At 69.2% G+C, this 56,297-nt stretch carries 50 protein-coding genes, 1 tRNA gene and 1 riboswitch (1 of these 52 running past the window's edge); of the genes, 22 read left to right on the top strand and 29 right to left on the bottom strand.

The features are described 5' to 3' along the window. Positions 1-454 precede the first annotated feature (454 nt). The 3 genes from rpoN (at position 455) to ptsN (ending at position 3,211) form a co-directional block, all read left to right on the top strand. The gene (gene rpoN / locus AC07NC_RS09040) at positions 455-1,957 is read left to right on the top strand and encodes an RNA polymerase factor sigma-54 (protein WP_494569325.1); all 1,503 of its coding nucleotides are present in this window, start codon (positions 455-457) and stop codon (positions 1,955-1,957) included. A gap of 62 nt (positions 1,958-2,019) precedes the next feature. Next, the gene (gene hpf, locus AC07NC_RS09045; RefSeq protein WP_008260210.1) at positions 2,020-2,658 is read left to right on the top strand and encodes a ribosome hibernation-promoting factor, HPF/YfiA family; all 639 of its coding nucleotides are present in this window, start codon (positions 2,020-2,022) and stop codon (positions 2,656-2,658) included. An 85-nt stretch (positions 2,659-2,743) separates the two neighbouring features. Next, a complete protein-coding gene (ptsN, locus tag AC07NC_RS09050; RefSeq protein WP_008262263.1) occupies positions 2,744-3,211 on the top strand; it encodes a PTS IIA-like nitrogen regulatory protein PtsN in 468 nt (155 codons plus the stop codon). A 44-nt stretch (positions 3,212-3,255) separates the two neighbouring features. Here the strand turns inward: ptsN and AC07NC_RS09055 are convergent, their stop codons facing one another. The 5 genes from AC07NC_RS09055 to AC07NC_RS09075 form a co-directional block, all read right to left on the bottom strand. After that, on the bottom strand, positions 3,256-3,507 hold the full coding sequence (locus AC07NC_RS09055; RefSeq protein WP_008260703.1) for a DUF1150 family protein: 252 nt from the start codon (positions 3,505-3,507) through the stop codon (positions 3,256-3,258). Between the two features lie 62 nt (positions 3,508-3,569). Next, complete coding sequence (locus AC07NC_RS09060; RefSeq protein ID WP_008260227.1) at positions 3,570-3,992, bottom strand: Hsp20 family protein; 423 nt, start codon at positions 3,990-3,992, stop codon at positions 3,570-3,572. Positions 3,993-4,105: 113 nt separating this feature from the next. Beyond that, on the bottom strand, positions 4,106-5,422 hold the full coding sequence (locus AC07NC_RS09065; protein WP_494569326.1) for an ammonium transporter: 1,317 nt from the start codon (positions 5,420-5,422) through the stop codon (positions 4,106-4,108). Positions 5,423-5,469: 47 nt separating this feature from the next. Beyond that, positions 5,470-9,981, bottom strand: coding sequence for a glutamate synthase large subunit (gene gltB / locus AC07NC_RS09070; protein ID WP_494569327.1), 4,512 nt, complete (start codon positions 9,979-9,981; stop codon positions 5,470-5,472). Continuing rightward, on the bottom strand, positions 9,978-11,405 hold the full coding sequence (locus AC07NC_RS09075) for an NAD(P)-dependent oxidoreductase (protein ID WP_494569328.1): 1,428 nt from the start codon (positions 11,403-11,405) through the stop codon (positions 9,978-9,980). Before AC07NC_RS09075 ends, gltB begins: the two co-directional genes overlap by 4 nt. A gap of 264 nt (positions 11,406-11,669) precedes the next feature. Between AC07NC_RS09075 and AC07NC_RS09080 the strand changes: the two genes are divergently transcribed. After that, entirely contained in the window at positions 11,670-14,060 is a 2,391-nt protein-coding gene (locus AC07NC_RS09080; RefSeq protein WP_494569329.1) for a membrane-bound PQQ-dependent dehydrogenase, glucose/quinate/shikimate family, read from the top strand. Between the two features lie 163 nt (positions 14,061-14,223). On the opposite strand, the gene AC07NC_RS09085 is transcribed toward AC07NC_RS09080, so the two are convergent. Together AC07NC_RS09085 and proB are read right to left on the bottom strand one after the other, a co-directional pair. Continuing rightward, a complete protein-coding gene (locus tag AC07NC_RS09085; RefSeq protein ID WP_494569330.1) occupies positions 14,224-15,486 on the bottom strand; it encodes a glutamate-5-semialdehyde dehydrogenase in 1,263 nt (420 codons plus the stop codon). After that, positions 15,483-16,652, bottom strand: coding sequence for a glutamate 5-kinase (gene proB / locus AC07NC_RS09090; protein ID WP_494569331.1), 1,170 nt, complete (start codon positions 16,650-16,652; stop codon positions 15,483-15,485). The genes AC07NC_RS09085 and proB overlap by 4 nt, the downstream gene beginning before the upstream one ends. 67 nt (positions 16,653-16,719) lie before the next feature. Between proB and AC07NC_RS09095 the strand changes: the two genes are divergently transcribed. The 4 genes from AC07NC_RS09095 to AC07NC_RS09110 all read left to right on the top strand — a co-directional run bounded on the left by AC07NC_RS09095 (position 16,720) and on the right by AC07NC_RS09110 (position 22,192). Continuing rightward, positions 16,720-17,499 carry a ZIP family metal transporter gene (locus tag AC07NC_RS09095; RefSeq protein WP_035310226.1) on the top strand — a complete coding sequence of 260 codons (780 nt, stop codon included), beginning with the start codon at positions 16,720-16,722 and terminating at the stop codon, positions 17,497-17,499. 249 nt (positions 17,500-17,748) lie between these two features. Continuing rightward, positions 17,749-19,968 carry a glycoside hydrolase family 3 N-terminal domain-containing protein gene (locus AC07NC_RS09100; RefSeq protein ID WP_494569332.1) on the top strand — a complete coding sequence of 740 codons (2,220 nt, stop codon included), beginning with the start codon at positions 17,749-17,751 and terminating at the stop codon, positions 19,966-19,968. A 100-nt stretch (positions 19,969-20,068) separates the two neighbouring features. Beyond that, complete coding sequence (gene carA, locus AC07NC_RS09105) at positions 20,069-21,229, top strand: glutamine-hydrolyzing carbamoyl-phosphate synthase small subunit (protein ID WP_494569333.1); 1,161 nt, start codon at positions 20,069-20,071, stop codon at positions 21,227-21,229. 18 nt (positions 21,230-21,247) lie between these two features. Further along, positions 21,248-22,192 (top strand): hypothetical protein, encoded by a 945-nt coding sequence (locus AC07NC_RS09110; RefSeq protein ID WP_494569334.1) that lies wholly within the window; start codon positions 21,248-21,250, stop codon positions 22,190-22,192. Between the two features lie 176 nt (positions 22,193-22,368). Here the strand turns inward: AC07NC_RS09110 and AC07NC_RS09115 are convergent, their stop codons facing one another. The 6 genes from AC07NC_RS09115 to metX all read right to left on the bottom strand — a co-directional run bounded on the left by AC07NC_RS09115 (position 22,369) and on the right by metX (position 26,027). Then, complete coding sequence (locus tag AC07NC_RS09115; protein ID WP_008262121.1) at positions 22,369-22,635, bottom strand: hypothetical protein; 267 nt, start codon at positions 22,633-22,635, stop codon at positions 22,369-22,371. Positions 22,636-22,823: 188 nt separating this feature from the next. Then, positions 22,824-23,258 (bottom strand): growth inhibitor PemK, encoded by a 435-nt coding sequence (locus AC07NC_RS09120; RefSeq protein ID WP_494569335.1) that lies wholly within the window; start codon positions 23,256-23,258, stop codon positions 22,824-22,826. Positions 23,259-23,265: 7 nt separating this feature from the next. After that, entirely contained in the window at positions 23,266-23,523 is a 258-nt protein-coding gene (locus AC07NC_RS09125) for a type II toxin-antitoxin system Phd/YefM family antitoxin (RefSeq protein ID WP_008262511.1), read from the bottom strand. A 155-nt stretch (positions 23,524-23,678) separates the two neighbouring features. Further along, positions 23,679-23,753, bottom strand: a tRNA-Glu gene (locus tag AC07NC_RS09130). 52 nt (positions 23,754-23,805) lie between these two features. Next, complete coding sequence (gene metB / locus AC07NC_RS09135) at positions 23,806-24,990, bottom strand: cystathionine gamma-synthase (protein WP_494569336.1); 1,185 nt, start codon at positions 24,988-24,990, stop codon at positions 23,806-23,808. Further along, positions 24,987-26,027 (bottom strand): homoserine O-succinyltransferase MetX, encoded by a 1,041-nt coding sequence (gene metX, locus AC07NC_RS09140; RefSeq protein ID WP_494569337.1) that lies wholly within the window; start codon positions 26,025-26,027, stop codon positions 24,987-24,989. Before metX ends, metB begins: the two co-directional genes overlap by 4 nt. 79 nt (positions 26,028-26,106) lie before the next feature. Beyond that, positions 26,107-26,223, bottom strand: a riboswitch (SAM riboswitch). Positions 26,224-26,637: 414 nt separating this feature from the next. On the opposite strand from metX, the gene AC07NC_RS09145 reads away from it, so the two are divergent. Beyond that, the gene (locus AC07NC_RS09145) at positions 26,638-28,383 is read left to right on the top strand and encodes an amino acid kinase family protein (protein ID WP_494569338.1); all 1,746 of its coding nucleotides are present in this window, start codon (positions 26,638-26,640) and stop codon (positions 28,381-28,383) included. Positions 28,384-28,386: 3 nt separating this feature from the next. Next, positions 28,387-29,343 carry a homoserine kinase gene (gene thrB, locus AC07NC_RS09150; protein ID WP_494569339.1) on the top strand — a complete coding sequence of 319 codons (957 nt, stop codon included), beginning with the start codon at positions 28,387-28,389 and terminating at the stop codon, positions 29,341-29,343. Positions 29,344-29,774: 431 nt separating this feature from the next. Here the strand turns inward: thrB and AC07NC_RS09155 are convergent, their stop codons facing one another. Next, positions 29,775-30,176 carry a hypothetical protein gene (locus AC07NC_RS09155; protein ID WP_494569340.1) on the bottom strand — a complete coding sequence of 134 codons (402 nt, stop codon included), beginning with the start codon at positions 30,174-30,176 and terminating at the stop codon, positions 29,775-29,777. A 261-nt stretch (positions 30,177-30,437) separates the two neighbouring features. Here AC07NC_RS09155 and AC07NC_RS09160 point away from each other — a divergent pair, with 261 nt between their 5' ends. Beyond that, a complete protein-coding gene (locus tag AC07NC_RS09160; protein ID WP_492087915.1) occupies positions 30,438-30,746 on the top strand; it encodes a CsbD family protein in 309 nt (102 codons plus the stop codon). Between the two features lie 180 nt (positions 30,747-30,926). On the opposite strand, the gene thrC is transcribed toward AC07NC_RS09160, so the two are convergent. Continuing rightward, entirely contained in the window at positions 30,927-32,309 is a 1,383-nt protein-coding gene (gene thrC / locus AC07NC_RS09165; RefSeq protein WP_494569341.1) for a threonine synthase, read from the bottom strand. A gap of 188 nt (positions 32,310-32,497) precedes the next feature. On the opposite strand from thrC, the gene AC07NC_RS09170 reads away from it, so the two are divergent. Further along, the gene (locus AC07NC_RS09170) at positions 32,498-33,445 is read left to right on the top strand and encodes an aspartyl protease family protein (protein ID WP_494569342.1); all 948 of its coding nucleotides are present in this window, start codon (positions 32,498-32,500) and stop codon (positions 33,443-33,445) included. A gap of 167 nt (positions 33,446-33,612) precedes the next feature. On the opposite strand, the gene AC07NC_RS09175 is transcribed toward AC07NC_RS09170, so the two are convergent. Continuing rightward, positions 33,613-34,359 (bottom strand): SDR family oxidoreductase, encoded by a 747-nt coding sequence (locus AC07NC_RS09175; RefSeq protein WP_494569343.1) that lies wholly within the window; start codon positions 34,357-34,359, stop codon positions 33,613-33,615. Between the two features lie 111 nt (positions 34,360-34,470). Between AC07NC_RS09175 and AC07NC_RS09180 the strand changes: the two genes are divergently transcribed. Then, positions 34,471-34,875, top strand: coding sequence for a winged helix-turn-helix transcriptional regulator (locus tag AC07NC_RS09180; RefSeq protein ID WP_230307712.1), 405 nt, complete (start codon positions 34,471-34,473; stop codon positions 34,873-34,875). 58 nt (positions 34,876-34,933) lie between these two features. On the opposite strand, the gene AC07NC_RS09185 is transcribed toward AC07NC_RS09180, so the two are convergent. Together AC07NC_RS09185 and AC07NC_RS09190 are read right to left on the bottom strand one after the other, a co-directional pair. Further along, a complete protein-coding gene (locus tag AC07NC_RS09185) occupies positions 34,934-35,479 on the bottom strand; it encodes a GNAT family N-acetyltransferase (RefSeq protein ID WP_426026583.1) in 546 nt (181 codons plus the stop codon). Between the two features lie 128 nt (positions 35,480-35,607). Next, complete coding sequence (locus AC07NC_RS09190) at positions 35,608-35,937, bottom strand: DUF1491 family protein (RefSeq protein WP_494569344.1); 330 nt, start codon at positions 35,935-35,937, stop codon at positions 35,608-35,610. Positions 35,938-35,993: 56 nt separating this feature from the next. Here AC07NC_RS09190 and AC07NC_RS09195 point away from each other — a divergent pair, with 56 nt between their 5' ends. Then, positions 35,994-36,866 (top strand): hypothetical protein, encoded by an 873-nt coding sequence (locus AC07NC_RS09195; protein ID WP_494569345.1) that lies wholly within the window; start codon positions 35,994-35,996, stop codon positions 36,864-36,866. Positions 36,867-36,870: 4 nt separating this feature from the next. On the opposite strand, the gene AC07NC_RS09200 is transcribed toward AC07NC_RS09195, so the two are convergent. Then, positions 36,871-38,544, bottom strand: a complete 1,674-nt coding sequence (locus AC07NC_RS09200; protein WP_494569346.1) for a sensor histidine kinase — start codon at positions 38,542-38,544, stop codon at positions 36,871-36,873. A gap of 243 nt (positions 38,545-38,787) precedes the next feature. Here AC07NC_RS09200 and AC07NC_RS09205 point away from each other — a divergent pair, with 243 nt between their 5' ends. The 3 genes from AC07NC_RS09205 to AC07NC_RS09215 all read left to right on the top strand — a co-directional run bounded on the left by AC07NC_RS09205 (position 38,788) and on the right by AC07NC_RS09215 (position 41,533). After that, the gene (locus AC07NC_RS09205; RefSeq protein ID WP_008259705.1) at positions 38,788-39,237 is read left to right on the top strand and encodes a SufE family protein; all 450 of its coding nucleotides are present in this window, start codon (positions 38,788-38,790) and stop codon (positions 39,235-39,237) included. A 165-nt stretch (positions 39,238-39,402) separates the two neighbouring features. Continuing rightward, positions 39,403-40,368, top strand: a complete 966-nt coding sequence (locus AC07NC_RS09210; protein ID WP_494569347.1) for a glucosamine inositolphosphorylceramide transferase family protein — start codon at positions 39,403-39,405, stop codon at positions 40,366-40,368. 4 nt (positions 40,369-40,372) lie between these two features. Then, entirely contained in the window at positions 40,373-41,533 is a 1,161-nt protein-coding gene (locus AC07NC_RS09215) for a glycosyltransferase family 4 protein (RefSeq protein WP_494569348.1), read from the top strand. A 7-nt stretch (positions 41,534-41,540) separates the two neighbouring features. Here AC07NC_RS09215 and AC07NC_RS09220 read toward each other — a convergent pair whose 3' ends face one another. Together AC07NC_RS09220 and AC07NC_RS09225 are read right to left on the bottom strand one after the other, a co-directional pair. Further along, positions 41,541-42,110, bottom strand: coding sequence for a methyltransferase domain-containing protein (locus AC07NC_RS09220; protein WP_494569349.1), 570 nt, complete (start codon positions 42,108-42,110; stop codon positions 41,541-41,543). A 112-nt stretch (positions 42,111-42,222) separates the two neighbouring features. Then, on the bottom strand, positions 42,223-44,310 hold the full coding sequence (locus AC07NC_RS09225) for a TonB-dependent siderophore receptor (RefSeq protein ID WP_494569350.1): 2,088 nt from the start codon (positions 44,308-44,310) through the stop codon (positions 42,223-42,225). Between the two features lie 50 nt (positions 44,311-44,360). On the opposite strand from AC07NC_RS09225, the gene AC07NC_RS09230 reads away from it, so the two are divergent. Continuing rightward, the gene (locus tag AC07NC_RS09230) at positions 44,361-45,560 is read left to right on the top strand and encodes an acetyltransferase domain-containing protein (protein WP_494569351.1); all 1,200 of its coding nucleotides are present in this window, start codon (positions 44,361-44,363) and stop codon (positions 45,558-45,560) included. Between the two features lie 2 nt (positions 45,561-45,562). Here the strand turns inward: AC07NC_RS09230 and AC07NC_RS09235 are convergent, their stop codons facing one another. Beyond that, complete coding sequence (locus AC07NC_RS09235) at positions 45,563-46,273, bottom strand: DUF6456 domain-containing protein (protein WP_494569352.1); 711 nt, start codon at positions 46,271-46,273, stop codon at positions 45,563-45,565. Then, positions 46,270-46,626, bottom strand: a complete 357-nt coding sequence (locus AC07NC_RS09240; RefSeq protein ID WP_050771595.1) for a helix-turn-helix domain-containing protein — start codon at positions 46,624-46,626, stop codon at positions 46,270-46,272. The genes AC07NC_RS09235 and AC07NC_RS09240 overlap by 4 nt, the downstream gene beginning before the upstream one ends. 379 nt (positions 46,627-47,005) lie before the next feature. Here AC07NC_RS09240 and ctrA point away from each other — a divergent pair, with 379 nt between their 5' ends. Then, a complete protein-coding gene (gene ctrA, locus AC07NC_RS09245) occupies positions 47,006-47,707 on the top strand; it encodes a response regulator transcription factor CtrA (protein ID WP_008260932.1) in 702 nt (233 codons plus the stop codon). Between the two features lie 55 nt (positions 47,708-47,762). Here ctrA and AC07NC_RS09250 read toward each other — a convergent pair whose 3' ends face one another. Both AC07NC_RS09250 and AC07NC_RS09255 read right to left on the bottom strand, forming a co-directional pair. Beyond that, entirely contained in the window at positions 47,763-49,085 is a 1,323-nt protein-coding gene (locus AC07NC_RS09250) for a sensor histidine kinase (RefSeq protein ID WP_494569353.1), read from the bottom strand. Then, complete coding sequence (locus tag AC07NC_RS09255) at positions 49,073-49,789, bottom strand: response regulator (RefSeq protein WP_494569354.1); 717 nt, start codon at positions 49,787-49,789, stop codon at positions 49,073-49,075. The genes AC07NC_RS09250 and AC07NC_RS09255 overlap by 13 nt, the downstream gene beginning before the upstream one ends. Positions 49,790-49,982: 193 nt before the next feature. Here AC07NC_RS09255 and AC07NC_RS09260 point away from each other — a divergent pair, with 193 nt between their 5' ends. Continuing rightward, on the top strand, positions 49,983-50,207 hold the full coding sequence (locus tag AC07NC_RS09260) for a hypothetical protein (protein WP_008262985.1): 225 nt from the start codon (positions 49,983-49,985) through the stop codon (positions 50,205-50,207). Between the two features lie 68 nt (positions 50,208-50,275). On the opposite strand, the gene AC07NC_RS09265 is transcribed toward AC07NC_RS09260, so the two are convergent. The 3 genes from AC07NC_RS09265 to fliI form a co-directional block, all read right to left on the bottom strand. Further along, positions 50,276-51,352: an endo-1,4-beta-xylanase gene (locus AC07NC_RS09265; protein WP_494569355.1), complete on the bottom strand. Its 1,077-nt coding sequence runs from the start codon at positions 51,350-51,352 to the stop codon at positions 50,276-50,278. 182 nt (positions 51,353-51,534) lie between these two features. Then, complete coding sequence (locus AC07NC_RS09270; protein ID WP_494569356.1) at positions 51,535-51,945, bottom strand: flagellar export protein FliJ; 411 nt, start codon at positions 51,943-51,945, stop codon at positions 51,535-51,537. A gap of 4 nt (positions 51,946-51,949) precedes the next feature. Further along, a complete protein-coding gene (gene fliI / locus AC07NC_RS09275; protein WP_372705273.1) occupies positions 51,950-53,293 on the bottom strand; it encodes a flagellar protein export ATPase FliI in 1,344 nt (447 codons plus the stop codon). 138 nt (positions 53,294-53,431) lie between these two features. On the opposite strand from fliI, the gene AC07NC_RS09280 reads away from it, so the two are divergent. Both AC07NC_RS09280 and AC07NC_RS09285 read left to right on the top strand, forming a co-directional pair. Continuing rightward, positions 53,432-54,508 (top strand): AraC family transcriptional regulator, encoded by a 1,077-nt coding sequence (locus AC07NC_RS09280; RefSeq protein WP_494569357.1) that lies wholly within the window; start codon positions 53,432-53,434, stop codon positions 54,506-54,508. Positions 54,509-54,591: 83 nt separating this feature from the next. Next, positions 54,592-55,308, top strand: a complete 717-nt coding sequence (locus tag AC07NC_RS09285; RefSeq protein WP_494569358.1) for a CPBP family intramembrane glutamic endopeptidase, BDIM_20840 family — start codon at positions 54,592-54,594, stop codon at positions 55,306-55,308. 141 nt (positions 55,309-55,449) lie between these two features. Here AC07NC_RS09285 and AC07NC_RS09290 read toward each other — a convergent pair whose 3' ends face one another. Further along, positions 55,450-56,297, bottom strand: the 3' portion of a protein-coding gene (locus AC07NC_RS09290; RefSeq protein WP_494569359.1) for an EamA family transporter. 64 nt of this gene lie beyond the right edge of the window; the window shows 848 of its 912 coding nt (coding positions 65-912); its start codon lies off the right edge, out of view; its stop codon occupies positions 55,450-55,452.

Below are 56,297 nucleotides of genomic sequence, written 5' to 3' on the forward strand. Positions count from 1 at the left end.
ATCAGGCGGGCGTCCCGGATCAGGGGAAATCTAACCGATCAGCGACAAACAAGGACCGGCGGGAGCGTCAGCGAGCGCTAGGAGGGGGCGACTCGGTGTCAAAGCCGGCCCGGTCAGCCCCCCTGTCAGAGTCGCCCCCTCCTGGTCGCAAGCGCGACCTGTCCTCCCCCCGCGCCTTCGCGCACGGAGAGGTGACGCTGGCCCATTTCGTCATTCCGGGCGAAGCGCAGTGGAGACCCGGAACCCAGCGGCGCGCGAGAGCGCGACACGAAGGGCGTCGCGTAGGCCTGCGGCGGTCGGATTTCACCTTGGACGCGTTTGGCGCGGTTTTTTCGCGCCAGTAGCGCCAGAACGGGCGACCGGCGTTTCGGCGTTTGTCGGGCGTTAACCAGTGCGGCCACATCCTGCACAGCAAGTTCCGGGCCAGTTGGCGCGCCGGCAGGATTTTTCGAACGTGATCGGGCAACGTCTAGAGATCAGACAGGGGCAGGGGCTGGTCATCACGCCCCAGCTGCAGCAGGCGATCAAGCTGCTGCAACTGTCGAACCTCGAGCTCGAGGAGTTCGTCGAGGCCGAGCTGGAGCGCAATCCGCTGCTGCAACGCGACGAGCCCGAGGGCGAGGGCCCCGAGGCCCCGGTTTCGGTTTCCGACGCCGCCCCGGACGGTGAAATGTCCTTCGGCGACGGGGTCGGCCAGGATTCCGTGGCCTCGATGGACGCCGGGTCCGACGATGTCTACGGCGACGCCGCGCCCGGCGAACGCACCAGCGACCGCATGACGGACGAGGCCCAGCCGGGTCTGTCCGACTGGTCCAGCGCTGGCAAGGGCGGCCAGGTCTTCGAAGGCGACGGCGAACGCCCCGACGCCCATGAACTGACCCTGTGGGAGCATCTGCAGGCCCAGGCCTCCTCGGCCGGCCTTTCGGCCGCCGACCACGCCATCGCCCTGACCCTGATCGACGCCACCGACGAGGGCGGCTATCTGCGCGGCGAAATGGCCGAGTTCGCTGATCGCCTCGGCGTCAGCCTGGATCGGATCGAGGCCGTCGTCGCCGTCTGCCAGGGGTTCGAGCCGACCGGCGTCATGGCCCGTTCGGTGCCCGAATGCCTGAAGCTGCAGCTGATCGAGCGCAATCGCTTCGATCCGGCCATGGGCGCCCTGCTCGACCATCTGGACCTGCTGGCCCGGCGCGACCTGGCGGGCCTGAAGAAGATCTGCGGCGTCGACGGCGAGGATCTGGCCGAGATGATCGCCGAGCTGAAGGCCCTGACGCCGCGGCCCGGCGCCGGATTCGGCGGCGAACCGGCCCAGACCGTGGTGCCCGACGTCCATGTGCGGCCCGACCCGGCCGGCGGCTGGCGGGTCGAGCTGAACGCAGACACCCTGCCGCGCCTGTTGATCGACAAACGCTATCACGGCCTGGTTCAGGCCGGCGCCCGGTCCGACACCGAAAAGACCTTCGTCGCCGACTGCGCCGCCCAGGCCAGCTGGCTGGTCAAGTCGCTGGACCAGCGCGCCAAGACCATTCTGAAGGTCTCGTCCGAGATCGTGCGCCAGCAGGACGCCTTCCTGGCCTTCGGCGTCGAATTCCTGCGGCCGCTGAATCTCAAGACGGTCGCCGACGCCATCGGCATGCACGAATCGACGGTCAGCCGCGTCACCTCCAACAAATATGTCTCGACCCCGCGCGGGGTGTTCGAGCTGAAATTCTTCTTCACCGCCGCCATCCAGTCGGTGGACGGCGCCTCGACTCATTCGGCCGAGGCGGTCCGCCATCGGATAAAAACCATGATCGATGGGGAAGGGGTGGGGGGCGACGTTTTGTCCGATGATCGGATCGTCGAAATCCTTAAGGAGGCGGGCATAGATATAGCCCGTAGAACGGTCGCCAAGTATCGGGAAGCCTTGAGGATTCCGTCCTCCGTCGAGCGCCGCAGGATGCTTAAGACCGGCTGAAGCGTGACCACAAATCGGTGATCCCGATTGACACCAAATGCGGGCGGGAGCGTTCTATCCGTATGCAAGTCCAAGTCAGCGGCAAGCAAGTGGATGTCGGCGAAGCGTTAGGCTCGCGCATCTCCCAGGAACTCGAAGACGGGGTCGGAAAATACTTCGCCCGCGGCGGTGAAGACGCCGAGGTCGTGGTGTCCAAGGACGGCCACAACTTCAAGGTGGACTGTTGGGTCCGCCTCGCGTCGGGCCAGACTCTGGTGACGACGGGCATGGGCGGCGACGCCCATTCCGCCTTCACCGAGGCGCTGGATCGTCTCGAAAAGCGGGTCCGTCGCTACAAGCGCCGGCTCAAGGATCACCACATCGGGCCCAAGGGCCTGTCGCCTGAAAAAACCGAAAACGCCGCCCGCGAAGTCGCTCGCAGCATCGTGCTGCGGGATCCCGACAGCGTCGAGGACGACGTCTTCGGCGACACCGGCGAAAACGACGGCCCGCCGCCCGTGGGCATGGTCATCGCCGAGACCGAGCACGAGATCCGCTCCATCACGGTCGGTCGCGCGGTCCTGGAACTGGATATGACCGGCTATCCGGTGGTGCTGTTCCGCAATGCGGCGCACGGCGGCCTGTCCGTCGTCTATCGCCGCCCAGACGGCAATGTCGGCTGGATCGACCCCGAGCGCACGAAGAAGTCGAACGGGCATTAGACTTACGGCTTAGTTTGACTTTGCCGCGGGAGCCTCTAAAGGGGCGCCCGCGGCCGCCAGTCGCTTATCTAGAGTTGGGCTACCCATGGATATCGCAGATCTGCTCGCGCCGAACGGCGTGGTGCTGCGTGGCGGCGCCTCGTCGAAACGTCAGGCGCTTCATGCCGTGGCCGAGGCTGCGGCCCAGGCTCTGGGCGTGGACCAAGGCCGTATCTTCGAGGCCCTGCTGGAACGTGAAGCCCTGGGCTCCACCGGCCTGGGCTCCGGCGTGGCCGTGCCGCACGCCCGTCTGAAGGAGATCGACCGGGTCACGGCCGTCTTCGTGCGCCTGGATACGCCTGTGGCCTATGAAGCGGTCGATGATCGTCCGGTCGATCTGCTGCTGGCCCTGTTCGCCCCGCCCAAGGACGGCGCCGAACATCTGCGCGCCCTGGCGGCGGTCTCGCGCGCCCTGCGGTCGCCGGAACTGCGTGAGCAGCTGCGTCAGGCCCGGACGGTCGATGCGATCAAGGCCCTGTTCGTCAAGGACCAGGCGCCCGCCACGGCCGCCTGAGAGGCCGGCGGTCAAGGGCGGCGCCCGGCCGCCCTTTCCCTTGTTCAGTGAACCGAGACCGGCTCCAGCTCGTGCGCCACAGCGGCGGCGAAGGCGGTGTCGCGGTCCAGCATGACGGCCAGCCGTTCCCCGTCCGCGCTGTGAACGGCGTAGAGGGACTGATTCGGGTCGAAGGCGATGTCCTTCATCTCGACCGCCTCTTCCAGCAGGTCGGACGCCTTCACCTCGCGCACATAGACGAGATCGGGGGCGCCCAGTCCGGCGAAATCTTCCTTGGTCATCATCATCGGCGTCATAGGACCGCCTCCTTCGCTTTGACAACGCCCGGATCGCCGGGCGGTTCGAACGGCTGCGCTTTTCAGCCGGCCGTGATGGGAATGCGCCGCACCTGGCGCTCGGCCTCGGGCCGGATCAGATCGACATGCAGCAGGCCGTGTTCCAGCCGCGCGCCCTCGATCTCCAGCCCGTCGGCCAGGACGAAGCTGCGTACAAAGCCTCGCGCCGCGATGCCGCGATGCAGGAAGGCCTGTTCGCTCTTGCCCGCGTCGTCGCGCTTGCCGGCGATGGTCAGCTGCCGCCCTTCCAGGGTGATGGCCAGTTCGTCAGGAGCGAACCCGGCCACAGCCAGGCTGATCCGGACCCCCGCCTCGCCGATCTGTTCGACGTTATAGGGCGGATAGCTCTCGGCCGCCGCCTTGGCGGCGCGGTCGATCAGGGCGCGGGTGTGGTCGAAGCCCAGCAGGAACGGGCTGTCGAACAGGATGGTGCGGGTCGTCGTCATCTGGGTCCTCGGAAAAGCGACCGACCGTGGGCCTCCCGCAATCGGCAAGGCTCCCGGTCACAGATGAAGATGGGGGCGGACAGGGGCGGGATCAACCGTCCCTGTCTGTGACCTCAGTGGATGGCTTCGCCATGCTGGGTATAGTCCAGCCCCTCGACCTCTTCGTCCTTGGTGACGCGCAGGCCCGTGGTGAATTTGCAGATCATCAGGACGACGAAGGTGCCGACCGCGCTCCAGACGATGGCCCCGCCCAGGCCGAGCGCCTGTTTCCACACCGTCGCGCCCTCGGACAGGGCGTTGATGCTGGTGGTGGCGAAGACCCCGGTCAGCAGGGCGCCGACGATGCCGCCGATCCCGTGCACGCCGAAGGCGTCCAGGCTGTCGTCGTACTTCAGCGCATGCTTCAGCCAGACGGCCCCGGCGTAGCAGGCCGGACCCGCGATCAGTCCGATGAAGAAGGCGCCCTTGGGATCGACGAAGCCGGCGGCGGGGGTGATGGCGACCAGGCCGCCGACGATGCCCGACAGCAGGCCCAGCAGGGTCGGGCGCTTGCGGTCGAACCATTCGATGGTCATCCAGCCCAGGGCCGCGGCGGCGGCGGCCAGGATGGTGTTGAAGGCGGCGGTGGCGGCCAGGGCGTCGGCGGCGCCCGCCGATCCGGCGTTGAAGCCGATCCAGCCGACCAGCAGCAGGCCGGTGCCGATGGCGCTGTAGACCAGGTTGGCGGGGGCCATGTTGTCGCGGCCGAAGCCGTGGCGCGGCCCCAGCACCAGGGCGCAGACCAGGCCGGCGACGCCCGCATTGACGTGGACCACCGCCCCGCCCGCGAAGTCGAGCACGCCCAGGCTCCCCAGATAGCCGCCGCCCCAGACCTGGTGACAGATCGGCGCATAGACGATCAGGTGCCACAGGGCGAAGAACAGCAGGCTGGCCGAGAATTTCATCCGCTCGGCGAAGGCGCCGGCGATCAGGGCCGGGGTGATGATGGCGAAGGTCATCTGGAAGCTGACGAACAGCAGTTCCGGCAGGCCGGGCAGCAGGCTGTGCGCCGTCTGCATCGTCACCCCGTTCAGGAAGGCCGCCTGGACCCCGCCGATCAGGCCGTTCACCGCATCCGGCCCCTTGCCGAACGACAGGCTGTAGCCGACCAGGAACCACAGCACCGAGACGATGGCGAAGGCCGCCGCCGACTGGGCGATGACGCTGATGATGTTCTTCTTGCGCACCATGCCGCCGTAGAACAGCGCCAGACCCGGCAGGGTCATCAGCAGCACCAGGGCGGTGGACGTCAGGATCCAGGCCGTCGCCGCATTGTCGATGACCAGGGGCGCCTGATGGGCCAGCAGGGCGGGGGCCGCCGCCAGGGCCGGAGAGGCGAGCGACGCCGCCCCGGCAACAGCGATGGCGGACAGGGCGGCGTGTCGGGTCATTTCATGCGTCTCGGGGAGGAGAGGAAGGAACGGCTCAGGCCAGGGTCTCAGGCCGAAGTCTTAAGCCGTTCCTCCGTTCTGACAATGTCCGTAAGCGGCAGGATACGCACGAAACGGTCAAGCGTGTTGTCCCAGTCGCCCAGCAGTCGGCGGGCCAGCGGCGAACCGGTCGCCGCCAGGTGGGCCTCGACCAGTCCGCGCAGCCGTTCGGCCGCCGCTTCGTCGATGTCGGCCACGCCCGCCAGGTCGCCGTTCAGGGCGCGTTCGGCGTAACCTGGCTGGTCCAGCACGAACAGCTCGCCGCCGCTCATGCCCGCCGCCAGATTCCATCCGACTCCGCCCAGCACGACCACCCGGCCGCCGGTCATATACTCACAGCCATGCGCGCCCAGACCCTCGACGACGGCCTCGGCGCCCGAGTTGCGCACCGCGAACCGCTCGCCCGCCGCACCGGCCACGAACAGCCGGCCCGAGGTCGCGCCATACAGGGTGGTGTTGCCGCAGATCAGCTGGTCCTCGCGCCATTCCGGCGTGCGGATCGAGATTTCGGCGCCCGACAGGCCCTTGCCGACATAGTCGTTGGCCTCGCCCGTCAGGTGCAACTCCAGCCCCTTGGCGGCGAAGGCGCCGAAGCTCTGGCCGGCGATGCCTTCCAGACGCAGCTTCAGCCGACCGGCCGGCCCCTGCGCCCCGAACCGCCGCACGATGGCGGACGACACGGCGGCGCCCACCGTGCGCTGGGTGTTGTTCAGCGGATAGGACAGCTCCAGCGTCTGGCCGCGATCCAGGAAGCGGACCGCGTCCTTCAGCACTCGGGCGTCCAGGCTGTCGGCGATGGGCTTGCGGCCCTTGTCCGCCCATTTGCCCGCCGCGCCCTCGTCCACCCGAACCAGCAGGGGGTTCAGGTCCAGGTCGTCCAGGTGCGATCCGCCGCGCCGGACCTGACGCAACAGGTCGGTGCGGCCGATGATCTCGTCCATCGTCCGGGCGCCGATCGAGGCCAGGATCTCGCGCGTCTCCTCGGCGATGAAGGTGAACAGGTTCACGACCTTGTCCGGGGTGCCGGTGAACTTCTCGCGCAGCCGCTCGTCCTGCGAACAGACGCCGACGGGGCAGGTGTTCGAATGGCACTGGCGCACCATCAGACAGCCCATGGCGATCAGGGCGGCGGTGCCCACGCCGTATTCCTCGGCGCCCAGCATGGCGGCGATGACCACGTCGCGGCCGGTGCGGACCCCGCCGTCGGTCCGCAGCGTCACGGTGCCGCGCAGATTGTTCAGCGTCAGCACCTGATGGGCTTCGGCCAGGCCGATCTCCCACGGCAGGCCAGCGTGCTTGATCGAGGTCTGGGGCGAGGCGCCGGTGCCGCCATTGTGGCCGGCGATCAGGATGGCGTCGGCGTTGGCCTTGGCCACCCCGGACGCAATGGCCCCGATGCCCGAGGCGGACACCAGTTTCACCGTCACCTTGGCGTCGGGATTGATGGCCTTCAGATCATAGATCAGCTGGGCCAAGTCCTCGATCGAATAGATGTCGTGGTGCGGCGGCGGGCTGATCAGGGTGGTGCCGGGCACGGCGTGGCGCATCCGGGCGATGAACTCGGTGACCTTGAAGCCGGGCAGTTGCCCGCCCTCGCCGGGCTTGGCGCCCTGGGCCACCTTGATCTCGATCTCGCGGCACTGGTTCAGATATTCGGCCGTGACGCCGAACCGGCCCGAGGCCACCTGTTTGACGGCCGAGTTGGCGTCGTCGCCATTGGCGCGCGGGTGATAGCGTTCCGGATCCTCGCCGCCCTCGCCCGAGACCGAGCGGGCGCCGATGCGGTTCATGGCGATGTTCAGCGTCTCGTGCGCCTCGGGGCCCAAAGCGCCCAGGGACATGGCCTGGGTCAGGAAGCGGCGGCGGATGTCGGACACGCTCTCGACCTGATCGACCGGGATGGCGACGCCCTCGCGGAAGTCCAGCAGGTCGCGCAATGACAGGTCCGGCTGGTTTCTGACGGCCTCCGAGAACTGCTTGAACCGGCGATAGTCGCCGCGGTTGCAGGCGTCCTGCAGCAGGTGGATGGTCTTGGCCTCGTGGGCGTGGGCCTCGCCGCCCGAGCGGATCTTGAAGAAGCCGCCGATGGCGGGCGAGGGCCGGGCCTCGCCCCAGGCGACCGTGTGCCGCTTCATCGCCGCCTGTTCCAGACCGGCCAGGCCGATGCCGGAGATGCGCGACGGGGCGCCGGGGAAGAATTCGGCCGTCAGGGCGCGCGACAGGCCCAAGACCTCGAACTCGCAGCCGCCGCGATAGGCGGAGATGACGCTGATCCCCTTGCGCGCCAGGGTCTTCAGCAGACCCGCCTCGATGCCCTTCTTGTAGTTCAGGCAGGCGTCGCGCAGCGTCAGGCCGGGATACAGACCCCGGTCCAGACGCTCCTGGAACAGGTCCTGGGCCAGCCAGGCGTTGACGGTGGTCGCGCCGACCCCGACCAGGACCGCGAACCCGTGCGGGTCCAGGGTCTCGGCCGTGCGGACCACGATGGAGCAATAGGAGCGCAGACCCGCCTGGGTCAGGCGGCCGTGAACCCCGGCCGTGGCCAGGATCATCGGCGCGGCCAGACGCCCCGCCGACCCCTGCTGATCCGTCAGCACGATCAGGGCCGCGCCGTCACGGGCGGCGGCCTCGGCCTCGTCCATGATCCGGTCCAGCGCCGCGCGCAGGCCGGCGCCGGGCCGCGCGTCCTCGGACGGGGTGTCATAGCTGCAGTCGATGACCACGGTCGAACCGGCCCCGACCGTCTCGATCATCCGCTCGTACATGCCGTTGGTCAGCACCGGGCTGTCCAGCACGAAGACGTCGGTCTGGGCCGCTTCCTGGGCCAGGATATTGCCCAGGTTCTTGAACCGGGTCTTCAGGCTCATGGCCCCGGCTTCGCGCAGCGGGTCGATGGGCGGATTGGTGACCTGGCTGAAGTTCTGGCGGAAATAGTGGCTCAGCGGGCGCGGCAGGGCCGACAGCACCGCCGGCGGGGCGTCGTCGCCCATTGAGCCGACCGCTTCCTTGCCGTCGCGCACCAGGGCGTCCAGCAGCAGGTCCAGGTCCTCGCGGCTGTAGCCGGCGGCGATCTGGCGGCGCGTCAGGTCTTCGCCCGAGGTCGAGCGCGGCTCGGGTCCGGGGCCGATGATCGGCTCCAGATCCACCATATTGTCCAGCCACTCGGTATAGGGGTGGGCGGCGGCCAGGGCGTCGATGGCCTCATGCTCGTCGTACAGACGGCCATGCTTCATATCGACAGCGATCAGCTTGCCTGGGCCGATGTGCAGACGGCGCTTCACCCGGCTTTCGGGGATGGGCACTAGGCCGGCTTCCGACCCGGCCATCAGCAGGCCGTCGACGGTCTCGACGGCGCGCAGGGGGCGCAGGCCGTTGCGGTCCTTGCCCGCCACGATCCAGCGGCCGTCGGCGGCGCAGATGGCGGCCGGGCCGTCCCACGGCTCCATGACCGCGTTGCAATAGGCGTAGAAGGCCCGGTGTTCGGGCGGCATGACCACGTCGTCCTTGGCCCAGGCTTCGGGGATCAGCAGCGCCTTGGCCATGGGGGCGGGGCGCCCGGCGTGGACCAGCACCTCCATGACATTGTCCAGCGCGGCCGAGTCCGATCCGCCCGGCTGGACCACCGGCTTCACCTCGCGGTCACGGTCGCCGAAGGCCTGGGCGGCCATGCGGATCTCGTGCGACTTCATCCAGTTGAGGTTGCCTTTCAGCGTGTTGATCTCGCCGTTGTGGGCCATCATGCGGAAGGGCTGGGCCAGCTTCCATTCGGGGAAGGTGTTGGTCGAATAGCGCTGGTGGAAGACGGCGTAGGCCGAGACGAAACGCGGATCCTCCAGGTCGGGATACAGGTTCCCCAGCAGTTCGGCCCGCACCATCCCCTTGTAGGCGATGGAGCGCGCGGACAGGGTGCAGATATAGACGGCGGCCAGGTTCTCGGTCTTGACCGTCTTCTCGATGCGGCGGCGGCACAGATACAGTTCGCGCTCCAGCGCCTCGCCGTCCAGCGGCTGTCCGGCGTCGTCCAAGGGCGGGGCCAGCATGATCTGTTCGATCTCGGGCCGGGTCGCCCCGGCCTTGGTCCCGACCACCGACAGGTCGATGGGCGTCTGACGCCAGCCATAGATCCAGAAGCCGGCGCGCAGGGCCTCGGTCTCGACGATGGCGCGGGCGCGGTCCTGGGCGCCCAGGTCGGTGCGCGGCAGGAAGACCTGGCCGACGCAGATCGGGCCGGGACGCAGGGACTGGCCGATGGAGGCCACCTGTTCGGCGAAGAAGCCCTGGGGCAGTTCGGCCATGATGCCGGCCCCGTCGCCCGACAGGCCGTCGGGATCGACCGCGCCGCGGTGAGCCACGGCCTTCAGGCTGCGGATCGCATATTCCACCACGTCGCGACGCGGGCTGCCGTCGATGGAGCAGACCAGGCCCACGCCGCAGGCGTCGCGCTCGGAGGCGCGGTCATAGGCGTGGCCGGCTTCCAGGCGGTCGCGGGTCTCTTCGTACTTGTTCAGCCAATCGGTCATGCCGCGACCTCCTCGGTGCGGGTCTTGAAGTAACGGTCGATTTCGGCGGCGGCGTCCTGGCCCTCGCGCACGGCCCAGACGACCAGTGAGGCGCCGCGCACCGCGTCGCCGGCGGCGAAGACGCCGGGCAGGCTGGTGGCGAAGCTGACGGATCCGACCTTGATGGTGCCGTCGTCACGCAGACGCAGATCGGGCTCATGCGCCGCGAACGGCTCGGGCGAGAAGCCCAGGGCCTCGATGACGATGTCGGCCGGAATGTCGAAGTCGGCGCCGGGGACGGGCACGATATCGCGACGCTGTCCGGGGGCCGCCTCGGTCAGCTGCATCCGCGCGGCGCGCACGCCGGTGACGCGGTCGCCCTGGGACAGCAGGGCCTTGGGCGCGCCCAGCCATTCGAAGACGACGCCTTCCTCCTCGGCGTTGACAACTTCGCGGGCCGAGCCGGGCATGTTCTCGCGATCGCGCCGATACAGGCAGGTGACGGACGCCGCGCCCTGGCGAACGGCGGTGCGGACGCAGTCCATGGCGGTGTCGCCGCCGCCGATGACCACCACCCGCTTGCCGCGCGCCTCGTGCCAGCCGTCTTCCTCGGCGTCGCCCAGGTCGCGTCGGTTCTGGTGCGTCAGATAGGACAGGGCCGCGACGGTCGAATCCGGACCCCGGCCCGGCGCCGACAGGATGCGCGGCTGATAGACCCCCATGGCCAGCAGGACCACGTCATGACGCTCGCGCAGTTCGGCCAGGGTCACGTCCTTGCCGATCTCGCAGCCCAGGACGAACTGGACGCCGCCGTCGATCAGACGGTCCACGCGGCGCTGGACCACGTGCTTCTCCAGCTTGAAGCCGGGGATGCCGTAGATCAGCAGGCCCCCGGCCCGGTCATGCCGATCATACACCGTGACCTGATAGCCCTCGCTGCGCAGACGGTCGGCGGCGGCCATGCCGGCCGGCCCCGCGCCGACGATGCCGACGCTCTCGCCGCGTTCGGCGGCCGGGCGGATCGGTTCGACCCAGCCGTTGGCGAAGGCCTGATCGCCCAGCCAGGCCTCGACCGAGCCGATGGTCACCGCGTCCCAGCCGGACTGGTTCAGGGTGCAGGCGCCCTCGCACAGCCGGTCCTGCGGACAGATGCGGCCGCAGATCTCGGGCATGGTCGAGGTCAGCGACGCGACGCGCCAGGCCTCGCGCGGCTCGTTCTCGGCCGACAGGCGCAGCCAGTCGGGAATATTGTTCTGAAGCGGACAGGCGTTCTGGCAGAACGGCACGCCGCAGTCGGTGCAGCGCGACGCCTGTTTCTCGGCCGTCTCGGTCGAGGGCGGAATCGTGATCTCGCCGAACCCGCGTGCGCGCAGTTCGGCTGTGGCCTTCGAGAGGCGGCGTGGTTCGACGACGAAAGTCCCGCCTTGCTTCAGGGTCTTGTGCATGACGCGCTTATGCCGCGAATGGTCCGGCCTAGGCAAATATTATTGCTGAGACCCGTTCGCGGCTGCTCAAGTTGCAATAGGCATCCTGATATGTCGAAATTCGAGACAGCAAATTGCGCTATCGGCGAGGTTGGGGAAACAGGTTTCAGGCGTCTCCAATCTTTGCCGGAACCTCCCCGGCTCGCGGTCGTTGGCTTTCCATTCTAATTTCTCAAGGGAACCGCCATGCCGCGATGGACCACGCCGAGCGGATGGGGTGGGTGGTTGACCCTCCTCCTGGGTGTTTTGATTTTTCTGATCGGCGGGATCCTCGCCGTCGGCGGCGTTCAGCTCCTGAGCCTGGGCGGTTCCTGGTACTATCTGGTCGTGGGCCTGATGCTGATCGTCGCCGGCGCCCTGCTGGTGTTGCGGGACGTCAGGGGCGTGTGGGTCTATGGCGCCGCCTTCCTCTTCACCCTCGTGTGGGCCTTGTGGGAGACGGGTCTGGACGGCTGGGCCCTGGTGCCCCGGCTGGTGGGGCCTCTGGTCTTGATGGTCCTGGTTCTGGCGACCCTGCCCGTGCTGAAGCCGCACGGCGGCAAGCGGTTGGCCGGGGGCGGCGCCCTGGGGCTGGCGGTTCTGACCGTGGTGTTCGGGTTTGTCGTCGCCCAGGCCAACCAGGCCGGCGTCGAGAACCGGCTGCCCGGACCGCGCGGCGCCTATAATGATCCGGCCCTGCTGAAAACCGGCGCCGACTGGCCCGCCTGGGGCGGCACCGACAGCGCCCAGCGTTATTCCCCGCTGACCCAGATCAACAAGGACAATGTCGGCCGGCTGGAACGCGCCTGGACCTTCCGCACCGGCGATCTGCCGGAGGAGCGTTGGGGCGCCGAGACCACGCCGCTGAAGATCGGGAACACCGTCTATCTCTGTTCCGCGCGCAACAAGCTGTTCGCGCTGGACGCCGCGACCGGCCAGCAGAAATGGGCCTATGATCCCCAGGTCGCGGACGAGAACATCCCCTATACGGCCGCCTGCCGCGGCGTGACCTATCATGTGCGCGCCGACGCCCAGCCGGCCCAGCCCTGCGCCACCAAGATCATCGAAGGCACCCTGGACGGCCGCATCATCGCCGTCGACGCCCAGACGGGCCGGCCTTGCCCGGCCTTCGGTCAGAACGGCGCCGTGGACATCAAGCGCGGCATGGGCGACCCCTATCCCGGCATGGTGTCGATCACCTCGCCCCCCGTCATCGTGCGCGGCGTGATCGTGACCGGGCATCAGGTGCTGGACGGCCAGAAACGATGGAACGCCTCAGGCGTGATCCAGGGCTTTGACGTCGAGACCGGCGAACTCCGCTTCGCCTGGGACATGATGCGCCCCGACCGCACCGGCCTGCCGCCCGAGGGCGAGACCTATACGCCCGGCACGCCCAATATGTGGACCACGGCCACGGGGGATGAGGCCCTGGGTCTGGTCTATCTGCCCATGGGCAATTCGGCGGCCGACTACTGGTCCAGTTCGCGTCGCCCGCAGGAGAATGAATACTCCACCGCCCTGGTCGCGCTCGATGTGACGACGGGCAAGCCGCGTTGGCATTTCCAGACGGTTCACAAGGATGTCTGGGACTTCGACCTGGGCTCGCAGGCGACCCTGATCGACTATCCCACGGGGGGCGGCGTCGTGCCGGCCCTGCTGCTGCCCACCAAACAGGGCGACATGTATGTGTTCAACCGCGCCACCGGCCAGATGCTGCACGGGATGGAGGAACGCCCGGTCCCGACCACGGGCGGAACCGAACAGGGCCAGCGCGCCCCGACCCAGCCGTTCTCGCTGTTCGCCACCCTGCGCAAGCCGAACCTCGAAGAGCGCGACATGTGGGGCATGTCCCCCATCGACCAGATGATGTGCCGCATCAACTTCAAGAAGGCGAACTACCAAGGCTACTACACCCCGCCCTCGACCAATCACTACATCAACTATCCGGGCTACAACGGCGGTTCGGACTGGGGCGGCGTGGCGGTCGATCCGGTGCGCGGCGTGATCATCGCCAACTATAACGACATGCCGAACTACAACCGGCTGGTGCCGCGCGAAGAGGCCAACGAGAAGGGCTGGTTCCCGCGCGACGACCCCCGCTACATCGCCCAGCAGGAGGAAGCGACCGTGCGCGGCGGCAGCCTGTCCAAGGGCGAAGGCGCCGGCGATCCGCAGATCGGCGTGCCCTACGCGATCGACGTCAACGCCGGCTGGCGCGTGAAGTGGACGGGCCTGCTGTGCAAGGAGCCTCCCTACGGCGGCATCACGGCCATCGACCTGCGCTCGGGTCAGACCCTGTGGGACCGGCCGTTCGGCACGGCGCGCAAGAACGGGCCGTGGGGCATCCCCTCGCACCTGCCGCTGGAGATCGGCACGCCGAACAACGGCGGGTCGGTCGTCACGGCCGGCGGCCTGATCTTCATCGCCGCCGCCACCGACGACCTGATCCGCGCCATCGACATCGAGACGGGCGAGACGGTCTGGTCGGACGTGCTGCCGGCCGGCGGCCAGGCCAATCCGATGATCTATGAGCAGAACGGCCGCCAGTATCTCGTCATCATGGCGGGCGGCCACCACTTCATGGAGACGCCGCGGGGCGACTACGTCATCGCCTATGCCCTGCCGCAACGCGGCTGAGGCGTTTTCTCCCTCCCCCTGCGGGGGAGGGAGGTCGCGCCAGCGACCGGGTGGGGGCGGCTCGGAATCGAGCCGCCTTTTCGTTCAGGGATGCTTTGCTGGGCCGCCCCCACCCGGCTTCGCCTGCGGCTCAGCCACCCTCCCCGGACGGGGAGGGAGAAGGTCAGGGTCTGATCTGGCCCTGGCCGCGCACGACGTATTTGTAGGTGGTCAGCTGTTCGGCCCCCACCGGGCCGCGGGCGTGCAGGCGGGCGGTGGAGATGCCGATCTCGCCGCCGAAGCCGAACTCGCCCCCGTCGGCGAACTGGGTCGAGGCGTTGATCAGGACGATGGCGCTGTCCACCCGCGCCGCGAACCGTTCGGCGGCGTCGGCGTCCGTCGTGAGGATCGCCTCGGTGTGGCCCGAGCCGTAGCGGGCGATATGGTCGGTGGCGGCGTCCAGATCATCGACGATCCGCACCGCCAGGATGGGCGCCAGATATTCGGTGGTCCAGTCGGCCTCCGTCGCCGGGGTCATGGCGGGGACCAGGGCGCAAGCCTCGGCGTCGCCGCGCAGTTCGCATCCGGCGGCGATCAGGTCGGCGGCGACGGGGGGCAGCAGGCGCGCCGCCCCCACCCGATCCACCAGCAGGGTCTCGGTCGCGCCGCAGACCGACACCCGCCGCATCTTGGCGTTCACCACTACGCCCCGCGCCACCGCCAGATCGGCGGCTTCGTGCAGATAGGTGTGGTTCAGCCCCTCCAGATGGCTGAGCACCGCCACCCTGGCCTCGGCCTGGACGCGGGCGACGAGGCTCTTGCCGCCGCGCGGGATGATGACATCGATAGCGCCGTCCAGTCCGGTCAGCATCAGGCCCACCGCCGCGCGGTCAGGCGTGTCCACCAGCTGCACAGCATCGGCCGGCAAGCCGGCCTCGTCCAGCGCCTGGGCGATCAGGCCCGCGATGGCCAGCGACGACTGCAGACAGTCCGAGCCGCAGCGCAGGATGACCGCATTGCCCGAACGGATGCACAGGGCGGCGGCGTCGGCGGTGACATTGGGTCGGCTCTCATAGATGACGCCCAGCACGCCGATAGGGGTGCGGACCCGGGCGATGTCCAGGCCGTTGGCAGGGGTCCAGCGTTCGGTCTCCACGCCCAGGGGATCGGCCACGGCGGCGATGGTGGCCACGGCCTGGGCCATGCCGGCGACGCGGGCGGACGTCAGGGCCAGCCGGTCGATCAGGGCCTCGCTCATGCCATTGGCGCGGGCGGCGTCCACGTCGCGGGCGTTGGCGGCCAGGATCTGGGCCTCGGCCGCCGTCAGCTTTTGCGCCAGCGCCTCCAGCGCGCGTGTGCGGGCGCCGGCCGGCGCTTCACGCAGAGCGACAGCGGCGGCGCGGGCGCGGCGGCCCAGGTCCAGCATTCGGGTCTCAAGATCGGTCATCGGTCGTCCAGAACCATGTCGTCGCGGTGGATCAGAACCGAGGCGCCCCGATAGCCGAGGATGGCCTCGATCTCGTCCGAGCGGCGGCCCCGGATGCGGGCGGCCTCGTCGGCGGCGTAGGCGGCCAGGCCCACGCCCACGGCCCGGCCCTCGGGGTCGGTCAGACGCACGCAGTCGCCCTTTTCGAAATCGCCGCTGACGGCCGTGACCCCGGCGGGCAGCAGGCTCTTGCCCGCCTTCAGCGCGGTCACGGCGCCCCCGTCCAGCGTCAGGGATCCGGCCGGCGACAGACTGCCGGCGATCCACTGTTTGTAGGCGGCCATGGGGCCGTCGGGCGCGGCGATCAGGGTGGCGCGGGCGCCCGCCCGGACGGCGCTGAGCGGCGACAGCGCCTGGCCCGAGGCGATGATGGTGGCGCACCCGGCCGAGCGGGCGATCTGGGCCGCCGCCAGCTTGGTCGCCATGCCGCCGGTTCCGACCCCGGCCTGGGCGTTGGCGCCCTCGCCCATGGCCAGGATGTCGGGGCTCAGGGTCTCGATCAGGGGCAGGTGGGCGGCGGCCGGATCACGGCGCGGATCGGCGGTGTAGAGGCCGTCCACGTCCGACAGCAGGATCAGCAGATCCGCCCGCGCCAGCTGGGCCGTCCGCGCCGCCAGCCGGTCGTTGTCGCCATAGCGGATCTCTTCGGTGGCGACGGTGTCGTTCTCGTTGACGACGGGGATGACCCCGTGCCCCAGCAGGGCCTCGACCGTGGCGCGGGCGTTCAGCCAGCGGCGGCGCCGTTCGGTGTCGTCGCGCGTCAGCAGCACCTGGCCGACCACCAGGTCGTGGGGCGCCAGGGCCTCGGACCAGGCGGCCATCAGCAGCGACTGCCCGACCGAGGCCGCCGCCTGCTTGTCCTCCAGCCGCGCCCCCAGTTTCGGCAGACGCCCCCGCCCCAGGGCGATGGAGCCGGACGAGACCACGATGACCTCGCGCCCCTCGGCCTTCAGCGCGGCCAGATCCGACGCCACGGCCGCCAGCCAGTCGCGCGTCGGCCGCCGCGTTTCGGCGTCGATCAGCAGCGAGGATCCGATCTTGACCACGATGCGCCGCGCCGCCCTCAGGGCCGACGCGGCGCTGGTGGCGGAGTCTGGGCGCGGGGGGAGGGCGGCGGCCTGGGACATGAAGGTTTCTCTAACGCGACTGTTCGGGCTTGTCTCTTGCCGTATCCACCGCCACAGCAGGCGGATGATGGAATCCCTTTCCCCGATCGCGGCCGGCGCCCTGGGCAGTCTGGCGGCGGGCATGATGACGGCGGTCGGCGCGGCGCCCATGCTGTTCGTCAAACGGCCGGGACAACAGACCCAGAGCGTCCTGCTGGGCTTCGCCGCCGGGGTGATGCTGGCGGCCTCCTTCTTCTCGCTGATCATTCCGGGCGTCGACGTGCTTCAGGCCGGGGGCGCGTCTCAGGGCTGGGCGGCGGGGACCATGGCGGCGGCGGTGCTGATCGGGGCCACGGTGATCGGCCTGATGAACCGGTTCGCGCCCGTGGACATGCTGGCCATCGGTCCGGCCCAGTCCAAGCATCTCGCCCGTCGCATCTGGCTGTTCATCATCGCCATCACCCTGCACAACTTCCCCGAAGGCGCGGCCGTCGGCGTCAGTTTCGGCGGCGGCGACATGCACCAGGGCCTGGCCACCGCCCTGGGCATCGGCATCCAGAACATGCCCGAAGGCCTGGCCGTCTCGGCCGCCATGGCCTCGCTGGGCTATGGTCGCGGCGCCGCCTTCCTGGCCGCGCTGGCTTCGGGTCTGGTCGAGCCTGTCGGCGGTCTGATCGGGGCCGGAGTCGTGGGAGCGTCGCCCGGCGCCCTGCCGTGGGGCCTGGGTCTGGCGGCGGGCGCCATGATCTATGTCGTCACCGCCGAGATCATTCCCCAGACCCGCGAACAGTCCAAGGGGGACGGCTCGATGATCGGTCTGATGATCGGCCTGGTGGGCATGATGTTCCTGGACATCGCCCTGGGTTGACGGGCGCGCGGTGGTCGCCGACGTGTCAGTTACATCATTTACATCCGGCGCGGGTCTGGACGGGGGCATGCGCCAGAGGTTAGGCCACATGCCTCCCCGGCCTGATCGCACGATCTCGCCGCCGATCTTCCGCCCGACCTTCCGAAGGAGCGCCCCATGAAGACGCGACCTGTAAAACCTTCGGCTTCCCGTCGAAACTTCTTGTCTGGCCTCGGGCTTCTCGCCCTGATGGGCGCCGGAGTCTTCCCCATGCCTGCTACCGCCGAAACCGCCCGCGCCGTTCAGCGTCACCGCCAGCGGATCGAAGATCTGATCGCGGCCATGACCGTGGAGGAGAAGGCGGGCCAGTTGAACCTGCTCGCCGACCCGTTCCGCTGGATGCCCACGGCGGTCAATCCGCTGGACGGCACGGGGGACCCCGCGCGCGTCACCGCCCTGATCCGCGAAGGCAAGGTCGGCAGCCTGTTCAACGGCATCGGCGCCGAGACCGGCCGCCGCATCCAGCAGGTGGCGATGGAGGAAAGCCGGCTGAAGATCCCGCTGCTGTTCGCGGCGGACGTGATCCACGGCCTGTCCACCATCTTCCCCGTGCCCCTGGCCGAGGCCGCGGCCTTCGACACCCATCTGGCCTATCGCACCGCCCGCGCCGCTGCGGTCGAGACGGCCGCCTCGGCCGTGCACCAGACCTACGCCCCCATGGTGGACGTGGCCCGCGACCAGCGCTGGGGCCGCAATGTCGAGGGCGCCGGCGAGGACGTGCTGCTGAACAATCTGCTGGCCGCCGCCCGGGTGCGCGGCTTCCAGGGCGAAAAGGGTCTGGACGACCGCGACGCCGTCCTGGCCACCGCCAAACACATGGCCGCCTATTCGGGCGCCATCGGCGGGGTCGAGTACAACACCACCGACATGAGCGAACAGACGCTGCGCGGGGTCTATCTGCCGCCGTTCAAGGCGGCGGTGGACGCCGGCGCCCTGTCGATCATGAGCGCCTTCAACGACGTCAATGGCGTGCCCGCCTCGGGCAGCCGCAAACTGCTGACCGACATCCTGCGCGGCGAATGGGGCTTCGAGGGCTTCGTCGTCTCCGACTACACCTCCGAACAGGAACTGGTCGCCCACGGCTTCGCCGAGGACGGCCGCGACGCCGCTCGCCTCGCCTTCAACGCCGGGGTGGACGTGTCCATGGTCTCGGGCCTGTATCTGGAACACCTGCCCAGCCTGGTGGCGAGCGGCGAGGTGTCGATGGCCCGGTTGGACGAGGCGGTGCGCCGCCTGTTGACCACCAAGGCGGCCCTGGGCCTGTTCGACGACCCCTATCGCGGCACGGACCCGGTGCGTGAAAAGGCCGTCGTCGGTTCGCGCGAACACATCGCCCTGTCGCGCGAGGCGGGCCGCAAGTCGGTGGTCCTGCTGAAGAACGACAATCAGCTTTTGCCGCTGAACAAGAGCCAGAAGATCGCCCTGGTCGGCCCGTTCGCCGACGATGTGGACAATGTCTGGGGACCGTGGACCATCTGGGGCGCGCCCGAGCGCCGCGTCTCGCTGGAAGCCGGCTTCCGCGCCGCGATGACCGATCCGCAAGCCCTGACCGTCGCGCGCGGCTCGGGCGTCGAGACCCCGCTGGACGGCGGCATCGAAGAGGCCATTCGCGCCGCCGCAAACGCCGACGTCATCGTCCTGGCCATCGGCGAAAGCCAGAAGATGTCGGGCGAGGCCCAGTCGCGCACCGAGATCGTCGTCCCGGCCCCGCAACAGGCCCTGGTCGACGCCATGGCCGCCACGGGCAAGCCCATGGTCATCCTGCTGCGCAACGGCCGGGCCCTGGCGCTGGAAGGCAATGTCAAGAACGCCCAGGCCATCGTCGTCACCTGGTTCCTGGGCGAGCAGATGGGCAACGCCGTCGCCGACGTCATCTTCGGCGACCACGGACCCTCGGCGCGTCTGCCGGTCAGCTTCCCGCACAAGTCGGGCCAGCAGCCCTATTCCTACGACCACAAGAACACCGGCCGTCCGGCCAATCCGGACCTGCCGATCGAGGAATACAAGGCCCGCTATCGCGAGACGACCAATACGGCCCTGTATCCGTTCGGCTACGGCCTGACCTATGGCGAGGTCGCCTATGGTCCGGTCGAGATGGAGAGCGACCAACTGGCCTGGGCCGGCACGCTGGACGTGGCCGTGACCGTCACCAACCAGGGCGCCCATGTCGCCGAGGAACTGGTCCAGCTCTATATCCACGACCGGGTCGCCAGCCTGACCCAGCCGGGGCGGCTGCTGAAGGACTTCAAGCGGGTGACGCTGCGGCCGGGCCAGAGCGAGACGGTGCGCTTCACCCTGAACGCCCGCCAGCTGGGCTTCATCGGCGAGGACAATACGTATCGGATTGAGCCGGGCCTGTTCGATCTCTGGCTGGCGCCCCATGCCCAGGGCGGTTCGGCGGCCCAGTTCCGTCTGGTCGGCCCGGCGTAGAATGCGGATGGTCGTTGACCCGGCGCACGGCAGGGCTTAACGACCCCGCCGTTTGTCTTCCGCCTCCATATGGGCGGGATTCGTGTGTAGGAGCGCGCCCATGACGACCAAGATTCTTCCGGGCGCAACTGGCGTCCTCGCGCTCGCCGACGGCACGGTCCTGCAGGGGATCGGCGTGGGCGCTGTCGGATCGGCCCTGGGCGAGGTGGTCTTCAACACCGCCATGACCGGCTATCAGGAAATCCTGACCGACCCGTCCTACATGAGCCAGATCCTGGCCTTCACCTTCCCGCACGTCGGCAACACCGGCACCAATGTCGAAGACATCGAGCAGATGGGCGGCGGTTCGGACACTTCGGCGCGAGGCGCCATCTTCCGTGACGTGCCGACCGATCCGGCCAATTATCGGTCAGACGCCAGTTTCGACGACTGGATGAAGCGGCGCGGCGTTGTCGGTCTGGCCGGCGTGGACACCCGCGCCCTGACCAAGATTATCCGCGACAAGGGCGCGCCCCACGCGGTCATCGCCCATAATCCGGACGGCCAGTTCGACCTGGACGCCCTGATCGCCCAGGCCCGCGCCTGGACCGGCCTGGTCGGCCTGGATCTGGCCAAGCCCGCCTCGACGCTGCAAGCGTTTGAATGGGACGAAGGCCTGTGGGAATGGCCGGAAGGCCACCCGAAGACGCAAGGTCGCAAGGACGTGGTCGTCATCGACTATGGGGTGAAGCGCAACATCCTACGCGCCCTGGCCTCGACCGGCGCCCGGATCACCGTGGTCCCGGCGACGACGACGGCGGAAGAGGTTCTGGCCCGCAATCCCGACGGCGTCGTCCTGTCGAACGGTCCGGGTGATCCGGCCGCGACCGGCGAATACGCCGTGCCTGAAATCCAGAAACTGGTCGCCAGCGGCAAGCCCCTGATGGGCATCTGCCTGGGCCACCAGATGCTGGCCCTGGCCCTGGGCGCCAGGACGGTGAAGATGGAACAGGGCCACCATGGCGCCAACCATCCGGTCAAGGATCTGACCACCGGCAAGGTCGAGATCGTGTCGATGAACCACGGCTTCACCGTGGATCGCGACAGCCTGCCCGACGCCGTGACCGAAACCCACGTCAGCCTGTTCGACGGCACCAACTGCGGCATCGCGGTCAAGGACAAGCCGATCTTCAGCGTCCAGCACCACCCCGAGGCTTCGCCCGGACCGGCCGACAGCCTGTATCTGTTTGACCGGTTCGCCGACCTGATGGGTCCGCGCTGACGCCATGAAGCTGATGTCATGAGACGGGGGGCGGTCCGGTCGCACTATCTGGACTGGCTGGCCCAGGCGCTGGAGGTCGGACGCCGGACCGAACCCCTGCCTGACGGGGATGCGGTGGTCGGCTACGCCACCGGCTATGACGCCGCCGACATCGCCCCCTTCGTCCTGTCCCTGCGGGCGGTGTTCGACGGCCCGGTCGCCCTGGTGGTCGACGCCGACCCCGACCTGCGCGCCTTCCTGGCCCAGAATGACGTGACCGCCGTCGATGCGCCGGTGTGGCGGGGCTGGGCGCCCCATCCGGTGATGCAGAGGTTCGTCGCCTTCGCCGGCCTGCTGGGCGAGCGGCCCGGCGCGGGCCTGGCCTGCGACGTGCGCGACGTCATCTTCCAGGCCGCGCCCTTTCCGCCCGCGCCGCTGGGTCTGGAAGCCTTCATCGAGGCCGAGACGCCCCTGGCCGACCACGGCTTCAACATGAAATATCTGCGCGCCCTGTTCGGCGAGGCACAGGCCGGGCAACTGGGCGACAAACCCTGTCTGTGCGTCGGGACGGTGCTGGGGCCGCGGGCCGAGGTCGCGCGTCTGTCGCGCCTGGTCCTGTCATTGGCCGCCACGCCCCGCTCCGAGATCGGCGGGGCCTTCGGCGCCGACCAGGCGGCCTTCAACATGGCGATCCATCAGGGCCTGACCGCCACGACCCTCCGGCCCAACTACGGCCGCGTGGCCACCCTGGGCCTGACGCCCGGCGAGGCTCTGAGCTTCCGCGACGGACAGGTGGTCAATCCGGACGGGACGATCAGCCCCATCGTCCACCAGCATGACCGCCACCCCCATCTGGACACGGCCGTCCACGACCGCTGGGGCGGCGGGCTGGAACATCGAAAACGGGTCCGCCCCAAGTCGGCCGGCCAGAAGCTGGCCAAGCTGACGGCCTCGCTGCGGCGGCGGACGCCGGAACTGCGTTAAAAGCGGCGCTGCTCCCTCAACCCGTCACCCTCGGGCTAGTCCCGAGGGGCCACGGTTCTGCAGACTCCGCACCCAATCGGGGCGCTGACTGTGAATCCCGGCTCAGGTCAGCACGTGCATTTGACGTGGGCCCTCGGGACAAGCCCGAGGGTGACGAGCGAGGAGGGCGGAAAAATCTAGGGAAGAGGCGCGAAACTCTTGTCCTCGCGCAGGGCGCTGGCCTTCTGCACCGCCATGGGGGCGGCGTGCAGCCAGTAGTCGGCGTCGTCGAGCCTTTGCTCGCGGCGGCGTTCCTGGCCGCGCATCCGTCTCAGGGCGGCGTTTTCCAGAAGGCGCGCGTGCAGGGCGCGGGGTGTCGGTTCGGGGATGGCGGAAGAGCCGGGGACAGCGACGAGATCGGGGCCTTGGGGCTCCACCGCCGGGCGGGCGATGGCGATGAACATGAACCACTCTTGGGATGGGGAGAGGGGGTGCTTCTGCACCAAGCGACCGTGGATGAACCGCAGTCGCTGTGGATAGTTCCCGAGCGTGTCCGAAAAAAGGTCCGCGAATCGAAAGGCTTGCTGCCTCAATCCGGCCAAATGGGTTGTGGATTGATTAACCGTGGTCGGAGGAATGCCGGGTCGGGCTGTCACGCCTTGCGATCCGCCGCCTTGAGTTTCCGCTGCCGGACAAGGTCCAGCATCGTCGTGCGAAGCCTGTCGTACAGGCCCTTGGGTATGAGGCCGTAAGCCCACTGTACGCCCGGCTTTACGGGAACAATGCCGGGATCGTCCCATGAGACGCTGTTGGCCTCGCTGGCGATGATATAGCTGCGCGCGTCATCCAGGCCGAGGTGCTGCCCAACCCGGTGCGGGATCTCGATGGCGACCGTGCCGGCCATCGGCGGGGAATGGGTGATCGGCGCGACCAGAATGTCCGTACCGCCCGTCGCCTTGCGAATGACGGCGATGACGATCACGCAGGGCCGGGTCTTGGCGCCGTCCGCATAGCCCTTCTCGCGCTCGTGCGACCACAGGAAGTCGTAGCGGATAACCAGGCCGACGGTCGGTTCCGGCTTCTTCACGCGCGGTCTATTTGATCAGGGTCTCGAGCTTCGGATCGGCCTCGCCGTAGTCCGCCGCCTCAAGGGCCGCGGCCCATTCGTCAGGAAGGTCTTGCGTCGCATAGGCCTGGCGCGTGTCGCGCGCCTTCAGCCGCTCGTATTCTTCGATATCGAGCAGCACCCGCGCGGGGCGGCGATGCTTGGTGATGAGCACCGGCTCTTTGCCGGACTGCTCGATATAGAGCCCCGCCCGCGTCTGGAATTCCGTCGCACTGACTTCTCGCACGAATTCCTCCTGGGGGCGGCTGAGATGTCCCGATATTAGCTATTTTACTGATAATGGCAAATCTTTACCGAGCAGCGCGGTCTGGCTTCGCCGTTTTGATATGTTGGTAGGCAAGGTGGCGGCGGCGCACTCGCCTGCAAACGCCTAAAATCCGGTGGCAGTCCCTAGGGGAGTCGAACCCCTCTTTTCAGGTTGAAAACCTGACGTCCTAACCGATAGACGAAGGGACCGCGGCCGGGGCGGCGCATTTGCCCCGGTTCGGCCCCCTCTGCAAGCAAAAAATCAGGCGGCCTCGGCCTTGGCCGGGATGACGGCGTCCAGGGCCGGGAACAGGTCGGCGATCAGGTCCTCGACATGTTCCAGCCCGACCGACAGCCGCACCAGGCCGTCGCTTATGCCGGCGGTCGCGCGCTGTTCGGGCGTCATGGCGGCGTGGGTCATGGTGGCGGGGTGGGCGATCAGGCTTTCGACCCCGCCCAGGGATTCGGCCAGGGTGAAGATCTCCAGCGTCTCGACCAGGTCGCGCACGGCCTCGGTCCCGCCTTCCAGCTCGAAGCTGAGCATGGCGCCCGGTCCCGCCTGTTGCGCGGCGACCAGGGCGTGGTTGGGGTGGGACGCCAGGCCGGGATAATGCACGACCTTGACCGCCGGGTGGGCGGCCAGCCGTTCGGCGATCTTGCCCGCCGTGGCCTGCTGCCGCTCGATCCGGGCGAACAGGGTCCGCACCCCGCGCAGGGTCAGATAGGCGTCGAACGGCGAGCCGGTCACGCCGGTGCAGTTGGCCCACCAAGCCAGGGTCTGATGATCCTCGGCGTCGGCCGAGATCACGGCGCCGCCGACCACGTCGGAATGGCCGTTGATGAACTTGGTCGTCGAGTGAACGACGAAGTCGGCGCCCAGCTTGATCGGGTTCTGCAGCGCCGGCGACAGGAAGGTGTTGTCGCACACCACCTTGGCCCCGGCCGCATGGGCGCGGGCGCAGATGTCGGCCACGTCCACCAGCCGCAGCAGGGGGTTGGACGGGGTCTCGACCAGGACCAGTTTGGGCTTCAGCGCCAGGGCGGCCTCGAAGGCGACAGGATCGCCCTGATCGACCAGCAGCAGGTCGAAATGGCCCTTCTTGGCGCGGGCGTTCAGCAGGCGGCAGGTGCCGCCGTAGCAGTCGTGCGGAGCGATCAGCAGGTCGCCGGGCTCCAGCAGGGCCAGGGGCAGATCGACCGCCGCCATGCCGGTGGCGGTGATGACGCAGCCGGCGCCGCTTTCCAGCTCGGCCAGGGTCTCGGCCAGGACGTCGCGGGTCGGATTGCCCGACCGGCTGTAGTCATATTTCCGCTTCTGCTCGAAACCGGCGAAGGAATAGTTGGACGACAGATAGAGCGGCGGCATGACTGCGCCGTGGGCCGTGTCCGTATCCACGCCCGTGCGGGCGGCGATGGTGTGCGGGTCGGCAGGGCGGCGGGCAGTCATGCTTTAATGTCCTTGAAAGCGGCGCGGAGGATGTCGCCGACGAAGGCGTCCTCCTTCAGAAAGGCGTCGTGGCCATACAGGGAGGGAGCTTCGACGAAGCGCCACAGGGTCGGCAGCCGCGCGGCCAGTTCGCGGATGTCGTCGATCGGCACCAGCCGGTCGGAAGTGAAACCGATCAGGGTGACGGGGGTGGTGATGGCCTCGGGCGTCACGCTGTGGCGGTCCAGGGAATCGGACATCGACAGCCAGCGCGCCGGGGTGGTGTGGGTGCGATAGGCCTGGCCCCGCGCCGTCAGATAGTCGCAGACGGGATAGGCGCCGCCGACCGCGTCGGGCGCGGTGGTGTCGAACCGGTCGTTGAACTCCTCGGCCGTACGATAGGTGGTCATGGCCAGTTCGCGGGCCAAGGCGACGCCTTCTTCGGGCCGACCGGCGGCGACGGCGAACTGAAGGATGCGGCGCTGGATGCCGCGCCAGGCGGTGGCCTGGGGGTGGGCGCGGTGGGCGGCCGAGACGACGATCAGCTGCTCGGCCCAGTCGGGGTACAGCTCGGCGAAGGCCAGGCCGACCATGCCGCCGTAAGAACAGCCGACGAAGGCGGCGACCCGCTCGATCTTCAGGTGGTTCAGCACCAGGGCCAGCAGGCGGGCCTGGTCGTGGGTGGTGATGGTGACGGGGGTGTCGGAGAACTCGGCGCCGGGCGCGAAATCGACGGCCAGGACCTGCAGGCGGGACAGGTCGATGGGGCCGCGCACCGACACGGCGCCCGACCACCAGCCCAGGCCGTTGGTCTCTGTGCGGTGGACGAAGCGGCCGGCCGAGATGCCGCCGGCGACGACGACGACCGGGGCGCCGGCGCGGCCGTGGATGCGGCCCACGATATTGGGCTGGTTCAGTTTTTCGCCCGAGGCCAGGCGGAAGTCGGCGGGAATGGAGACGATGACGTCGCGGGCGCCGCCGCGTTCACGAACGGGCGCAGCCGAGGGCGTGGGCCGACAGGCGGGCTCTTCAAGCAGGGATGTTTCAGCCAGGGTCATCAATCGTCTTCCGCATCGGTCTCGCCTCAGCAAGGCTCGATGCGGTGACAGATCGTGGAGCGTCGTCTCGCCGATGCTCCACTCATCTCTCGCGATCCCGAAGGATCCCGCAGGAGTTGGCACCGTTTCGAGCTGTGAGACCCGATGGTTGCCCCAGCGTCAAAGGGCCTAATCCCTCGGCTGGTCTTGATGAGTGACTTTACGTTGATCAAACCCACGGCGCCGGTCAAGCGAAAAATTCGACCCCGGCCGCGACGGACGTTGCGGATGCCGGGCTTGAATCGGACCAAAAACCGTCTGTCGTGAAAAAATCATCCAATGCGACTTGACAGTGTGGGGGCGCCCCGACCACCCTAGGCGCAGATTTCAACCGGACCAGCCCTGTGCAACAGCGCTTCCTCATCGCCGAACTTTCGACCGTCGCCGGCCTCGCCGCGACGGGCTTCGGCATGATTACCACCGGCGGAACCACCACCATCACCATGCCCTCACGGGCGGGACGAGTTTAGCGCGCCGAACCCCGGCAACCGCAGAACCCGAACCCCGCCCGGTCCGCCTGGCGGGGTTTTTCTATTCACCCCCCCCTTCCGAACATTCCCGAGAAACCCCAATGTCCGCCTCCCTCGCCGTCGTAGAGAAATCCGAGAACGCCGATCCCAGCAGTCGGCCCGCCGCAGCCGCCGCCGAAGTGGTGGTGCTGAAGTTCGGCTCGTCGATCCTGCGCAGCCCGGCGGAGGCGCCGCTGGTGGCCTCGGCCGTCTATGGCCATGTGCGGGCGGGGCGGAAGGTGGTGGCGGTGGTCTCGGCCTTCGGCGGGGCGACGGACCAGATGCTGGGCGAGGCGCGGGCCCTGGGCCTGGCCCATTCCAACGACCTGCTGCCCGGCTATGTGGCCCTGGGGGAGGAGAAGTCGGCGGCCCTGGTGGCCATCGCCTGCGACCGGATCGGCCTGGACGCCTGCGCCCTGTCGGTGCGGGAACTGGGCATCGTCGCCGAGGGCGAGCCGGAGCATTCGCGCCCCTGCGGCCTGCGGCCCGACCATCTGAAACAGGCGCTGGACCGGCACGAGGTGGTGGTGGTGCCGGGCTTCGGCGCGGTGCGGCCGGACGGGCGGATCGCCCTGTTGGGCCGGGGCGGTTCGGACCTGACGGCGGTCTTCCTGGCGGCGGAACTGGGCCTGAAGAAGGTGCGTCTGGTGAAGGATGTCGACGGCCTGTACGACCATGATCCGAACGACCGGACGGCCCCGGCCCTGCGCTATCGCCGGGCGTCCTGGGACGTGGCGCGCAAGCTGGGCGGCGCCCTGGTCCAGCACGACGCCATCGATCTGGGCGAGAGCCGGGGCGTGGAGATCGAGGTCGCGGCTCTGGATCGGGCCGACGGCACGGTCATCGGCAAGAAGTCGGCCCCGCCCGGACCGGCCCCGGCCCTGCCGCCGCTGAAGGTGGCGGTCGCCGGCTGCGGCGTGGTGGGCGGCGGGGTACTGGCCCGGCTGCTCAGCGACCCGCGCTATGACGTGGTCGGGGTGCTGGTGCGCGATCCGAAGAAGGTCCGCGACGTCGCCTGTCCCCAGTCCCTGTTCACCGCCGATCCGGCCGTCCTCTGGGCCAAGAAGCCGGACATCGTGCTGGAGGCCCTGTCGGAAGGCGAGGCGGGCCATGCGGTCATCCGCGCCGCGCTGGAGGCCGGCTGCGACGTGGCCAGCGCCAACAAACAGGCGGTCAGCCGCGATCCCGGCGGCCTGCAGGACCTGGCCAAGGCCCATGGCCGGCGGATCTTCTGGTCGGCCTCGGTCGGGGGCGGCGCGCCGATGATCGAGACGGTGCGGGCCGCCCGCGCCGCCGGCGAGGTGGTCGGGTTCGAGGCGGTGCTGAACGGCACGGTCAACTTCATGCTGGAGCGGCTGGGCGACGGCGCGGCCTTCGCCGAGGCCCTGGCTGACGCCCGGGCGGCGGGCTTCGCCGAGGAGGATCCGTCGGCGGATCTGGAGGGGCTGGACGCCGCCGCCAAGGTGCGGCTGCTGTGCCACGAGGCCTTCGGCCGCTCGCCCGACGGCGAGGTTCCGCGCGACCACCTGAGCGAGGCCACATCGGCCGACGGCGGGGTGCGCCAGATCGGCGCCGCCCATCTGAAGGACGGGGTCATCGCGCCATCGGTCAGGCTGACGGGCGAACACGGCGACCCGCTGTTCTCCAGCCTGCGCGGCGAGGGCAATGCGCTGAAGGTTTACGGCGCCGACGGTCGGGTGTGGCGTTGCCGGGGCCGGGGCGCCGGCCGCTGGTCCACGACCGAGAGCATCATGGCCGACCTGGCCGAGATCGTGCGCGCCCGCCGCGCCGACGCGGGCCTGAACTAGGCCATGGCCGTCTTCACCCCCGTTTCGCTGGACGAGGCCAGGCGGTTCCTGGCCGGCTACGACCTGGGCGAGGTGGTCGAACTGACCGCCATCGCCGAGGGGGTGGAGAACACCAATTACCGGCTGGAGACCCGGCAGGGGGCCGCCCGCCGGCGGTTCGTCCTGACCCTGTTCGAGGCGCGGACGGACGAGGCGTCGCTGCCGTTTTGCCTTGGGCTGACGGCCCATCTGGCGGGGCGGGGCTTTCCTTGTCCGACCCCGATCGAGGACCGGTCCGGCGGCTGGCTGGGGCGGCTGAACGGCCGGGCGGCGGCGGTGATCGAGTGGAAGACCGGCGCCTGGCTGAGGAACCCGTCAGAGGCCGATCAGGCGGCGGCGGGGGCGGTGCTCGCCCGGCTGCACCAGACGGCGGCCGGGTTCGCCGGGCGGCGGGAGAACCCTGTCGGGCCGGCCATGTGGCGGCGGCTGGCGGACCGGTGCGCGGCGGGCGCCTCGGGCGAGGACCGGCTGCTGCTGGACCAGGTCGAGGCGGCGCTGGCGCGGCAGGGTGATCCGTTTGCGGATGATCTTCCGGTCGGGCCGATCCATGCCGACTATTTCCCCGACAATATCCTGTTCGAAGAGGGGGCCGTGTCGGCGGTGATCGACTTCTATTTCGGCTGCACCGGCCCCCTGGTTTACGACCTGGCCATCGCCCTGTCGGCCTGGGGCTTCGACGCCGAGGGGCGGGCGATGCCCGAGGCCCTGGCCGCTTTCCAGCGCGGCTATGAGGCGGTGCGGCCGCTGAGCGAAGCCGAACGCGCGGCCCTGCCGCGACTGGGCGAGGCGGCGGCCCTGAGGTTCACCGTCACCCGCCTGCACGACCGCATCTTCCACGACCCGTCCAAACTGGTCACGCCCAAGGATCCGGCGGTCTTCCTGCGCCGCATGGACCACTGGCGTGCGCTGGAAAATGCATGATTAGACTCCGAAAAAATGGAGTCTATTTTCGTCTATTCTCGGGCGCGGCGGTGAAATTGCACTGTGCGGAAAACAGGGTGCAATGTGCAAAAGAGTGCAATTTCGCCGGGGCGGCTGGGGTTCAGTTTTCAAAGACCGGGCAGCCAGTATGGCACGGTTTTGAGGGGCGCTAGATAGAGGGGCGTTTGCGGGCCCAGGGGCTTGAAAAGGCGCGGGTTTGGTTACGAAATTAGGATGGCAAGCGGCCTTCATCCTGTTCCCGCTTAGGCTTTCAGTCTTTCTACTCCCCACCTGCGGGGAGGGGGACCCAGAAAGCGTGGAGGGGCTTTTCCCGCCCCACCGAATCCGGGTCAAGAGCCCCTCCGTCACGGCGCCGAAGAGGCGCCGCGCCACCTCCCCCCACGACGTGGGGAGGAGACCTTGGAAGAGGGTCACCCTTGTCCGGGATTGGGCAGGCAGGCGGGGTCGACGATGTCCTGGTCCTGGACGCGATAACCGCCCAGATCGTCACGGACGATCAACAGGGCTTTTTGAGTCCTGTAGCTCCCGCCATTCAGCGCCTGATCATAGAAGCAGGCGATGACGCCGTCGGGCGTCGATCGCAATATTTTCAGGCCGAGCCGCCATCTGTTGCCCGTCCGCTGCAAGCTGGCGACATCGTCTTCCACCGTAAGATTCGAGAAGGACCAGTCGGCGGGACGTCGCAGGCCTTCCGCTCGGGCTGGGCCGGTCGAGTTCCGGAAGGACGTCAGGTCCAAGCCTTGAAGAACCTCGGCCGCAGAAGGCGCGGCCTGAACAGAGATGAAGGCCGCTAGGGCGGCGGGGAACAACATGGCCAAGGTTCCTGATCGCCGCGAACAGGCGGCTTTGCATGTTGTCCGATCTGCCGGATTTGACAAGGTCGATGAACTTGGCGGTCCGGGCTCGCGTCGGGCTTTACGCCCCCCACTCGGGCTTCGCTTCGCTGCGCCCTCCCTCCCTCCCCATGAAGGGGAGGGAGAGGGGGCGGTAAATTTGTCGCTGGAACGGAAGCGGGTTCCGGGATTTTCATGGTCACGCGGCCATGAGGGCCGTGCTCCCCGAGGATGAGAGACATGACCGACGAACGGATCGAGGGCGCCGCGTATGAGGCGACCGGTAAGACGAAAAAGGGTTTCGGCAAGCTGGTCGGCGACCAGAAGCTACAGGTCGAAGGGGCGTTCGAGGACGCCAAGGGCCGGTCGCTGGACACCTTCGGCAAGGCGATGGACGCCGTGGATCGGCTGGTCGAGAAGGCCCCGGTCGATTATCGCGACAAGGCGCGGGCCGTGGCCGGCGAGGCGCGCAAGCGGCCGCTGGTGACGACCCTGTCGGTGGCGGGCGTGGGGTTGATGCTGGTCGGGATGCTGACGCGGCGTCGGTAGGTAATAAAACGCTCTCCCTCCCCCTGCGGGGGAGGGGGCGAAGCGACGCGGAGCCGGGTGGGGCGGGCAAGGCAAGGGCCCACAGATATCTGTTAGATTGGGTCGGTGCGTTGTCGCCCTGCCGCCCCACCCCGTCGCTGTGCGACGCCCCTCCCCCGCAGGGGGAGGGAGATTTATGGGTCAGCGCGCGCGGATCGCGGCCAGGGCTGCGTCCATCGTGCCGTCGATGATCGTCATCCGCTCCGCCTGGTCGCCTAGGGCGGCGATGACCGGCGCGGGTTCGGGTTCGAAGCCGAGGACGGCGGAGACGAAGGCGCCGAACTTGGACGGGTGGGCGGTGGACAGGGCGACGACCGGGCCGGTCGAGCGATCGACGCGGCGGGCGGCGGCCAGCGCAACAGCCGTATGCGGGCAGACGACGCGGCCCCAGGTCTCGTGGGCGTGGGCGATCTCGGCGCGGGTTTCCATCTCATCGACGGAGACGGCCGAGACGGCGGCGCGCAGGGCGGTCAGCAGATCCGGATCGAAGGCGACGGCGCCGTCGCGGGCGAAGGTTTCGAACACCGCGCGGGTGCGTTCGCCGTCACGGCCGGTCGCCTCATAGACCAGGCGTTCGAAGTTGGACGGGGCCTGGACGTCCATGGAGACGCTGCCGCTTTCGACCGCAGGACGGCGGGAATAGATCCCGTCGTTGATGGCGCGGGCCAGGGCGTCGTTCTGGTTCACCGCAGCTACAAAGCCGTTGCACGGCAGACCCATTTTTGTGGCGGCTATGCCGGCGAAGGCGTCGCCGAAATTGCCGGTCGGGACGACGAAGGTCGCCGGGCCGCCCAACTGAGCCGTGGCCGAGACATAATAGGGGATCTGGCCCGCCAGCCGCGCCCAGTTGATCGAATTGACCGAGGACAGACGGCCGCGTTCACGCAGGGATTCCTCGGCCAGCAGCCCCTTCACCAGACGCTGGCAGTCGTCGAAATCGCCACGCACGGCCAGGTTCAGCACATTGTCGGCCTGGACCGTCGTCATCTGCTTGCGCTGAACCGGCGAGACCCGGTCCAGCGGGTGCAGCACGACCAGATCGACCGACTGGGCGCCGGCGAAGGCGCGGACGGCGGCGGCGCCGGTGTCGCCCGAGGTGGCGGTCAGGATGGTCAGGCGCTCGCCCGAGGCGGCCAGGGCCTCGTCCGTCAGGGCGGCGACCAGTTGCATCGCCAGGTCCTTGAAGGCGGCGGTGGGGCCGTGGAACAGCTCGAGCACGAACAGGCCGGGCTCAAGCTCGACCAGAGGGGTGACGGCCGGGTGGGCGAAGCCGGCGGCCAGGCGGTCCAGGGCGCGGTCGAGCGCGCCGGCGGGCAGGGCGTCGCCGATGAAGGGGGCGACGGCGGCCAGGGCGATGGACTTGTAGTCGGCGGTCGCGTCCCAGGCCGAGGGCGACAGGGTGGGCCAGGCGGTCGGTATATAGAGGCCGCCGTCGGGGGCGATGCCGCGCAGCAGGGCGTCGGCGAAGTCGGTCTCGGGGGCCTGACCGCGGGTGGAGACGTAACGGGCGCTGGAGGTGCTCATGGTGGTGTGGTCGTACCCAGCCAGGGCGGCGTCGTCACCCGGTTTCTGGTCGTTCGGGGGAGGAAATTGTCGGGTGGGCGGCGAAGATGCGCCCGTGCGACAAATTCATGCCGCCTGGGCGCTCGGGCGCGCGCCTGCGACCATCGTCCCCGCTGGCGCCCGAGCGCCGGACGGTCCATGTCTGGGGGATGAGACGACGCGATCTTCTGATCCGGCTGGGCCTGGTCGCCGGCGCCGTGGGCGGGGCCTGGTGGCTGCGCGACCATGTGTTGTGGAAGGCGCCGGGCGTCGGGTTTCCGGCGGACGGCGCGTCGGGCTGGCTGGATTACGCCGCACGCCGCGCCGTCACCCCGACGGTCGCCGTGACGGTCAACGGAACCCCGGTGCGGGCCCTGGTCGATTCCGGGGCCCAGTATTCGGTGATCGACCGGTCGCTGGTGCAGACCCTGGGGCTGACCGATGTCTTCAATATTCCGATGGTGGCCTACGGCGTCGGGGGCGAGCCGCAGATGGGGCGGGGCGCGGCCCTGAACGTCGAGGTCGGGCGGCTGAGGCTGGACGGGTTGCGGGCGGCGATCCTGGACCTGGGGCCGCTGGCGGGCGATCAGGGGCTGGGCGCGCCGCTGATCCTGGGTCAGGACGTGCTGCGCGAACTGGTGCTGGAGCTGGACACCGGGCGACGGCGGATGCGGTTCCTGAAGCACGATGTCTGGACGCCGGCCCCGGATATGGCCGCCGTCGCCGTGACCCGGGCGGGCAAGGCCTTGCAGGCGGGGATCACGGTCGAGGGGGCGACGGTGGAGGCGGTGATCGACACCGGCGCCTCGGCCGTTCTGGCCGTGACGCGCGAGACGGCCCAGGCGGCGGGCCTGCTGGACGGGCGTGAACGGCGGCCGGGGCAGAGCCTGGTGCTGGGCGGAGTGGTGCGGGCCGAGGCGGTGACGGTCCGTACGCTGACGTTCGCCGACGAGCTGTACCGCAATGCGGAGGTGGCCATCTATGACGACGTGCCCGTGCCGGGCTTTCCCAAGGCCCTGATCGGCATGGGGGCGTTCGAGGATCGGCGGCTGGCGCTGGACCTGGGCGGGCCGCGGCTGTTCATGTCGCGGCCGCTGGAGATCACGGTGGGAGAGTAGACGGCCTCTCCCTCCCCCTGCGGGGGAGGGTCGCGCCAGCGACGGGGTGGGGGCGGCAGGGCGCGGGCGCACCTGTTTTTGCAAGCCTGTGATGCGTCGCCCGGCCCTTCCCACCCGGCTTCGGCTCCGCCTCCGCCCCCCCTCCCCCGCAGGGGGAGGGAGAGGCCTCAGCCGTTCAGCATCTCGAACACGGCTTCGTAGCCGTTGACCTCGGCGAAGCGCAGGGGCTTGACCCGCTCGACCAGGATTTCGCCGCGCGGGGTGTCTCCGCGCTCGATCAGGCCGATCACCTCTGCCGTGTAGTCGGCCAGGGGCATGGAGGCGGGGTTCTCGGCGTGGCCCGGCATCAGGTCGGTGGCGACGGCGGGCGGGGCCAGTTCCAGCACCTCGATCGCCGTGTCCCGCAGCTGATGACGCAGGGACTCGGTCCAGGAGTGGATGGCCGCCTTGGTGGCGTTGTAGGTCGGGGTCGCCGCCAGGGGGATGAAGGCCAGGCCGGAGGTGACGGTCATGATCGTTGCGGCGGGCTGGGCCTGGAGGTGGGGCAACAGGGCGGCGGTCAGGCGGATCGGGCCCAGCAGATTGGTGGCGATGGTCGCCTCGACCGTGGCGAAGTCGAAGGGGCGGGCCTTCAGGTCCTCGACCTTCATGATCCCGGCGTTCAGGATGACCGCGTTCAGGGCCGGGTGATCCCTGACCACCTGTTCGCCGAAGGCGGCGACGGCGGCGGGATCGGCGACGTCCAGGGCGGCCCAGGCCATGCCGGGATTGGCGGCGGCGACGTCCTTCAGCACGTCTTCGCGACGGCCGGTGATGATGATCTGATTGCCGCGGGCGTGCAGGGCCTCGGCCAGGGCGCGGCCGATGCCGGCGCCGCCGCCGGTGATCAGGATGGTGTTTCCGCTGATGTTCATGGGGCTCTCCTCAAGGGGTGCGTCAGTGCGGAAGCTCAGGTATGACGGTCACTCTCCATTGGAAAGTAGGCACCGAAAGCCGCCATACTTACCGAGAAGGAAGAAATGGATATGACGGCTGTTCCGCCCGCAAGAATTTCACACCCCGAGACCGGCGAGGTCGCCGATCCGCGCGTCGAGGCCCTGGTCAACGAGGTGATCGGCCGGGTGGCCGACAAGTGGACCATGCTGATCCTGGAGGTCCTGGCCGAACACGGCGAGACCCGGTTCACGCGCGTGGGCGAACTGGTCGGCGGCATCAGCCAGAAGATGCTGACCCAGACCCTGCGTCAGATGGAGCGCGACGGCCTGGTGGTGCGCACGGTCCATCCGGTGATCCCGCCCAAGGTCGAATACCGGCTGACCGATCTGGGCTTCACCCTGGCCGAGGCCTTCTGCGGGGTGTGGACCTGGGCGGAGAAGAACATCGACCGGATCGAGGCGGCGCGGGCGGCGTTCGACGCGCGGAAGGGATAGGCGCCGATCCAGAGCGGGCGACGCAAGGTCCGAGAGGGGGCTGTCCACCCCCATCTGCTCACAACTCTGAACTTGACGCTCGCATGATCTTTTCGAACTGAAAAGCGTCCCCGTCTCCGGGAAGATCGTCTTGCGCCTCAGGATTGTTAGGGTCGGAGTGATATTTGTTGAAGAACTCGATGATCCTGAAGCCGCACTTGTTGACGTAGAAGTGGATGTTTCGCTTCTCGAAATACGGCGTGTGCGTCTGCCAGGCGATCGTCTCGGGAAAACGGTCCTCGATGGCGCGCCAGGCCTTGAGGCCGAGCCCCCGACCCTCCTCGCCGACCTTCAGAAAAAAGAGGTCGAGAGAGTTGCGGTGGGTCACGGGGTCGATTGTGACGACGGCGCCGCCGACCTTCCGGCCATCGCACAATATGCGCAGCGCCACCGCGCCAGGGGATTTGACGGCGCCGTCCAACACCTCGTCCGAGGGGATCGGCCCGTCTGGAAGGTCGCCGAACTCATCGACGACCGCCACTGCGAACGCGTCCTGCAGCTCTTTCTTGAAGATCGCGAACTCGGCGGGATCGGCTTCGGCGAGGGTGACTGTTTCGCTGGTCATTCGGAGGCCTTACACCGCAATCGCATGCAAATTGAGTCTGCCAGGGGGTCGGTTTATGAAACAGGCGCCCGCCATAGAACCAGACCCTCGCGACCGCTGAGGAGAAAGCGGCCGGGTGATTTCGCGCCTTACCCCTGCACCTTCTCGGTGATGAAATGCCGGCCCTGGCGGTCTTCGATCTCGACCACCCAGAGGTCGGGGTCGTAGCCGCGCTGGCGGGCGATATAGGCGTCCAGTTCGGCTTCGCTGTCGCTGGTCACTGGCTGGATCCACAGGGGTTCGCCGTCGTTCCCGAAGGCCTCGGTGTAGAGTTTGGCGGTGCGGGTCGAGGTGTCGTAGGCCTTGACGATGACCGAGCCGGCGCGGTCGTCGCCCTTCCTGACCACGGTGGCGTAGGCGCCCTCGAGCTCGGCGCGGCGGATCAGGGCGCTGACCCACAGGTCGCTGGATAGAAGCAATTCGCTAACCCTGTACGGAAACCAGACCCAAAGGCGGGACGTGCCAGGGTCAGGGGATGAGAATAGGCTCTTCCACCCGGCGAACCCAAGCCCTGATCGCCGCCGCCCTGATCGCCGCCCCGGTCGCGGCGGGTCCGGGCATGGCGGGCGCGGCGCCGACGGATCGATACTATGAGCGCAGCTTCGTCCTGGCCGCCAACGCCCGCTGCGGTCTGTTCCAGCCGCAACTGACCGCCGCCCTGACCGCCGCCGCCTGGCAGGCGCGGGGCGCGGCCCTGCGCGCAGGCGGCAATGACCGAGACCTGGCCGAGACGGCGGCGCGGGCGCGGGCGCGGGCGGCGGCGACCCGGTGCGACTCCGCAGATCTGAAGACGGTCAGCGGCCGGGTGCGCGACGCCTTCTCCGGCTGGTCGCGGATGGCGCGGATGAATTTTCCCGGCGAACGGGCCGGCTGGAGCGCCGACCGCGCCGCCTACGCCCGGCCCACCTGGCGGCTGATGCAGGCGACGCGGACCGGCGCCTCGCCGGTGCGGTTCGGCATGGTCGGCGGGATGGGACGGTCGGACCAGCTGGCGGCCGTGGTGTCCTGGCAGGGCCGGTCACGGCCGACCGGGGTGCGGATCGTCATGCGCGACGCGACCGTGGCGCCGCGGCCCTGGCTGGCGCGCGAACTGCCGCCCCAGACCCAGCGCCGCGCCGTCTGGGCCTCGGGCGTCTCGGCGGCGGACGCCGGTCTGCTGGTCGAGGGGCGAGAGGCGGGCCAGATGTGGGTCTTCCCGACCTCGGCGGCCGACGCCCTGTCGGCCCTGGATCCACGCGAGATCTTCACCGTCGAATTCCTGTTCCGCGACGGCAGCGTGGCCCGCTCGACCTTCGAGACCGGCGACTTCGCCGCCGGCCGCGCCTTCCTGTCGATGGGGCAGACCTAGACGGTCAGGACGCGACGGGGTCTTCGACCGGCGCCTCGCCCCGCGCCTCGCCCCGCGCCTCGTCCCGCGTCTCGACCGGTTCGATGGGGATGACCGGCAGCCGCACCATCACGGCCGTGCCTTCGCCCAGGGTGCTGTCGATGCTCATTCGGCCGCCGTGCAGTTCGGTCAGGGACCGGACCAGCGACAGGCCCAGGCCGGTGCCCTGGGCCTTCTGGTCGGCGCCCCCGGCCTGTTCGAACGGACGGCCGACCCGTCGCAGATCCTCCGGCGCGATGCCGACGCCGGTGTCCGACACCACCAGCTCCAGATAGGGGCCGACCCCGTCCAGGGTCAGGGTGACGGACCCGCCGGTCGGGGTGAATTTGACCGCATTCGACAACAGGTTCAGCGCCATCTGCTTCAGGGCGCGGGCGTCCGCCTGGACCGTCAGGGGAATGGACGGCAGGACCGGCGCCAGATCGACCCCCTTGTCGTCGGCCTGGACGCGGACCAGGGCGACGGCGGCCGACACGGGGTCGCGCGCGTCCAGGGACTCCAGGGCCAGTTCGTAGCGTTCGGCCTCGATCTTCGACAGGTCCAGCACGTCGTTGATCAGGTCCAGCAGATGGCCGCCCGCCTGATGGATCGAGTCGGCGTAGCCGGCGTAGCGGTCGGGCAGGGGGCCGAACAGGCGCTGACGCATGATGTCGGCGAAGCCGATCACGGCGTTCAGCGGGGTGCGCAGCTCGTGGCTCATATTGGCCAGGAAGCGGGTCTTGCCGGCGCTCTGGGCCTCGGCCTCGGCGCGGGCGCTCTCCAGGCCCAGTTCACGGGCGAACTGGGCGGTGCCGTCGAAGGCCTGGGCGATCAGGCGCGGCGGGTCGCCTCCGGAATCGCCCCCGGAATCCTGGCCGTGGTCGAACCGCCGCAGGATCATGACGACGCGCCGGTCCAGGGCCAGGCGCGGGCTGAACAGGATCTCGGCCGTCTGGCCGGCGGCGGCCCGCTGAAGCGCGGCGGCGACGGCGGGGCGGTCGGGGGCGTGGACGGCGGCGATCAGGCCCTGGTTCACCAGGGCGTCGATGGAGACCGACGGCGGCGGCGCGCCCCAGGCGGCGACGGCGCGGCCGGCCGGATCGAGCAGCAGGGTCAGGCCGGGCTGGGCGTTCAGCACCGCCTCGACCCGGCGGCTGTTCGCCTCGGCGAGGGTCAGGCGCTTGCGGCGTTCGTTCCAGGTCAGGCCGATGGCCGAGGCGGTGGCCGCCACGGCCAGCAGGCCGGAGACGGCGGCCAGGACCGGCGGCTGGGCCTCGGCGCCGTTCAGCAGCGACGAGATCAGGCCCGAGACCAGCGGCAGGACCAGGGCGGCGATCCCCAGCCGGGTCAGACGGTCGTCGCCGATCCGCGGGTGGTCCAGCACGATGCCCGCGGCCAGGGGCATGACCAGCAGGCCGGGCACCGCCCCGGTCGCCCCGCCGGTCAGGCCGGCCGCCGCCACCGACGCCAGCAGCCAGCTTCCCATCAGGACGAATCTCAGGCCGATGGAATCTCGCACCATCAGCATCACCCCGCCGATGCCGGGCAGGGCCGTCAGCAGCAGGGCGGCCAGCACATTGTCCGGCAGTCCGCCGAGGCTCTGGGCCGCAAAGGCGGTCACGCTGGCCGCCACCGCCCAGCAGGCGTGCCACAGGGCCAACAGCGATGACGGGACCGCTGTCGCCGAACGCGCGGCGTTCGTCGTGGAGGGGGTCTGCCGTGACTGTGGCGGGTGGACGTACAAGCGTTCTGGCCGTTGTTGCTCGTCTGGAGCCTAAACCGGCCGCCGAGTCGGTGCGAGGCCGCTCCCGTTCCAGGCGATATCCAAACCCGCGTTCACCATGAATATCGGGGGACAAAACAGCCGGTTGTCGTTAACGGCCGCGCGGCCTATCTGGCGGCCATGACCCAGCGCACGCCCCCGACCGACAGTCTTGACCAGACCCTGGCCGAACTGGCCGAGGATTTCGACCTGCTGGGCGACTGGGAGCAGCGGATCGAATATGTGATCGAACTGGGCAAGGGCCTGGCCCCGCTGGACCCGGCCGACTGTATCGAGGCCAACCAGGTGCCCGGATGCGCCGCCCGGGTCTGGCTGGCGACCCAGGTCGAGGGCGACCGCCTGTGGTTCGCCGCCGACAGCGACAGCGCCCTGTCCAAGGGCAATATCGCCCTGCTGCTCAAACTCTATTCCGGCCGCACCCCGGCCGAGATCCTGGCCTTCGACGCCAAGGCCGCCCTGGACCGTCTGGGCCTGCCCTCGGCCCTGACGCGCCAGCGCGCCAACGGCCTGAACAGCATGGTCGGCCGGATTCGAGAGGCGGCCCAGATCGCGAACGGGGCGGCGGGGTGAGGCCGCGCGGATTTATTTCGCCCCACGCCTCGTTCTCGACGCCTTTCCTAAGGTAAAGCTTGATCGAGAGCGTCCAGGAATGTCGGGCCGGAACCAGAATGCGCGTGATTTCAGAACACTACCGGTCGGCCGCCCCGCCGCCTCAAGCCGGCTGAGGATCGCATCATGTTCGACCTGTGGCGTTCCGGTTTCATCCGACGTCCCCTGGCCGATGTCGTGGATCGCCCGCCCCGCCCGGACGAGATCGTCTGGCTGCCGGATGTCGGCCCCTACGCCTATCTGGCCGATCCGTTCGCGATCCAGCGGGACGGCGGGCTGACCGTCTTCGTCGAGGCGTTCGACTATCACCTCCGTCGCGGCCGGATCCGCTTCTATCGGTACGACGCCGATGACCGTCTGGTGGACCAGGGCCTGGCCCTGTCGGAGCCCTGGCACCTGTCCTATCCGACCCTGATCCAGGACGGAGACGCCCTCTATATGCTGCCTGAGGGCTACAAGAGCGGCGGCCTGATCCTGTATCGCTGCGTCCGGTTTCCCGATCAGTGGCAGGCCGTCGCGCGCCTGGGTGAGGCGGCGGCCATCGACCCGACCGTGGTTCGCCACGACGGCCGGTGGTGGCTGTTCTACGCCCTGGCCGGGCCGGACGACCGGGCGATGCGTGAACTCCATGCGGCCTGGGCCGAGACCCTGACCGGTCCCTGGACGCCCCATCCCGGCAATCCGGTGATGCGCGGCCTGGACGTCTCGCGTCCGGGCGGCACGGCCTTCGTGCAGGACGGCGCCGTCCATCTGCCGGTTCAGGATTGCGCCGCCGCCTATGGCGTGGCGATCAATCTGCTGCGGATCGACGCCCTGTCGCCCCAGACGTTCGCGGCCTCGACGGTGCGGCGGTTCGAGCCGGGCGATCTGTCGCCGGGCTTCTCCGGCGGGCTGCACACCCTGTCCGGCCTGGGCGGCGTCACCTGTATCGACGTCAAGGCCGAGCGCCGGTCCGCCGTCGAGCCCTGGCTGAAGGCCAGTTTCAAGCTGCGGCGTCTGTTGGGCCTGAACGGCCCGCGCGGGCGGCGCGCCACGGGGGCTGTCGCCTACCCCGAGATGTTCACGGCGTCCCCTGGTCGGAAGGAAGACTGAGGCCATGCGTATCGCCGTCATCCTGCCGCGAGGCTGCGACTTCTGCCCTGAGAAGGGCAATTCGATGGAAACCGTGGTCCGCACCCTGTCGGGCCACAGCCGGCTTCAGGCGGCCGTGACCCTGATCTGCGACGCGGGCGGCCCGACGCCGGCGGGCATTCACACCCTGACCGTTCCGGCGGGCCTGGGGCGGAAGGCGCGCAATGCCGCGGTGGGGCGGATTCTGACGACCCTGAACCCGGCCGTCGTCGAATACCACCAGCAGCTCAAGGCGGCGTCCGAAATGACCCGCAGCCTGCCCCAGGCGACCCATGTCCTGTACCGCCACACGCGGATCCGACCCGCGTACAATCCGATCGACGCCTGGCGCTACGGCCGTCGGCTGGCCCGTTTCGACCGTCTGGTCTTCGTCAGCGAGGCCGCGGGTCAGGAGTTCGCGGCCGACTATCCCCGCCTAGCGGACCGGGTGGCGGTCGTGTCCAATCCCATCGACGTCGAGGCCTGGCGGGCCGATCCCGAGACGCGCGAGAAACTGATCCTGTTCTGCGGCCGCGCCCTGCCGGAAAAGGGGCTGGACCTGTTCTGCCAGGCTCTGGCCGAGACGCTGGACCGTCATCCCGACTGGCGCGGCGCCCTGGTGCTGGGCGAATGGGACCGGAACAGCGACTGGGCCGAGCCCCATGTGCGGCTGCTGGACCGGTTCGGCGATCGGGTCGAGATCCACAAGTCGGCGTCGCTGGTCCAGGTGCAGGCCGTGACGCGCCGCGCCGCCATCGCCGCCACGCCGTCGCGCGTCCGCGAGGCCATGGGGCTGACCGCGCTCGAGGCGCACGCGGCCGGGGCGGCCCTGATTTCGTCGGGACGCGGCGGCCTGCGTGAGGCCAGCGGCGACCACGCGGTCTATGTCGGGGTCGAGGACGCCCGGTCCCTGGCCGACGCCATGAACCGGCTGATCGAGGACCCGCAGGCGCGTCTGGCCCTGGCGCGCGGCGGCCAGGCCTTCGTCGAACAGGTCCATTCTCCGGCCGCCCGTGCGGCGGAACTGGACGCCCTGCGCGAAACCCTGGCGGACCGGTCCGGCGCCGGCCAGCCCCGGAGGCGGCGGTTCTGGCCGTCGGCGCTGCCCGGGTTGGGCGTGTCGCGCAGGGGCCGCTCCTTCCCCTGACGCCGGATCAGGCGCGGCGGATCAGACTGTCGTAGACGTGGGTCACGGCGTCGAACCCCACCCGCGTCGGCCGATCGCCCAGGGGGGCGGGGGCGAAGGCGGGGGCGGTCAGGCCCGCCGCCACCGGGTCGTCGATCTTGTCGGTGTTCCAGCCCAGCAACAGCCGCCCGCCGGGACGCAAGACCGCCGCCAGGGCCGCCAGGGCCCGCTGCTGCTGCTCGGGGCTGTCCACCCCATAGCCCAGCACCCCGTTGCAGACGACGGCGTCGAACGTCAGGTCGCCGAACAGGGCGTCGGCCTCGCAGACGTCGCCGGTGCGGTGGCGGCCCTTGCGGCCCCAGCGTTCGGCGGACGGGTCGATATCGGTGGTCCAGACCTCGCCGCCGTTCGCCTCCAGCGCCGCATAGTCGTCCAGCGTATATTCGCGACACCCGACCCACAGGATGCGTCCGCCGTCGGCGGCCAGGGCGGGCACATAGCTTTCGGCCATCACACGCCGATCCGGCAGGCCGCGAATCCGCCGCGCCTTGGCGGAGCGCGCCCCATTGGGGGCGGCCCCGGGGGCCAGTCTGGACATCACGCCCTTGATGTAGCGTCCCAATCCCACACGCGTCTCCCCTCGATCCAAGACCGCCGTGTTATCGGGACGGCGCGCGTCTGCCAATCGTTCCGACCCGCGCCCCCGCCCGTCAGAGTGCGATCCGCAGCGAGGCGCGCAGGCTGCGGGGGGCGCCGGGGAAGATCCAAAGGGCGCTGTAGGAGCTGGCGGCGTAGCGTTCGTCGAACAGATTATCGACCTCGACCCGCGCCGTAACCTGGGGCGTCACCCCGTATTCGACCGCCGCCTTGGCCTTCCAGTAGGCGGGCAGGCGCACCCCGTCGGTGGTCAGGGTCGCGGCCCGGTCGCCGACATAGGCGGCGCCGGCCGTCATCGACCAGTCCGTGCCGTGGGTCGTGGCGAAACGACCGACCACGAACAGCGAGCCCGAGTGTTCCGGCACGTTCAGCACATTGTCGGTGGCGAAGGCCTTGTCGTCGGCCTTGGCGTCGGTCCAGCCGTAGTTGGCGACCACCTGCCACGCCTCGCCGATCCGCACCGACCCGTCCAGCTCGATCCCGCGCGAGGTCAGCTTGCCGACCGGCGCCAGATAATTGGCGTCCACCGGGTCGCTGGTCAGGATATTGGTCTTCTCGATGTCGAAGACGGTGGCGGCCAGGTCGATCCCCTCCCAGGCGCCGGACAGGCCGATCTCATAGCCCTTGCCTTCTTCCGGGGCGAAGCCGGCGCCGGTCCGGCCCGTGCCGGAGTTCAGCACGAAGGACTGGCCATAGCTGGCGTGGGCGGTCAGGGCGTCGGTCAGGCGATAGCGGGCGGCGAAACGATAATCGACCGGGCTGTCCTTGGTCTCGCCCACGGCGCCGGTGCGGTTGTTGCGGATGGTCTGGCTGTAGTCGTCCCAGCGCAGGCCCGCGACCAGGCTCAGCCGGTCGTTCACCTCCCACAGGTCCTGGGCGTAGAGGGTGACGACCTCGCGCGTCTCCAGATTGTCGGTGAAGGGCAGGGGCGTGGGGCTGGGGACCGCGCCATAGACGGGATTGAACAGGTCGATCGGATAGGGATTGGCCGCCGTCGGATTGATCCGCAGCCATTTCTCGCCATAGGTCAGCTGATAGGCCTTCACCCCGAAGCCCAGAGTGTGCACGCCCAGGCCGGTCGCCACCACGCCGTTCAGCTCCAGCCGGGCCGACAGGTCCTCGACGGTGAAGTCGCGACCCCGGCGCTGGCGCCACAGCGTCTCGCCGACCAGGCGCGAATGGTCGCTGGACAGGCCGCGCAGCGAACCGCCGCGCCAGGCCACGCCGCCGTTCAGGCTCCAGTTGTCGCTGATCTGGTATTCGCCGGTGATCTGGTGCCGTTCGTTGCGGAACCGCGTCGGGCCGTCGCTGGGCTCGCCATAGTAGTTCGACTCCGGCAGGGCCAGGGCGTCGCCGTTCACGGCGGGCATGCCTCGGTCGAACAGGGTCGAGAAGACGGTGAACTCGCCCACATAGGTCAGGCGCAGGGCGTCATTGGGCCGCCAGGTCAGGGACGGGGCGACCGAGGTGCGATCCATCCCGACATGGTCGCGCCAGCCGCTGCTGGTCTCGCCCGCCAGCACCAGCCGCCCGGCCAGGCTGTCCGAGATCGGCCCGGTCACGTCCAGTTCGCCTCGCCGCACGCCGAAGGAGCCGACCGTGCCCGTGAAGACGGCGTCGGGGGTGAAACGCGGGGTCTTTGAGACGATATTGATCCGGCCCGCCGGGTCGATGTCGCCGAACAGGGCGCCGGCCGGCCCCTTCAGCACCTCGATCCGCTCGGCCGTGGCCGGGTCGCGCGGCGGCGCCATGCCCCGGTTGGCCAGGAAGCCGTCGACGTAATATTCGGCTCCGCCGTCGGGCGTGCCCAGGAAGCCGCGGACGGCGAAATTGTCCATCACCCCGCCGCGGTTGTTCTGCTGGCTGACGCCGCTGACCAGCTCCAGCGCGTCGGACAGGCGTGTGGCGCCGACGGCGTCCAGCAGGTCGCTTTCGATCGAGCGGCTGGACGGCGACATCCGCTCGGTCACGGCGCCGACGCCCAGGGTCCGGTCATGCGGCGACGCCCGACGGCCCAGAACCACGATCTCGCCCACCGTCGTGGCTTCTGCTGGTTCCGGCGCCGCTTCCCGAACAGGGGCGGCTTCGGCGTTGGCGGCGGCCAGAAGGCACAGGCTGGCGCAGCTCGAAAGCAGGGACACGTGATACTCCGTTGAAGCGTTATAAAGTATCGGCTATCCGCTTCCGCCTGATGATGTCAACCGCCGCAACGCTTGCGCCCGCTTCCGTCGCCCCGCCCGAACAGGTCCATTCGGGCGGCCGTATCCGTTCCATCGACGCCCTGCGCGGCCTGGTCATCCTGCTGATGCTGGTGGACCATGCGCGGGAGTTCTTCTTCATCCACGCCCAGGTCTCGGACCCGATGAACCTGGAGACGACGTCTCCGGCCCTGTTCTTCACCCGGCTGTCGGCCCATCTGTGCGCACCGGTGTTCATCGCCCTGACGGGACTGGGCGCCTGGCTGTACGGCAACGGCCGAGGGGGAGGGGCGGTCGGCGCACGGGCGGCGTCCGACTTCCTGCTGAAACGCGGCCTGTTTCTGGTGGTGCTGGAGCTGACGCTGGTCGGCTTCGGCTGGAGTTTCTCCTTCACGCCCCAGATCATCTATCTTCAGGTCATCTGGGCCATCGGCCTGTCGATGATCGCCCTGGCCGCCCTGGTGCGTCTGCCGCGTCCGGCCCTGATCGCCGTCGGCCTGATCATCGTCCTGGGCCACAATCTGCTGGATCCCATCACGATCGCAGCGGGCCAGCCGGGTCATGTCCTGTGGGCGGTGCTGCACGACCGCACCCTGATCGACCTGCCCTGGGGCGGTCAGGTGCGGACCTCCTATCCCCTGCTGCCCTGGATCGGGGTGGCGGCCCTGGGGTACGGGATCGGACCGTGGTTCGTCGGGGATGCGTCGCAGCGTTTGCGGCGGCTGGTCCTGACCGGCTTGACCGCCCTGACGCTGCTGATCGTGCTCCGGGGCCTCAATGTCTACGGCGACCCGACGCCCTGGGCCGTCCAGGCCACGCCGCTGCACACCGTCATGAGCGTGCTGAACCTGACCAAATATCCGCCGTCGGCCGATTTCATCCTGCTGACGCTGGGCCTCGGCGCCCTGCTTCTCGCAGGCCTGGAACAGGCGCCGTCCCGATTGACGGGCGTTCTGGCCGTGTTCGGCGGGGCGCCGCTGTTCTTCTATCTGATCCACATCTACGGGCTGCACCTGGTCTATCTGTCGGCCCTGGCCCTGTTCGGCGCCAATCAAGGCGACAGCTTCGGCGTGCCGAACGTCGCCTGGCTGTGGCTGTTGGCCGCCGGGGTCGCCGTGCCCTGCTGGTACGCCTGCCGCTGGTTCGCCGGCGTCAAACGGCGCAGCCCGCACGCCTGGATGAAATACCTGTGACCTCAACCGATCCCATAGTGGTCCGCCAGGGCCTGTAGCGCCTGTTTCAGCAGGGTCTTGCCCTGGCGGCGGCGCAGGCCCAGGCCGGTTTCGGCCAGTTTCAGACTGTCGCCGTGAACACAGATCCGCGTCAGCATGGGGCGCAGGCGCGGGCCGACGGCGGTCAGGGCCTCTTCGACGCGACGGCCGGCCGACAGGGCGCGGTCGCCGGGCTCGATCCGCGCCGCAGAACCGGCCCCGGCGCGCGGCAGGGCGTCCCAGCGCATGGTCAGGGACGGGCCGGCGCGGGCCTGTTCCACCTCGGTGCGCAGGCGTTCGCCGGCGGCGGCCTCGGCCGGGGTCAGCCAGGGTCGGCCGGCCGCGTCCCGGCGGCGCGCCAGCCAGGCGATGGGGCTTTCGCCCAGGTTGGCGGCGTGACGGATCATGCGGCCCTCTGCGTCGATCAGGGTGCGCTGGCCGTCGATGACGCCGGGTCGGCCCGGCGGGGCGGAGGGGCCCTCACAACCCGATGGACGCGCGACCCAGCCGCCCTGAGGGCGACGGCGCAGGCCGGGCCGGTCGATCAGGGCGCGGAACTCGGGCTCGGCCAGGGTCAGGCTGACGCGGCCGCGCCGGTCGGCGCCCAGCCGCAGCGCATAGACCCCGTGTTCGGCCGACAGCCAGGCGCCGGACCGGACCAGCAGGTCGCGGGCGCGTTCGACGGCGCGGCTCATTGCGGCATCTCCCAGCGCGGCGCGTCGTACAGGCCCGCGATACAGGCCTCCAGCTGTTCCAGCAGGTCGTCGATGGCGCGGCTGTCGCGTTCGTCCTCCACCCAGCGGCAGGCCGCACTGACCGTCGTGCGGTTCATGCCGAACACATGGCCGACCCGTTCCAGCGTCCAGCCGAAGGCGATATGGGACAGGTACATGGCCAGCCAGCGCGCGCGTGAACTGAGCGGGTCGAGCCGTCCGCGCGCCGTCATCCGGTCGGGCAGGGCGCCGGTGCGCGCCGCCACCAGATGCACCGCCAGCCCGGCCTTGGTCCGGTCCTCCTCGCCGACCGGCGCCCTGTAATCCTCCAGCATCACTCTCTCCCATCACAAACCTGATGCGCCATCCTAGATCGACGCGGCGCCTGTGATAGGAATATAATCCTATTCAACGTCAGAAGCGGACGTGAAGCCAGGACCGCCTTGGGGTTGTGATCGGCCCAGTCGGCGACCTGGGCCTCGGAGCCGCGAATGCGAACCCGGGGCCGGCGCGGGGGGGGGGGAGGGAAACATGGTTAATTAATTTCGAATCGTTGACTCCAGACTCTCGACGGCGATTCGCAAATCAGCTTAGGAACGACTCAATGGCTCGGCGTTAACCCTTCTTAAGGTTTTCGGGTCTTAACCTGCGAACAAGGTTACCCAACCGTGTGGCTGGGTGGTTACCGCAAAGCTTTTGCCTGGAGGGGCACGAATGCGCGTCCTGTTGATTGAAGACGATCACGCAACTGCCCAAAGCATCGAATTGATGCTCAAGTCGGAAGGCTTCAATGTCTATACGACCGATCTGGGTGAAGAAGGCATCGATCTGGGTAAGATCTATGACTACGACCTCATTCTGCTTGACCTGAACCTGCCCGACATGAGCGGTCTGGAGGTCCTGCGCCAGCTTCGCGTCGGCAAGATCAATACGCCGGTCATGATCCTGTCGGGCAGCCATGAGATCGAGACCAAGGTCAAGACCTTCGGCGGCGGCGCCGACGACTATCTGACCAAGCCCTTCCACAAGGACGAGCTGATCGCGCGCACCCACGCCGTGGTCCGTCGCTCCAAGGGTCACGCCCAGGCGATCATCCACACCGGCGAGATCGCCGTGAACCTGGACGCCAAGACGGTCGAGGTGAACGGTCACCGCGTCCACCTGACGGGCAAGGAATACCAGATGCTGGAGCTGCTCTCGCTCCGCAAGGGCACCACCCTGACCAAGGAAATGTTCCTGAACCACCTGTACGGCGGCATGGACGAGCCCGAGCTGAAGATCATCGACGTCTTCATCTGCAAGCTGCGCAAGAAGCTGGCCACCGCCGCCGACGGCAAACACTATATCGAGACCGTCTGGGGCCGCGGCTATGTGCTGCGCGACCCGGCCGAAGGCGCCAACAGCGTCGCCGCCTGAAAAGCCGCCGACACCTGATCCTGAAACGCCCGCCGGAAACGGCGGGCGTTTTGCGTCAGGGGGCGTCGAACGCCACGACCGCCTCCAGGCCGCCGTCCCCGGCGTTGGCCAGGGTCAGCCGCCCGCCCGCGACTTCCGCCATGCGCCGGGCGATGGTCAGGCCCAGGCCCGTGCCGCCGCTGTCGCGCGACCGGGACGGGTCCAGCCGGTAGAAGGGTTCGAACAGGGCCTCCAGCCGATCCTCGGGCACGCCCGGCCCGTGGTCGCGCACCGCCAGCCGGGTCGTCGTCCCTTCGACCGTCGCCGAGACCGTCGCGCCCCCGCCGTGGCGCACTGCGTTGTCGATCAGATTGGTCAGGCAGCGGCGCAGGGCCTGGGGGCGGGTGGACAGGACGGCGCCGCACCCCTGGGCGAAGACGACCGGCTGACCGGCGTCGGCCGCATCCTCGCACAGGGCCGACAGCAGGGCGTCCAGATCGACGGGAACCACCGGTTCGGGCGTCGTCTCGATCCGCGCCAGGTCCAGCCCCTCGCGCACCAGATGCTGCATCGCCGCCAGGTCCGCGATCAACTGGGCCTGCAGGCCCTCGTCGACGATCTTCTCGACCCTCAGCCGCATCCGGGTCAGCGGGGTCTGCAGGTCATGGGCCACCGCGGCCAGGACCCGGGTGCGCTCGGCGATCATGGCCCGCAGCCGGGTCTGCATGACGTTCAGGGCCGCCGCCGCCTGGCGCACCTCGCGGGCGCCTTCCTCGACCAGGGGCGGCTGGTCCAGGTCGCGGCCCAGGGCCAGGGCGCCGGCCGACAGCCGCGCCAGCGGGGCGGCGGCGCGGCGCGAGGCCAGCCAGGCCGTGGCGATCACCGCCGCCAGACCGGCGGCCAGCAGGGCGGCGCTCTCGCGGCCCAGGCTCCAGGGGCGCGGCGCGGCCGGCAGGCTGACGGCCACGGGGGCCATGGCCGGGCCGCCGTCGGGCGTCAGGGTCAATATGCGGCAGCGCAGCCGCTCGCCCGGATCGGCCCCGCAGGCGGCGTCCGCCGCCTCATAGGCCCGCACGGTCACGCCGCTGACGCCGCGCCGGTCCAGCGCCGCCGCCACCGCCTGGGTCAGGGCCGCGTCGGGCGGTCCCAGCCTCTGGCCCCGCGCCGGGGGCAGGCCGGCGGCCACGCCCGCGGCCGGATCGTCGTCCGCCTGGGCCAGGTCGCCGATCCGCTCGGCCGTGGTGAAGTCGTGCGCCCGCTTCAGTCCACGATGGTGGCCGATCTGAAGCGCCAGAAACGTGACCGCCGCCGCCGCCATCGCCCCCACCAGCAGCAGCAGGAACAGCCGCACGGTCGATCCGTCGGCGGCGCGGCCCACGTCGCGTTTCAGGCGCGCCATGTCACCGGTCCCGACAGCATATAGCCCAGGCTGCGCACCGTGCGGATCAGGGCCGGGTTGCGGGCGTCGTCGCCCAGTTTCTGACGCAGGCGGCTGACCCTCAGGTCGATGGCGCGGTCGTCGGCGTCGGCCACGGTGGACAGGGCGCGGATCCGCTCGCGCGACAGCGGCCGACCGCCGTTGCGCACCAGGGCGTGCAGCAGGTCGAAATCGGCGCTGGACAGGGGCGCCAGTCGCCCGTCGGGCGCCGTCAGGGCGCGCGCGGCGATGTCCAGCGACCAACCGGAGAAGTCCGCGTGGCGGCCTTCGATCCTGTCCCGGTCAGGGCCGGCGCGGCGCAGGACCGTGCGGATGCGCGCCACCAGTTCGCGCGGCTCGAACGGCTTGGCCATATAGTCGTCGGCGCCCATCTCCAGCCCGACGATCCGGTCGATCGAATCGCCGCGCGCGGTCAGCATGATGACCGGGGTGCGCGACGTGGCGCGGATGGCGCGGCACAGGCTCAGCCCGTCTTCGTCGGGCAGGTTCAGGTCCAGCACCACCAGATCCACCGGCCCGGCCTCCAGCGCGGCCCGCATCGCCCGTCCGTCGGCCGCCTTCACCGTGCGAAACCCGTGCTGTTCCAGATGTTCCGATAACAGATTGCGGATGTCGCGGTCGTCGTCGACGACCAGCAGGACGGGAAAGACGGCGGTCTGGGACATGGGCGTTCGGCGCAGGAAAGGACGGGGATCTGTCGTCCCGGCTCGTGGCCAAAGCGCGGCGGATACAGTCGGACACAAATCTGTTCGCCGACGACATGCGGCGACACCGAACGGACGCGAACCCGCCCGGGGGCGGCGCGAAACAGTGACTGTCCGACACGAGGCCGGACGTTCTCAACCAGAGAGACCTGAAATGAAATCCTTCCGCACCCCCGCCATCCTGGGCGCCGTCGCCACCGTCCTGCTGACCAGCGGCGCCGCCTTCGCCGGAACCGTGCCTGCCTCGACCGCATCCGCCGCGACCGCCCGCCCGGCCGCGACCTCGAGCGCCCGTCCGCAGCACCAGACCCGCAGCGCCCGTCACCACCGCGCCGAAACCCCGGCCAAGGTGAAGCCGGCCAAGCCCGGCAGGAAGTAAGACGGACGCACGCCCCCACCTCCGTCGTACAGCGCCCGTCGGCCCCAGGCCGGCGGGCGTCGCTGCGTCTAGGCCCTGAAGGCTTCCGCCAGGGCCGCCGCCATCGGATTGGGCAGGCCGAAACTGTCGAAGGGGAGCGGTTTGTCGCGGCCGTCGTCCTTGTCGCCCTGGCGATACCAGCTGTCGGTGTCGCGCAGGCCCCAGACGGTGAAGGCGAACCGCTGCGCCGGGGGCAGGGCGGTGAAGGCCTCGGCCAGTTCCGTGACGCGGGCGGACTGGCGGGCCAGCCGGTCGGCCTGGGACCGCAGATCCAGCGGGTTTTCCGTGCGCAGGGTGCAGTCCAGCTCGGACACATGGATGGGCAGGCCGAACTGGGCGATCTCGCGCATATAGGCGGCGATGACGCCGTCGGGGATGTCGATCCACAGGTGGGACTGAAGCCCCAGACCCTGAAGCGGACACCCGGCCTTCAGCAGGCGTTCGACCAGTTTCAGGAACTGGGCGCCCTTGGCCGGGACGGATTCCTGGTTGTATTCGTTCAGGAACAGGACGGCGTCGGGGTCGGCGATCCGGGCCTGTTCGAAGGCGCGCAGCATATAGCCGTCGTGGCCGTAGCGGGCGCTCCAGTGGCAGTCGCGCATCGCCGAACCGTCGTCCAGGATCGGCTCATTGACCACGTCCCAGCTGCGGACCTTGCCGCGATACCGGCCGGCCAGGGCGGCGATATAGCCGTCGAAGGCGCGGTCGAAGGCGGCGCCGGACAGGCCCGCGAACGCTTCCTTGCCCTGCGAGTACCAGATCAGGGTGTGGCCGTGCATCGCCATGCCGTTCGCCTGGGCGAAGGCGGCGATCGCGTCCGAGCGGTCGAAGTTCGGCCGGTCCAGGCCGTCGGCCAGGACATATTCCATCTTCATCTCCCACTCGGGCGTGAGCTGGGAGACATTGGCGCGGGCCAGGGCGACCCAGTCGGGGTCGTCGATCTGCATGGCCTTGATCGCCGCGCCGAAGGGGCAGGGGGCGACGGATTTCAGCGGGGGGACGTTCGGCGGGGTCGGTTCGGCCGAGATGCGGTCGCAGGCGGCCAGGGGCGCAGCCAGAGGAAGCGCGAGGCCCGAGGCGAGAACGGTGCGGCGCGAGATCGACATTCTATTCTCCCTCCCCCTGCGGGGGAGGGGGGCGAAGGCGTAGCCGAAGCCGGGTGGGCCGGGCCGGGCAAGGCCCCACAGACCTGTGTCGTCTCAAATCTGTGCGACGGCGCCTTGCCGCCCCCACCCCGTCGCTACGCGACGCCCCTCCCCCGCAGGGGGAGGGAGACGCATGTTGGTCGTCAGACCGCACGTTTCCGCAGGCCCAGCTCGTCGAAGGCGGCGGTTTCGCGCTTGGCGACGGCGAGCAGCTTGTTCAGGCGGGTGGTTTCGGCGACGTGTTCGAACTTCTTCAGCTCTTCGAAGGCGCCGGTCAGGGCGTCGCGGGCCCCGGCCTCCTCGGCTTCGACCACGGCCAGGTCGCCCTCGGCGGCGGCCTTGCGGGCCTTCCAGCCGTTCAGATAGGCGGCCAGCATCATGCCGGCGTCGGCGTCCGCGCGGGCGCGCTCGCGTTCGATCTCGACCTCGGCGTCCAGAACGGCCAGGCGCATCTCGGCGGTGGCGCGGCGGGACGTGATCTCGGCCAGGCGTTTTTGAAGGGTCTCGACTTCGTAGTTGGAGATGCGGATCAGGGATTGGGCCCAAGCGGTCATTTCGTCACTCTCTGATCATGCCTTGGTTCAGGATGTGCTCGAGCCGGGTAAAGGAATCGGTAAGACGCGTGGCGTCGTCCTTGTCCTGGCTCAAAAAATCTTCCAGCGCGGGGTTCAGCGCGATGGCGCGGTCCACGATGGGGTCGGCCCCGGTGCGATAGGCGCCGATCTTGATCAGCTCCTCCATGTTCGCATAGGCCGACAGGGCCTGGCGGGCGCGCTTGTTCAGTTCGCGCTCGGGCGGGGTCTGGCAGGCGGGCATGGTGCGGCTGACCGACTTCAGCACGTCGATGGCGGGGAAGCGGCCGCGCTCGGCGATCTTGCGGTCCATGACGATATGGCCGTCGAGGATACCGCGCACGGCGTCGGCGATGGGCTCGTCATGGTCGCCGCCGTCCACCAGGACGGTGAACAGGGCGGTGATGGGGGCCGCCGTGGTGCCGTCGGGCCGCACCGGTCCCGGCCCCGCCCGCTCCAGCAGTTTGGGCAGTTCGGTGAAGACGGTGGGGGTATAGCCCTTGGTGGTCGGCGGTTCGCCCGCCGCCAGGCCGATCTCGCGCTGGGCCATGGCGAAACGGGTGACGCTGTCCATCAGGCACAGCACCTCCAGGTCCTGGTCGCGCAGATATTCGGCGATGGCCATGGTCATATAGGCCGACTGGCGGCGTTTCAGCGCCGGCTCGTCCGAGGTGGCGACCACGACGACGGCGCGTCTCAGCCCCTCTTCGCCCAGGGTCTCCTCCACGAACTCGCGCACCTCGCGGCCCCGTTCGCCGATCAGGCCGACCACGACGGCGTCGCAGGTGGCCTGTTTGGCCAGCATGGACAGCAGCACCGACTTGCCCACGCCCGAGCCGGCGAAGATGCCCAGGCGCTGGCCCCGGCAGGTGGTGGTGAAGACGTCCATGGCCCGCACCCCCAGGTCCAGCCGCTCGCCCACCCGGCCGCGCGAATGGGCCGGGGGCGGGGGGGCGCGCAGCGGATAGGGGACCGGCCCCTGGGGCAGGGGGCCCTTGCCGTCGATGGGATTGCCGAAGGCGTCGATGATCCGGCCCAGCCAGGCCGTGGTCGGGCGCACGCTGGCGGCCTGGTCGATGATGCGGATCTCGGCGCCGGGCGCCACCCCCTCGACAGGGCCGAACGGCATCAGCAGAGCCTTGGCGTCGCGGAACCCCACCACCTCGGCCGGCAGGGCCGTCTGCCCGCGCCGACTGATCTCGGCCCGCGCCCCGACCGCCAGACGCGACAGGCCGCCGCGCGACTCGATCAGCAGGCCCGAGACGCCCGCGACCTTGCCGGTGACGACCAGCGGATCGATCGCTTCGACGGCGGCGACGAGAGTGTGCAAGACGGACCCCAGGAACAGGCGTTAACCAGATGGGCCATCGTGGTTAACGGGGGGTGAAGGGGGCTTGCGATCCTTGATTCCCGGCCCCTCCCGGCAGAGGTTTGACGCCCCCTCGCCGAGGGCTAGAAGGCGGCTCGCGTGAACCTGAACCAGTTCGACATCATCGTCCGTGTCGCCGGAGCGACCTTGCTGCTAGTCGCGGCCGTGATGCTTTGGCGTCGGGGGGCAAGGGCCGACCATCGCTTCTTCGCCCCCTTCGCCCTCTGCCTGTGCGGCTATCTGGCCGGCAATACGGCGGAGCCCGCGCTGCGGCTGACAGGCGAGATCGGGCGCCTCGCGGTTCTGCTGAGCGGGGTCACGGCCGTCTTCCTGTGGTGGTTCTGCCTGTCGGTTTTCGACTGGACCTTCAGGCCGCGCGGTCCGGTCCTGGCTCTGGGCCTGGCTTGGATCGTCGTCGCCTTGGCCGACCGGGGGGTGTTCGGGGCAGGACTGGAGGGGCAGGGCCTGTCGTGGCTGCTCATCGTAATGGGCTTCGTCATGATGGGGCACCTGACCTGGCGGATGTACCGTGACCGGGCGGGCGATCTGCTGAATCGCCGCCGTCGCTCGCGCCTTGCGGTCGTGGCCGTGCTTGCGGGATTGCTGATCGTCGACATGGGCGCCGACGTCTTCCTGGGGCTGGAGTGGACGTCCCAGGCCTACGTCATCGCCCAAAACACGGCCTGTCTCGCCTTCGCCGCCTGGCTGCTGGTGCTGGCGGGCGACCAACGACCGCGAGGGGCGTCGGGACCTGAGGCGGCGGCCTCGGGCGTGGTCGCCGTACCGAGGGACGGGAAGCTCGGCGACCGGTTGCGCCGCCTGATCGAGGTCGAGAAGATCTATCTGGATCCCTCCCTGAATCTGGCGACCTTCATACGGGCGATGGGCGCGTCAGAGCGCGCGGTGCGGGAGCTGATCAATCATCAGCTCGGCTATGATCATTTCCGGACCTTTCTGAACGCCCAGCGGATGGACGAGGCGCGACGTCTTCTCGCCGACCCGGCGAGGCGGGGCGACAAGCTGATCGTAATCGCCATGGACAGCGGCTTCGCCTCCCTTCCGTCATTCAACCGTGTCTTCCAGATGACGGAAGGCATGACGCCGAGCGCCTATCGCAAAGCCCGGCTGTCCGGCCGAGCGGGGGCCAAGCTTTTGGGGGACGGCGCCGGGTTTTGAGGCGTTTTTCGCCGGGTTTCGAGGAGCCGACCCGCCACCTGCCGTCGCACGATCCGCCCTCTCGCAGAGACTAGGAGCGAATTGTGAACGGGCTTATCGGAATACTGGGCGTCATCGGCCTGCTGCTTGGCACAGGCGGGCTCTTGGGACTGGTCCTGCCGGGGCGACCGTCCTGGCGCTGGCTTTTGATCGCCGCAGGCTTGGTCTTGCTCAATGATCTGATGCTGACGAACGGCTACGGCCTGTTTCCGGACCTGCTCCCGAAGAGCGATTGGAACTGGCAAGGCAAGATCCTGGCGCTTGGCTCGACCCTTGCTGTCGTCGCCCTGCCGGCCTTCGGCCGCCGCCGCTCGGGGCTGACGTGGGAACAGTCCCCTGGAAGCCTGAAAACCGCACTCCCCGTGGCCGGACTCTATGTGGGCCTCTTCTTGGTCCTTGCCCTGGCGTTTCCGAACGAAGCGGCCGGGCCTGAGACACTCGCATTTCAGCTGACCATGCCCGGTTTGGAGGAAGAAGCCTTCTATCGCGGCGTCCTGCTTGTGGCGCTCGGCCGGGCTTTCGCAGGACGGGTGAGGGTTCTGGGCGTGGATTGGGGGTTGGGCGCCATGCTGTCTTGCGCTCTGTTCGGTCTGGCACATGCCTTCGGCTACAGCGACGGGCGTTTCACCTTCGACGCCCTGACCATGGCCCTGACGGCGCTGCCGTCCCTGATTGCGGTCTGGCTGGTTCTGAAAACACGCAGCCTGGCCTTGCCGGTGCTGCTGCACAATTTCGGCAACGCAATCATGCTTCTGATCTGAGAAGCGAGAGTGCTCAGAACAGCGGCGTGATCAAGCGCAGCGACACCACCACCACGTCGCCGGCGTCCTTCAGGCCGCCAGGCTGGCAGATCAGCTGGATGTCGGGCTGGATCGTGAGGCGGCCGATGCGGTTGGCGTAGGTCAGCCCCGGCCCTTCTTCGTAGCGGGCAGGAGCGTCTCCCGCGTCGTCGCGATGGCCCCGACCGAGGCGATGACGATGGCGGCGATGGCGATCCATTGCTGGCCGGTCAGGTGTTCGTGCAGCACGACCAAGCCGGCCAGGGCGCCGATGGCCGGTTCGGCGCTCAGGACCACGCCGAAGGTGCGTTTGGGGATGCCGCGCAGGGCCACCATCTCCAGCGAATAGGGCAGGGCGCTGGAGAAGATCGCCACCGCCAGGCCGGCGACCACGATAGCCGGGTTGAACAGGGCCGCCCCGGCGTGGGCGAGGCCGAAGGGCACGACGACCATCGCCGCCACGCTCATGCCCAGGGCCACCGACTGGCCCGGATGCAGATGGGTCAGCCGCTTGCCGAAGATGATGTACAGCGCCCAGCACAGGCCGGCGAAGGCCGCCAGGGCCACGCCGACCGGGTCCAGCGATCCCGCCCCGCCCTTCAGCGGCAGCAGCAGGCCCAGGCCCAGCACCGCAAAGCCGATACAGGCGAAATGGATCGGCCGGCGCGAATGGATCAGGGCCAGGCTGAGCGGCCCGACGAATTCGATGGCGATGGCGACGCCCAGCGGAATGGTGCGCAGCGCCATGTAGAAGCTCAGATTCATCGCCCCGAGGACGACGCCGTACAGGACGACGGCCTTCAGATCGGCCCGGGTCAGGGCGAACCGCCAGGGCCGGAACACCAGAACCAGCAGCAGGGCCGAGATCCCGACCCGATAGGCCGTGGCCCCTTGCGCCCCGATCAGCGGAAACAGGCTCTTGGCGAAGGAGGTGCCCCCCGCCAGGATCATCATGCCCGCGAACAGGGCGG

This window comes from Brevundimonas sp. GW821-FHT10A07, assembly GCF_059415785.1.

Bases quoted from the DNA above. Each gene is read 5' to 3' on its own strand.
- hpf (WP_008260210.1), top strand. From the start codon at position 2,020: ATGCAAGTCCAAGTCAGCGGCAAGCAAGTGGATGTCGGCGAAGCGTTA.
- ptsN (WP_008262263.1), top strand. From the start codon at position 2,744: ATGGATATCGCAGATCTGCTCGCGCCGAACGGCGTGGTGCTGCGTGGC.
- AC07NC_RS09055 (WP_008260703.1), bottom strand. From the start codon at position 3,507: ATGACGCCGATGATGATGACCAAGGAAGATTTCGCCGGACTGGGCGCC.
- AC07NC_RS09060 (WP_008260227.1), bottom strand. From the start codon at position 3,992: ATGACGACGACCCGCACCATCCTGTTCGACAGCCCGTTCCTGCTGGGC.
- AC07NC_RS09065 (WP_494569326.1), bottom strand. From the start codon at position 5,422: ATGACCCGACACGCCGCCCTGTCCGCCATCGCTGTTGCCGGGGCGGCG.
- gltB (WP_494569327.1), bottom strand. From the start codon at position 9,981: ATGACCGATTGGCTGAACAAGTACGAAGAGACCCGCGACCGCCTGGAA.
- AC07NC_RS09075 (WP_494569328.1), bottom strand. From the start codon at position 11,405: ATGCACAAGACCCTGAAGCAAGGCGGGACTTTCGTCGTCGAACCACGC.
- AC07NC_RS09085 (WP_494569330.1), bottom strand. From the start codon at position 15,486: ATGACCGATCTTGAGACCCGAATGCTGGACCTGGGCCGCCGCGCCCGC.
- proB (WP_494569331.1), bottom strand. From the start codon at position 16,652: ATGTCCCAGGCCGCCGCCCTCCCCCCGCGCCCAGACTCCGCCACCAGC.
- AC07NC_RS09095 (WP_035310226.1), top strand. From the start codon at position 16,720: ATGGAATCCCTTTCCCCGATCGCGGCCGGCGCCCTGGGCAGTCTGGCG.
- AC07NC_RS09100 (WP_494569332.1), top strand. From the start codon at position 17,749: ATGCCTGCTACCGCCGAAACCGCCCGCGCCGTTCAGCGTCACCGCCAG.
- carA (WP_494569333.1), top strand. From the start codon at position 20,069: ATGACGACCAAGATTCTTCCGGGCGCAACTGGCGTCCTCGCGCTCGCC.
- AC07NC_RS09110 (WP_494569334.1), top strand. From the start codon at position 21,248: ATGAGACGGGGGGCGGTCCGGTCGCACTATCTGGACTGGCTGGCCCAG.
- AC07NC_RS09115 (WP_008262121.1), bottom strand. From the start codon at position 22,635: ATGTTCATCGCCATCGCCCGCCCGGCGGTGGAGCCCCAAGGCCCCGAT.
- metB (WP_494569336.1), bottom strand. From the start codon at position 24,990: ATGACTGCCCGCCGCCCTGCCGACCCGCACACCATCGCCGCCCGCACG.
- metX (WP_494569337.1), bottom strand. From the start codon at position 26,027: ATGACCCTGGCTGAAACATCCCTGCTTGAAGAGCCCGCCTGTCGGCCC.
- AC07NC_RS09145 (WP_494569338.1), top strand. From the start codon at position 26,638: ATGTCCGCCTCCCTCGCCGTCGTAGAGAAATCCGAGAACGCCGATCCC.
- thrB (WP_494569339.1), top strand. From the start codon at position 28,387: ATGGCCGTCTTCACCCCCGTTTCGCTGGACGAGGCCAGGCGGTTCCTG.
- AC07NC_RS09155 (WP_494569340.1), bottom strand. From the start codon at position 30,176: ATGTTGTTCCCCGCCGCCCTAGCGGCCTTCATCTCTGTTCAGGCCGCG.
- AC07NC_RS09160 (WP_492087915.1), top strand. From the start codon at position 30,438: ATGACCGACGAACGGATCGAGGGCGCCGCGTATGAGGCGACCGGTAAG.
- thrC (WP_494569341.1), bottom strand. From the start codon at position 32,309: ATGAGCACCTCCAGCGCCCGTTACGTCTCCACCCGCGGTCAGGCCCCC.
- AC07NC_RS09170 (WP_494569342.1), top strand. From the start codon at position 32,498: ATGAGACGACGCGATCTTCTGATCCGGCTGGGCCTGGTCGCCGGCGCC.
- AC07NC_RS09175 (WP_494569343.1), bottom strand. From the start codon at position 34,359: ATGAACATCAGCGGAAACACCATCCTGATCACCGGCGGCGGCGCCGGC.
- AC07NC_RS09180 (WP_230307712.1), top strand. From the start codon at position 34,471: ATGACGGCTGTTCCGCCCGCAAGAATTTCACACCCCGAGACCGGCGAG.
- AC07NC_RS09185 (WP_426026583.1), bottom strand. From the start codon at position 35,479: ATGACCAGCGAAACAGTCACCCTCGCCGAAGCCGATCCCGCCGAGTTC.
- AC07NC_RS09195 (WP_494569345.1), top strand. From the start codon at position 35,994: ATGAGAATAGGCTCTTCCACCCGGCGAACCCAAGCCCTGATCGCCGCC.
- AC07NC_RS09205 (WP_008259705.1), top strand. From the start codon at position 38,788: ATGACCCAGCGCACGCCCCCGACCGACAGTCTTGACCAGACCCTGGCC.
- AC07NC_RS09210 (WP_494569347.1), top strand. From the start codon at position 39,403: ATGTTCGACCTGTGGCGTTCCGGTTTCATCCGACGTCCCCTGGCCGAT.
- AC07NC_RS09215 (WP_494569348.1), top strand. From the start codon at position 40,373: ATGCGTATCGCCGTCATCCTGCCGCGAGGCTGCGACTTCTGCCCTGAG.
- AC07NC_RS09220 (WP_494569349.1), bottom strand. From the start codon at position 42,110: ATGTCCAGACTGGCCCCCGGGGCCGCCCCCAATGGGGCGCGCTCCGCC.
- AC07NC_RS09230 (WP_494569351.1), top strand. From the start codon at position 44,361: ATGATGTCAACCGCCGCAACGCTTGCGCCCGCTTCCGTCGCCCCGCCC.
- AC07NC_RS09235 (WP_494569352.1), bottom strand. From the start codon at position 46,273: ATGAGCCGCGCCGTCGAACGCGCCCGCGACCTGCTGGTCCGGTCCGGC.
- AC07NC_RS09240 (WP_050771595.1), bottom strand. From the start codon at position 46,626: ATGCTGGAGGATTACAGGGCGCCGGTCGGCGAGGAGGACCGGACCAAG.
- ctrA (WP_008260932.1), top strand. From the start codon at position 47,006: ATGCGCGTCCTGTTGATTGAAGACGATCACGCAACTGCCCAAAGCATC.
- AC07NC_RS09250 (WP_494569353.1), bottom strand. From the start codon at position 49,085: ATGGCGCGCCTGAAACGCGACGTGGGCCGCGCCGCCGACGGATCGACC.
- AC07NC_RS09255 (WP_494569354.1), bottom strand. From the start codon at position 49,789: ATGTCCCAGACCGCCGTCTTTCCCGTCCTGCTGGTCGTCGACGACGAC.
- AC07NC_RS09260 (WP_008262985.1), top strand. From the start codon at position 49,983: ATGAAATCCTTCCGCACCCCCGCCATCCTGGGCGCCGTCGCCACCGTC.
- AC07NC_RS09265 (WP_494569355.1), bottom strand. From the start codon at position 51,352: ATGTCGATCTCGCGCCGCACCGTTCTCGCCTCGGGCCTCGCGCTTCCT.
- AC07NC_RS09270 (WP_494569356.1), bottom strand. From the start codon at position 51,945: ATGACCGCTTGGGCCCAATCCCTGATCCGCATCTCCAACTACGAAGTC.